Genomic DNA, 57,671 nt, shown 5'->3' with positions numbered 1-57,671 from the left:
AACTGCCGCACCGCCTTACGGAGATGGTGCTGTCCCGCTTCGACGTCGCCGCCGAGGTGCCGTTGCGGGTCCAGCTGTTCGAGATCAGCCCCACTGAGCACGTGCTGGCTCTGGTGGCGCACCACATTTCCGCCGATGGTTTCTCGATGGGACCGCTGACCCGGGACGTGATGGTCGCCTACACCGCGCGCATCGGCGGCGGCGAACCCGGCTGGCAACCGCTGGCGGTGCAGTACGCCGATTACGCGCTGTGGCAGCGTGAGGTGCTGGGTTCGGAGGATGATCCGGAGTCGTTGATCTCCAAGCAGATTCGTCACTGGACCGGCCAATTGGCGGAGTTGCCCGATGAGCTGGCGTTGCCGTCGGATCGCCCGCGGCCGCCGGTGGCCAGTTATCGTGGCGGCAGCTATCCGTTCGTGATCTCCGCCGAGACTCAGCGTCGGCTGGTCGCGATCGGCCGTGAGCACAATGCGTCGCTGTTCATGGTCATGCATAGTGCGTTGGCGGTGTTGTTGGCGCGGTTGTCGGGTACCGATGACATTGCGATCGGTACTCCGGTGGCCGGGCGTGGCGAGGCCGCGTTGGACGATCTGGTCGGCATGTTCGTCAATACTCTGGTGCTGCGCACCCGGGTTCGTGGCGAGCACACTGTCGCCGATCTGCTCGCCGAGGTCCGTGATACCGATCTGCAGGCGTTCGCGCACGCTGACGTGCCGTTCGAGCGTTTGGTGGATGTGCTCAACCCGGCTCGCTCGCAGGCCAGGCATCCTCTGTTCCAGGTGATGCTGTCATTCCAGAACCTCCAGCAGACCAGCCTGGAGCTGCCAGGGCTGGCGGTGCGGGGTGTCGATTACGATCCCGGCCTGGCGAAGTTCGATCTGCAGTTGATGGTGCAGGAGGTGTCGGACGCTGCGGGTGAACCCGCTGGGATGTCGGCGGCGTTCTCGTACTCGGCGGATCTTTTCGACCGGTCCACGATTGCCGATTTCGCCCGGCGGTTGGATCGGGTGTTGGCGGCCGTGGTCGCCGACGCCGAGGTCGCGGTCGGGGATATCGATGTGCTCGGTGACGAGGAACGGTCGCTGGTGCTGCATCGGTGGAACGCCACCGAGTACCCGATCGATCCCGCGACCCTGATGTCGTTGTTCGAGGCGCAGGTGGAGCGGACCCCGGACGCGGTCGCGGTGACCTTCGAGGGGACGAGTCTGTCCTATGGCGAGTTCGCGGGCCGGGTGTCGCGGCTCGCGCGGTGGTTGATCGCATCGGGTGTGGGGCCGGAATCGCTTGTCGCGCTTGGGATGCGGCGTTCTGTCGAGCTGGTTGTCGGTATGTACGCGGTGGTCGCCTCTGGTGGCGCTTATGTGCCGGTCGATCCGGATCATCCGGCCGAGCGCATCGCCCACATTCTCGATACCGCGCGACCGGTGTGTGTGCTGACCACGTCCGTTGATGGACTGGAGTTGCCGGAGACGGTGCGTCGGGTGGAGATCGACACCCTTGATGTGTCTGATTTCTCCGATGTTCCGGTGACGGATGCGGATCGGTTGGCGCCGTTGCGGCCGGACAACACGGCCTATGTCATTTACACGTCGGGTTCGACGGGCCGCCCGAAGGGCGTGGCGGTGTCGCACGCGGCGATCGTGAATCGGCTGGTGTGGATGCACGCCCAGTACGGCCTGAGGGCCGATGATGTGGTGTTGCAGAAGACGCCTGCCACGTTCGACGTCTCGGTGTGGGAGTTCTTCTGGCCTTTGCAGGTCGGTGCGCGGCTGGTGGTGGCCAAACCGGACGGGCATCGTGATCCGGCCTACCTGGCGCAGCTGATCTTGGACGAGGGCGTCACGACGGTGCATTTCGTGCCGTCGATGCTGGCGGTATTCGTGGCCGATCCCCGGGTCGGTGAATGTGTCGGTCTGCGGAATGTCTTCGCGTCCGGTGAGGCGTTGCCGGTGCCGACCGCGCAGCGGCTGCGGGAGTTGACCGGTGCTTCGTTGCACAACTTGTATGGTCCGACCGAGGCTGCCGTCGACGTGACCTTCCATGAGGTTGTCGATACCGACACGGTGTCGGTGCCCATCGGTCTGCCGGTGTTCAACACCCAGGTATACGTGCTGGATGCGCGTCTGCACCCGGTCGCGCCGGGGGTGTCCGGTGAGTTGTATCTGGCTGGTGCGCAGCTGGCGCGCGGCTACGTGCGGCAGGCGGAACTGACCGCGGATCGGTTCGTGGCGAACCCGTTTACCGACGGTGAGCGGATGTATCGCACCGGTGACCTGGTGCGCTGGACTACCTCGGCGAGCGGTGAATCCGATGCCGCCGATGAGCTGGAGTACCTGGGGCGTACCGATTTCCAGGTGAAGGTGCGCGGTCTGCGCATCGAGCTGGGCGATATCGAGTCCGCGCTCACCGCGCAGGAGTCGGTGGCGCAGTCCGTCGTGGTGGTGCGTGATGACGAGCGCACCGGCGCTCAACTGGTCGCCTACCTGGTCGCCGCGGACACGGGGATCGACACCGACGCGCTGCGCGTGACGCTGACAGCGCAGCTGCCGGGTTACATGGTCCCGGCGGCCTTCGTGGTACTGGACGCGTTTCCCGTCAACGCCTCGGGCAAGTTGGACCGGAAGGCGTTGCCACAGCCGGTGTTCGAGGTGCGTGGGTTCCGTGCGCCGGTGACATCGGTGCAGGAGATCGTGGCGGGTGTCTTCGCCGACCTGCTGGGTGTCGACCGGGTGGGTCTCGACGACGATTTCTTCGCTCTCGGTGGCAACTCGCTCATCGCGACGCAGGCGACCGCGCGTCTCGGTGTGGCGCTGGATGCGGATGTGCCGGTGCGGGTGTTGTTCGATGCTTCGACGGTGGCGGCGTTGGCTGTGCGGTTGGAGTCGCATACCGGTCAGGGCGCGCGTTCGCGGTTGGTGGCGCGGTCCCGGTTGGCGGGTGAGTTGGTGCCGTTGTCGTTTGCGCAGCAGCGGATGTGGTTCCTTAATCAGTTCGACAAGTCGTCGTCGGCCTACAATCTGCCACTTGGTATTCGGTTGACCGGTGACCTCGACGTCGCCGCCCTGCAGGCTGCCATCGGTGACGTGATCGAGCGACACGAGTCACTGCGCACCATCTTCCCCGACACCGACACCGGCGCCGGCGGGCCAGTACAGGTTGTGCTGGAGGCTAGCGGGATCGTGCCGGATCTGGCCCTGCTGCCGGTCACCGAAACCAACCTCATCGAGCATCTGATCACGCTGGCATCCACAAACTTCGATGTCAGCACCGACGCGCCGCTGCGCGTACGGCTGTTCCAGCTCAGCACATCGGAGTACGTGCTAGCCCTGGTGGTGCACCACATTGCCGCCGACGGCTGGTCCCTGGCACCGCTGGCCCGCGACATCATGCTTGCCTACACTGCGCGTACCGCCGGCGAAGCCCCCGCCTGGACGCCGCTGCCGGTGCAGTACGCCGACTATGCGGTGTGGCAGCGTGAGGTGCTGGGTTCGGAGGATGATCCGGAGTCGTTGATTTCCCAGCAGATTCGTTATTGGTCTGCTGAGTTGGCGGATTTGCCGGATGAGTTGGTGTTGCCGGTGGATCGGGTGCGGCCGCCGGTGGCTGGTTTTGGTGGTGGTCGGGTCACGGTTGATGTTTCGGCTGATGTTCAGCAGCGGTTGATTGTGTTGGGGCGCAAGCATAATGCGTCGGCTTTCATGGTGTTGCATGGTGCGTTGGCGGTGTTGTTGGCGCGGTTGTCGGGTACTGATGACATTGCGATTGGTACGCCGATTGCTGGTCGTGGTGAGCAGGCGCTCGATGATCTGGTCGGGATGTTCGTCAATACGTTGGTGTTGCGGTCGCGGGTGGATGGTGGTGAGTCGTTCACTGATTTCTTGGGTCGTGTTCGTGAGACGGATTTGGCGGCGTTCGGGCATGCGGATGTGCCGTTCGAGCGTCTTGTGGAGGTGTTGAATCCGGCTCGTTCGCAGGCTCGGCATCCGTTGTTCCAGGTGGTGCTGTCGGTACAGAACCTGGATAAACCTGTGCTGGAGCTGGCTGGTCTGGTGGCGCGCGCCGAGGAGCTCGAGGTCGAGCTGGCGAAGTTCGATCTGCAGTTCACCGTGCTGGAAGCAGACGGGGGTGGTTGGACTCTGGAGTTGACGTACGCGACGGATTTGTTCGATGAGTCGACTGCCGCCGATATCGCGCAGCGGTGGGTGCGCGTCCTCGAGGCTGTCGCCGCCGATGAGTCGGTGGCAGTGGGCGCTGTCGATGTTTTGGGTGTGGATGAACGCGCGGGGTTGATTGCGCGTAGCGGGTTGGCTGCGGAGCCTGCGCGGACGTTGCCGGAGTTGTTGGCCGAGGCTGTTGCTGGTGATCCGGAGGCGCATGCAGTCGTGTTCGAGGGGACAAGTCTGTCCTATGCCGAGTTGGATGCGCGGTCGAATCGTTTGGCGCGGTTGCTGATCGAGTCCGGCGTCGGGGCCGAAGACGTGGTTGCGGTGACGGTGCCGCGCTCGGAGTTGTCGTATCTGGCTACCTGGGCGATTTCGAAGTCGGGTGCGGCGTTCTTGCCGGTTGCTGCGGATCTGCCCAGCGATCGAATCGATTACATGCTCACCGATTCGGGCGCACAGGTAGGTATCACTGTCTCGTCGGTGCGCGGGCAATTGCCGGATTCGGTGAATTGGCTGGTGCTCGACGAGCTCGATCTGCAGGGTTATTCCGATGCGGCGGTGACCGATTCGGTTCGGTTGCGACCGTTGGTGCCGCAGCATCCCGCGTACGTGATCTACACCTCCGGCACGACGGGTCGCCCGAAGGGTGTGGTGGTGACCCATGCCGGTTTGGCGAATTTCCGTGCCGAGCAGAACGAGCGGTATGGGCTCGATAGTTCTACTCGGGCACTGCATTTCGCATCCCCGAGTTTCGATGCCTCGATTCTGGAGTTCTTGCTCGCCGTGGGTGGCGGCGGCGCGTTGGTAGTGGTGCCGCCGGGGATGTATGGCGGTGCGGAGCTTGCCGAGTTGATCCGTGCCGAGCAGGTCACCCATGCGATGTTGACCCCCTCTGTGCTCGCGTCGATGGATCCGGCGGCGTTGGCTGGTGTGCGGGTGGTGATCGCCGGTGGTGAGGCGGTTTCGGCTGATCTGATCACGAAGTTCGCGGCGGGTGGGCGGCAGTTCTTCAACGCCTACGGTCCGACCGAGGCGACCGTCGCTTCCAATATCAGTGCTGCGTTGTCCCCGGGTGATCGGGTGACTGTGGGTTCCGCGATCCGAGGCATGCGGGCATTGGTGCTGGATTCGCGGTTGCAGCCGGTGCCGGTCGGTGTCGCGGGTGAGCTGTATGTGTCGGGTATCCAGCTGGCGCGCGGTTATCTCGACCGATCCGGTTTGACAGCTGATCGGTTCGTGGCCAACCCGTTTGCCGATGGTGAGCGGATGTATCGCACCGGTGACGTGGTGCGTTGGACTGCCGGTGGTGCGGTCGAGTATGTGGGTCGTTCCGACTTCCAGGTGAAGGTGCGTGGTTTCCGTATCGAGCTGGGGGAGATCGATGCGGCGTTGACCGCCGATCCCAGTGTCGATTTCGCTGTCACGGTGGGGCATACCGGTACCGCGGGTGTGACGGTGCTGGTGTCGTATGTGGTTGTTGTGCCGGGGTATTCGGTTGATGTTGCGGAGTTGACCGGGGATCTGAAGCGACGGTTGCCCAGCTACATGGTGCCGTCGTCGATCATCGTGATCGATCAGGTTCCGTTGACTCCCACCGGAAAACTGGATCGTCGGGCTTTGCCGGTGCCGGTGTTCGAGGTGCGGGAGTTCCGGGCGCCGTCGACGCCGATCGAGGAGATCGTGGCGCGGGTGTTCGGTGAGGTGCTCGGTGTGGAGCGGGTCGGTGCCGATGATGATTTCTTCATTCTGGGTGGTAATTCGCTGATTGCTACGCAGGTGGCGTCGCGGTTGGGTACTGCGCTCGATACCCGGGTGCCGGTGCGGATGTTGTTCGAGGCGTCGACGGTGGCGGCGTTGGCAGCGCGGGTCGAGTCGCATGCTGGTGTCGGGGCGTGGCAGGAGTTGGCGGCGCGGGAGCGGCCCGAGCGGGTGCCGTTGTCGTTGGCGCAGCAGCGGATGTGGTTCCTCAACCGGTTCTCTGCGGGTAGTGCTGATGCCACTGAGTCTGCGGTCAACAACATTCCGATCGCGATCCGTCTGTCCGGTGAACTGGATGTGGCTGCACTACAGATCGCTGTTATCGATGTGATCGACCGACACGAATCACTACGAACCCGCTACCCCGAGGTGGACGGGCAGCCCTATCAGGAGGTCGTGCCCTTCGGTCGGGACCTCCTCGATCTGACTCCGACCGTCACCGCCGAAAGCGAACTGCCGCACCGCCTTACGGAGATGGTGCTGTCCCGCTTCGACGTCGCCGCCGAGGTGCCGTTGCGGGTCCAGCTGTTCGAGATCAGCCCCACTGAGCACGTGCTGGCTCTGGTGGCGCACCACATTTCCGCCGATGGTTTCTCGATGGGACCGCTGACCCGGGACGTGATGGTCGCCTACACCGCGCGCATCGGCGGCGGCGAACCCGGCTGGCAACCGCTGGCGGTGCAGTACGCCGATTACGCGCTGTGGCAGCGTGAGGTGCTGGGTTCGGAGGATGATCCGGAGTCGTTGATCTCCAAGCAGATTCGTCACTGGACCGGCCAATTGGCGGAGTTGCCCGATGAGCTGGCGTTGCCGTCGGATCGCCCGCGGCCGCCGGTGGCCAGTTATCGTGGCGGCAGCTATCCGTTCGTGATCTCCGCCGAGACTCAGCGTCGGCTGGTCGCGATCGGCCGTGAGCACAATGCGTCGCTGTTCATGGTCATGCATAGTGCGTTGGCGGTGTTGTTGGCGCGGTTGTCGGGTACCGATGACATTGCGATCGGTACTCCGGTGGCCGGGCGTGGCGAGGCCGCGTTGGACGATCTGGTCGGCATGTTCGTCAATACTCTGGTGCTGCGCACCCGGGTTCGTGGCGAGCACACTGTCGCCGATCTGCTCGCCGAGGTCCGTGATACCGATCTGCAGGCGTTCGCGCACGCTGACGTGCCGTTCGAGCGTTTGGTGGATGTGCTCAACCCGGCTCGCTCGCAGGCCAGGCATCCTCTGTTCCAGGTGATGCTGTCATTCCAGAACCTCCAGCAGACCAGCCTGGAGCTGCCAGGGCTGGCGGTGCGGGGTGTCGATTACGATCCCGGCCTGGCGAAGTTCGATCTGCAGTTGATGGTGCAGGAGGTGTCGGACGCTGCGGGTGAACCCGCTGGGATGTCGGCGGCGTTCTCGTACTCGGCGGATCTTTTCGACCGGTCCACGATTGCCGATTTCGCCCGGCGGTTGGATCGGGTGTTGGCGGCCGTGGTCGCCGACGCCGAGGTCGCGGTCGGGGATATCGATGTGCTCGGTGACGAGGAACGGTCGCTGGTGCTGCATCGGTGGAACGCCACCGAGTACCCGATCGATCCCGCGACCCTGATGTCGTTGTTCGAGGCGCAGGTGGAGCGGACCCCGGACGCGGTCGCGGTGACCTTCGAGGGGACGAGTCTGTCCTATGGCGAGTTCGCGGGCCGGGTGTCGCGGCTCGCGCGGTGGTTGATCGCATCGGGTGTGGGGCCGGAATCGCTTGTCGCGCTTGGGATGCGGCGTTCTGTCGAGCTGGTTGTCGGTATGTACGCGGTGGTCGCCTCTGGTGGCGCTTATGTGCCGGTCGATCCGGATCATCCGGCCGAGCGCATCGCCCACATTCTCGATACCGCGCGACCGGTGTGTGTGCTGACCACGTCCGTTGATGGACTGGAGTTGCCGGAGACGGTGCGTCGGGTGGAGATCGACACCCTTGATGTGTCTGATTTCTCCGATGTTCCGGTGACGGATGCGGATCGGTTGGCGCCGTTGCGGCCGGACAACACGGCCTATGTCATTTACACGTCGGGTTCGACGGGCCGCCCGAAGGGCGTGGCGGTGTCGCACGCGGCGATCGTGAATCGGCTGGTGTGGATGCACGCCCAGTACGGCCTGAGGGCCGATGATGTGGTGTTGCAGAAGACGCCTGCCACGTTCGACGTCTCGGTGTGGGAGTTCTTCTGGCCTTTGCAGGTCGGTGCGCGGCTGGTGGTGGCCAAACCGGACGGGCATCGTGATCCGGCCTACCTGGCGCAGCTGATCTTGGACGAGGGCGTCACGACGGTGCATTTCGTGCCGTCGATGCTGGCGGTATTCGTGGCCGATCCCCGGGTCGGTGAATGTGTCGGTCTGCGGAATGTCTTCGCGTCCGGTGAGGCGTTGCCGGTGCCGACCGCGCAGCGGCTGCGGGAGTTGACCGGTGCTTCGTTGCACAACTTGTATGGTCCGACCGAGGCTGCCGTCGACGTGACCTTCCATGAGGTTGTCGATACCGACACGGTGTCGGTGCCCATCGGTCTGCCGGTGTTCAACACCCAGGTATACGTGCTGGATGCGCGTCTGCACCCGGTCGCGCCGGGGGTGTCCGGTGAGTTGTATCTGGCTGGTGCGCAGCTGGCGCGCGGCTACGTGCGGCAGGCGGAACTGACCGCGGATCGGTTCGTGGCGAACCCGTTTACCGACGGTGAGCGGATGTATCGCACCGGTGACCTGGTGCGCTGGACTACCTCGGCGAGCGGTGAATCCGATGCCGCCGATGAGCTGGAGTACCTGGGGCGTACCGATTTCCAGGTGAAGGTGCGCGGTCTGCGCATCGAGCTGGGCGATATCGAGTCCGCGCTCACCGCGCAGGAGTCGGTGGCGCAGTCCGTCGTGGTGGTGCGTGATGACGAGCGCACCGGCGCTCAACTGGTCGCCTACCTGGTCGCCGCGGACACGGGGATCGACACCGACGCGCTGCGCGTGACGCTGACAGCGCAGCTGCCGGGTTACATGGTCCCGGCGGCCTTCGTGGTACTGGACGCGTTTCCCGTCAACGCCTCGGGCAAGTTGGACCGGAAGGCGTTGCCACAGCCGGTGTTCGAGGTGCGTGGGTTCCGTGCGCCGGTGACATCGGTGCAGGAGATCGTGGCGGGTGTCTTCGCCGACCTGCTGGGTGTCGACCGGGTGGGTCTCGACGACGATTTCTTCGCTCTCGGTGGCAACTCGCTCATCGCGACGCAGGCGACCGCGCGTCTCGGTGTGGCGCTGGATGCGGATGTGCCGGTGCGGGTGTTGTTCGATGCTTCGACGGTGGCGGCGTTGGCTGTGCGGTTGGAGTCGCATACCGGTCAGGGCGCGCGTTCGCGGTTGGTGGCGCGGTCCCGGTTGGCGGGTGAGTTGGTGCCGTTGTCGTTTGCGCAGCAGCGGATGTGGTTCCTTAATCAGTTCGACAAGTCGTCGTCGGCCTACAATCTGCCACTTGGTATTCGGTTGACCGGTGACCTCGACACCGCCGCACTGAAATTGGCGTTGTTCGACGTGGTGTCCCGGCACGAGTCGCTGCGCACCCGCTACCCCGAGCATGGCGGCACCCCGATGCAGGTCGTGGTCCCGGCCGAGCAGCTCGCACTGGAGCTGCGCGCCTATCCGGTATCGGATGACGAGCTGTTGGCCGCTGTTACCGACTTCGTCGTCACCGGTTTCGACGTGGCCGAGCGGGTGCCGCTGCGGGCCCGGTTGTTCCAGGTACAGGCCGACGAGCATGTGCTGGTCGTGGTGGTGCACCACATTGCCGCCGACGGTTTCTCGATGAGCCCGCTGGCGCGGGACGTGATGGCCGCCTACATCGCCCGCACCCAGGGCGCGGCGCCGGGCTGGGCGCCGCTGCCGGTGCAGTATGCGGATTTCGCAGTGTGGCAGCGGGAGGTGCTCGGCGCCGAGGACGATCCGGAGTCGCTGCTGGCCCGGCAGGTCGCCTACTGGCAGCAGACCATGGCGGGCAGCCCCGAGGAACTGACGTTGCCGACCGACCGGCCGCGGCCCGCGATCGCCTCGTATCGCGGTGCGACCGTGGTGGCCACGTTGCCGGCCGAACTGATCGCCGCACTCGAAGATGTCGCACGTGCACAGGGTGTTTCGCTGTTCATGGTGACGCACGCCGCCCTGGTGGTGCTGCTCGGCCGTCTTGCTGGTACCGACGATGTCACCGTCGGCACTCCGATCGCTGGGCGTGGTGAGGCCGCGCTGGACGACCTGGTCGGCATGTTCGTCAACACCCTGGTGCTGCGCACCGGCCTCGACCTCGCCGAGTCGTTCACCACGCTGCTGGCGCGAGCACGGCACCACGATCTCGAGGCGTTCGGCCACGCCGATGTGCCGTTCGAGCGGCTGGTGGAGCTGCTGGCGCCGGAGCGGTCGCAGGCGCGCAACCCGCTGTTCCAGGTGATGCTGGCGTTCCAGAATCTGGACCGCGCCACTCTGGAGCTGCCGGGGCTGGCCGTATCGGAGCTGGAGGTGGACACCTCCACCGCGCGCTTCGACCTGCAGTTCACCTTGTCGGAAATCCCGGCCGCCACCGACTCGGTCGCCGCTTCCCGGTCGGCCGGTATGGCTGTGACCTTGACCTACGCCACCGAACTGTTCGACGAGTCCACTGCCGCGGCGATTGTGCGGCAATGGACTCGGGTGCTGGCGGCCGTCGCCGCCGATGCCGAGGTCGTGGTCGGTGATATTCCACTGCTCGATGCCGCCGAGACGGCGCGGGAGCTGCGGGGATGGAACGAGACCTGGCGTGAGCTGGGTCAGGGCGCCACACTCGTGGAATTGTTCGCCGATCAGGTGGGACGGACCCCGGATGCGGTCGCCGTGGTCGATTCGGAGGCGGGTCAGGTTTTGACCTACGCCGACTTCGCACGCAGGGTGCACCGTTTGGCGCATCGTCTGGTCGAGGCGGGTGTGGGCCCGGAAATCCTTGTCGCAGTGGGTATTCCCCGGTCGCTGGACCTACTGGTAGCGATCTACGCCATCGTCGAGACGGGCGGCGGCTACGTGCCGCTCGACCTGGAGCAGCCCGCCGAACGGATCGCCTACGTTCTGGACGCGGCGGACCCGGTGTGTGTGCTGACCACCTCGGAGGTCGGCGCTGACCTCGCGCCCGGACGGTCCACTCTGGTGGTGGACGCGCTGGACTTGTCGTCGTACCCGGATGCGCCGCTGACCGATGCCGATCGGCGTGCTCCTTTGCGACCGGAACACCCCGCTTACGCGATCTTCACCTCGGGGTCGACGGGCCGCCCGAAGGGTGTGCTGGTGCCGCATTCGGCGGTGGTGAACCAGATTCGTTGGATCACCGGCGAGTACGGCATCGACGTCGAGGATGTGGTGCTGTTCAAGACACCGGTGACCTTCGACGTGTCGGTGTGGGAGCTGTTCGGCCCGTTGACTGTTGGTGGCCGCGTGGTGGTTGCCGCGCCGGACGGCCATCGTGATCCGCAGTATCTGGCCACGGTGATCGCAGAGGAAAGCGTCACGATGACGTCCTTCGTGCCGTCGATGCTGGCGGTGTTCGCCGGTGCGGTCGAGGGTGCGGCGTTGTCGTCGTTGCGTGCGGTGCTGGTGGCTGGTGAGGCGTTCACTTCCGACACCGTGGCCGCGTTCCGCCGCATCAGCTCGGCCGAGTTGTTCAACCTGTACGGGCCGACGGAGTTCACTGTGCATGCCACGCATGCGCCGGCGGGCTCGGTGCCAGGCGCCGTCCCGATCGGCAAGCCGGTGTGGAACGCGCAAGCGTACGTGCTCGACGCACGGTTCAATCCGGTGCCCGCAGGGGTGGCGGGTGAGCTGTATCTGGCGGGTGATCAGCTCGCTCGAGGCTATCTGGGGCGCCCTGATCTGACTGCGGACCGATTCGTGGCCGCGCCGTTCGGTGAGGACGGAGCGCGCATGTATCGCACCGGTGATCTGGTGCGCCGCGGTCCCGACGGCTCGATTACCTACTTGGGTCGTACCGATTTCCAGGTGAAGCTGCGCGGTATGCGGATCGAGCTCGGTGAGATCGAGTCCGCGCTCACCGCACACGAATCGGTGGCACAGGCCGTCGTCGTGGTCAGCTCGCAAGCCAGTACCGACCAACTCGTCGGCTACGTCGTCCCCGCTACCCAGCAGGCGGGCTCGCCCGCGCCCGTGGATGCGGCCGCATTGCGTGCGTATCTGGCGGGTCGTCTGCAGTCGCACATGGTGCCGTCGGTGATCATGGTGCTGGCGGAGTTGCCGTTGAATGCCAACGGCAAGCTGGATCGTCGCGCGTTGCCGGAGCCGGTGTTCACCACGGAGGTGGCCTTCCGTGCGCCGCGCAATCCGATCGAGCACCTCATCGCCGAACTGTTTGCCGAGGTCCTTGGTGTGGAGCGGGTCGGTGTCGACGACTCGTTCTTTGCTCTCGGCGGTGATTCGATCGTGTCGATCCAGCTGGTGTCCCGCGCGAAGGCGCGCGGTGTGGTGTTCTCCGCGCGCGACGTATTCGAACAGCGCACCGTCGCCGGGTTGGCTGTCGTCGCGGAAACCGCAGCGGCACAGTCGGACTCGGCGCCGGTACTGCCGGAGCTGCCCGGCGGTGGGGTGGGTGCGAGGCCGCTGACCCCGGTGGAGCGCTTCATGGTGGCGCGCCCCGGTTCCTTCCGCCGCTTCCATCAGGCGGTGGCGCTGGGACTTCCGGCCGGTATCGACCGGGCGGGGATCGGCGCGACTGTCGCGGCCGTGATCGATCGGCACGACATGCTGCGAGGGCGGTTGGGCAGGCACGCGGATGCGGAGTGGAGCGTCGAGACCGCCGCGCCCGGCATGGTCGATGTGGACGCGCTGATCGACCACACCGAATTCGACGCCGCTGCGTCCGACGCCGAGCTGGTCGAGATCGCTTCGGCGGCATTGGATGCCACCCTGGATCGACTGGATCCGGAAGCGGGCGTGGTGATCCGGTTCGTGTGGCTGGAACCTGTCACTGAAGCCGGTGTCGCGGATCGGGCCGGGTACCTGATCGTGGTCGCGCATCACCTGGTGGTGGACGGCGTGTCCTGGCGGATCCTGGTGCCGGACTTCGTCGCGGCGTGGGGACAGCTGACAGCCGGGCAGAGCCCGCAACTGGAAGCGCCGGGCACGAGCATGCGCACGTGGGCACACGCACTGGAGCGGGCGGCTGCCGGCCGCGCGGCGGAACTGGACTTCTGGCGCGGTGTGGTCGACGGGCCCGACCCGTTGTTGTCCGCGCGTGCGTTCGACCCGGCCGTCGACGTGACCGACGTGGTCGACACCATTCGGGTCGAGGTGTCGGCAGAGGTCACCCAGTCCCTGTTGACCACGGTTCCGGCGCTGTTCCACGGCGGCGTGAACGACGGTTTGCTGACTGCTTTGGCGTTGGCCCTCGCGTCGTGGCGTGCACAGCTCGGTATCCGGGACGATTCCGCGCTGATCCGCCTCGAGGGCCACGGGCGTGAAGAGGCGGTCGTGCCCGGCGCCGATCTGTCGCGCACGGTGGGCTGGTTCACCGCGATCTTCCCGGTGCGGTTCGATCTGGCGGGCATCGACATCGATGCCGCGCTGGCGGGCGGTGCGGAGATGGGCCGTGCCATCAAGACGGTGAAGGAGCAGTTGCTGGCCGTGCCCGACAAGGGCATCGGCTACGGGCTGTTGCGTTACCTGAACGCGGATACCGCCGGGTCGTTGCCGGACCGGATGCCGGGGCAGATCAGTTTCAACTACCTGGGCCGGTTCGCCGACAGTGCGGCGCCGGAGGCGTTGCGTGGTTTCGGTTGGCTCCCCGCACCCGAACTCGCGGGGTTGGCCGGCGCCGCTGATGCGGATCTGCCGGCGATGGCGCCGTTGGACATCAACGCGGCTGTGGCCGATGACCGATTGGGTGCCCGGATCGCTTATCCGGCAACACTGCTCGACGCCGACCGAGTGCGTGAATTCGCCGGGCTGTGGGTGCGTGCGCTGGAATCGGTTGCGCGGCATGCGGATACGGTGGAAGCGGGCGGTTACACGCCGTCCGACTTCCCGCTCGTGCGCAGCACACAGACCGATATCGACGGCTGGGAGCGGCACTTCCCGGCGCTCACCGATGTGTGGCCGTTGTCGCCGCTGCAGGCCGGTCTGCTGTTCCACGCGCAACTGGCGGCGACCTCGGTGGATGTGTACACATCGCAGACGGTGCTGACATTGACCGGGCGGGTGTCCGCGGTCCGGCTGCGGTCGGCGGCACAGGCTCTGGTGGACCGGTACGAGAACCTGCGCACCGCGTTTGTCACCGATGCACACGGCAACCCCGTGCAACTGGTCCTCGACGGTGTCGAGGTGGCGTGGGTCGAGCGGGACCACCGGTCGACCGGTGACGCGAGTGACTTGATCGAGGCCGATCGCATTCAGCGGTTCGATCTGACCGCGCCGCCGTTGATCCGGTTCACGCTGATCCAGGTCGGCGAGCAAGAGTGGTCGCTGGTGGTGACGAACCATCACATCCTGCTCGATGGCTGGTCGATGCCGTTGCTCATGCGGGATCTGCTGGTGCTGTACGCCACCAACGCCGACCCCGCCGGGCTGCCGCCGGTCCGGTCCTACCGGTACTTCCTGGACTGGGTGGCGCAGCAGGACAACTCGGCGTCGCTGGCCGCGTGGACCCGTGCGCTGCAAGGTGTTTCGGAGCCGACCCTGCTGGCCCGTCCGCAAACCGGGCGCGAGATCACCACGTTGTCCGGCGAATACCGATTCGAGCTGGACGAGACCGCGACCGCGGGTATCGTCGCGCTGGCCGCGGAGCTGGGTGTCACCGTGAACACGGTGTTGCAGGCGGCATGGGGTCTGGTGCTCGGGCGTTCGACCGGCCAGGACGACGTCCTGTTCGGCACCACCGTGTCCGGCCGCCCGGCCGAGCTGAACGGTGTGGAGAACATGGTCGGCCTGTTCATCAACACCGTGCCGGTGCGGGTGGCATTCGACCCGGCGGAGTCGCCGCGTGCGCTGCTCACCCGCATCCAGGGTGAGCAGGCCGATCTGCTGGATCACCATCACATCGGATTGGCCGATGTTCAGTCCGCAACCGGTCTCGGTGGCCTGTTCGACACGCTGATGGTGTTCGAGTCGTATCCGGTTGACGCCGAAGGGATCCGGGCGCAGGCCGCCGATATCGACGGGATGGCGGTCGCCGGTCTGGATGTCGCCGACGCCACCCACTATCCGCTGACGCTGATTGCACAGCTGGATTCGCGCTTGCGTATTCGTGCCGGCTACCTGAGTGACCTGTTCGATGCGGACAGCGTCGCTCGTATCGCCGATCGACTGGTCCGAGTGTTGTCCGCACTCGTCGCCGCACCCGCCGCACCCGTCGGTGACATCGATCTACTCGGCGAGACCGAGCGTTCGAATGTGCTGGAACGCTGGGTGTCGTCGGGAAGTGACGGCGGCGTCGGGCTGTTCGCTGATCCGACTACTGACCTGTCGTCGTTGGTTGATGCGATGGTGGTGGCGCATGGCGACCGGGTCGCGGTGCGGTTCGGTGACGACGAACTGACTTATATCGAGTTGGATCGGCGTGCGAATCGGTTGGCGCGCAAGCTGATTGCTGAGGGTGCTGGGCCGGGGCAGTTGGTCGCAGTGATCCTGCCGCGGTCGTTGGATCTGGTGGTGGCACTGCTGGCGGTGATCAAGTCCGGCGCCGGGTACGTGCCGATCGATCCGACCTACCCCGCGGATCGCATTGCCTACGTGCTGTCGGACGCCGCCCCGGCGGGCGTGATCGTCGACGGCAGCGTGGATGCCGAGCTGCTCGACGGCATGGCGGTCGTGTCGATGGACGGCTTCGGTGTGCAGACCGGCGATCTGATGGATGTCGGTGAGGGGCCGATCACCGATAGTGATCGGATCGCGCCGTTGCGTGCGTCCAACACTGCCTACGTGATCTACACCTCCGGTTCGACCGGCCGCCCGAAGGGTGTGGTCGTGGCGCACCGGAATGCGGTGCGGCTGTTCGCGAACACCGATCGTGAGTTCGGTTTCGGCCCGCAGGATGTGTGGACGTTGTTCCACTCGAGTGCGTTCGACTTCTCGGTGTGGGAGCTGTGGGGTGCACTGCTCTACGGCGGCACGGTGGTGGTTGTCGACTACTTCGTGTCGCGTTCGCCCGAGCAGTTCCTCGAGCTGCTGCGCCGCGAGCGGGTGACCGTGCTCAACCAGACCCCGTCGGCGTTCTATCAGCTGGCCGAGGTCGATCGCAACGCTGGTGTTTCGTCGCCTTTGGCGCTGCGGTATGTGGTGTTCGGTGGTGAGGCACTCGACTTGGGTCGCCTCAATGACTGGATGGCGCGCCACGGTGACGGGTCGGCCGGGTCGGCCGGACCGCGGCTGGTGAACATGTATGGCATCACCGAGACGACGGTGCATGTGACGCATCGAGTGCTCGATGTCGAAACAGTTGCTGCGGCGACGGGTTCGGTGATCGGTCGGGCCATCGCAGGCCTGTCGGTCTATGTGCTCGATACGCGTTTGAATCCGGTGCCGGTGGGTGTGCCGGGTGAAATGTATGTGGCCGGACCGCAATTGGCTGATGGTTATCTCGGGCGCCCGGATCTGACGACGGCGCGGTTCGTCGCGAACCCGTATGGCGGACCGGGCAGCAGGCTATATCGTTCCGGCGACCTGGCGCGCTGGAACGAGCAAGGTGAGCTGGAACACCTCGGCCGCGCCGACGATCAGGTGAAGCTCCGCGGTTTCCGCATCGAGCTCGGTGAGATCGAGGCCGCGTTGCTCGCGCTGGAGGAGGTCGCTCAGGCGGCGGTCGTGGTCCGCTCGGACAACCGGTTGAGTGATCAGCTGGTCGGATACGTGGTCCCGGTCGACGGTGAGGTCGATACCGAGCAGCTGCGGGCGCGACTTTCGGGCACGTTGCCGCCCTACATGGTGCCGTCGGTGCTGATGGTGCTTGCGGCGTTGCCGCTGACCGTCAACGGCAAGCTGGATCGTAAAGCGTTGCCTGCGCCGGTGCTCGAGGCTGCGGCCTTCCGGGCGCCGGTGACCGCTGCTGAGGAGATCGTGGCGGGTGTCTTCGCCGAGGTGCTCGGTGTGGATCGGGTGGGCTTGGACGATGATTTCTTCGCCTTGGGCGGCAACTCATTGATCGCCACCCGAGTGGCTGCCCGTCTGTCGGCGGCGTTGGACACGCAGGTCGGGGTCAGGGAGCTGTTCGAGGCCTCCACCGTGACCGCGCTGGCCGCTCGCGCCGGGTCCGGAATCGGTACCGGCGCACGGCAGGCGCTGGTGCCGCAGCAGCGGCCGGAGAGGGTGCCGCTGTCCCTGGCGCAGCAGCGCATGTGGTTCCTCAACCGGTTCGATCCCGAATCGGCGGTGGACAACATCCCGGTGGCCGTGCGGCTGTCGGGCCTGCTGGACCGGCAGGCGCTGCAAATTGCGGTGGCCGACGTGCTGGCCCGCCACGAGTCGCTGCGCACCCGCTACCCCGAGGTGGACGGCACGGCGTATCAGGAGATCGTGCCGACCGGCAAGGTCATCCCCGACCTGTCCCCGGTGGAGGTCACCGAGGCCGAACTGCCGCAGCGGCTTTCGGAGCTGGTGCTGCGCGGCTTCGACGTCACCGCCGAGGTGCCGTTACGGGGTCTGCTGTTCGAGATCAGCCCCACCGAGCACGTGCTGGTCCTGGTGGTGCACCACATCGGCGCCGACGGTTTCTCGATGGGCCCGCTGACCAGGGACGTGATGACGGCCTACGCCGCACGCGTCGACGGCGGCGAGCCCGCCTGGGCGCCGCTGGCGGTGCAGTACGCCGACTTCGCGCTATGGCAGCGTCAGGTGCTCGGCCGTGAGGACGATCCGGAATCGGCGATCGCCGAGCAGATCTTGTTCTGGCGACAGGCGCTGGCCGGGCTGCCCGAGCAGCTGGATCTGCCGTCGGACCGACCCCGTCCCGCGGTCGCGTCCGGACGCGGCGCGCGGTTCCGCTTCGAGATAGACTCCGACACCCACGCAGGGCTGGCCGAGCTGGCGCAGGCTCAGGGCACGACCTTGTTCATGGTTGTCCACGCCGCGCTGGCGGCGCTGCTGGCACGGTTGAGCGGCGAGTCCGACATCGCGATCGGCACGCCGATCGCCGGTCGTGGTGAGCGGGCGCTCGACGATCTGGTCGGCATGTTCGTCAACACCCTGGTGTTGCGGACCGAGGTCGAAGGTGGTGTCACGTTCCGCGAGCTGCTGCGGGCGGTGCGGGCCACCGATATCGCCGCGTTCGGGCACGCCGACCTGCCGTTCGAGCGGCTGGTGGAGATCCTCAACCCCGCCCGCTCGCAGGCGCGCAACCCGCTGTTCCAGGTGATGCTGGCGTGGCAGAACACCGGTCAGACCGTGCTCGAACTGCCGGAACTGACCGTCAGTGCCGTCGATCTGCCGAGCGACACCGCGAAGTTCGATCTACAGTTGGTGCTTGCCGAACAGCCGGGCGGCCCGGCGGGCGGGATCAGCGCCGAATTCATCTACGCCACTGACCTGTTCGACGCCAGGACCGTTGCGGACGTCGCACATCGGTTCACCCGGATGATGAAGGCGATCGCCGCCACGCCGGACCAGCCGGTCGGAGATCTGCCGCTGCTCGATGTCACCGAGCGTGCGGTGCTGTTGCAGGACTGGAACGACACCCACTACCCGATCGCGGTGTCGGCGGGCGATGCTGCGGGGACGCTGATTTCGCTGTTCGAGGCGCAAGTCGCCGCGACCCCGAATGCCACCGCGGTCACGTTCGAGGGGACAAGTCTGTCCTACGCCGAGCTCGCCGACCGCGTCCGGAAGCTGGCCCGGTGGCTGGTCGAGCATGGTGTCGGGGCGGAATCGCTGATCGCGCTCGGTATGCGGCGTTCGATCGACCTGGTGGTCGGCATGTACGCGGCGTTGGCGGCGGGCGGCGGCTACCTGCCGCTCGACCCGGATCACCCGGCCGAGCGCACCGCCTACCTCCTCGCCACGGCCGACCCGGCGTGCGTGCTCACCAGCGGCGACGACCTGCCGATCGACACCGCGCAGGTGCGGATCGATCTGCTCGACTTGTCCGGGTACTCGGCGGCGCCTGTCACCGATGCGGATCGTATTGTGCCGGTGCGGCCTTCGAATACGGCATATGTGATCTTCACATCGGGTTCGACGGGTCGGCCGAAGGGCGTTGCGGTGTCGCATGCGGCAATCGTGAACCGTCTGGTCTGGATGCAGGCCGCCTACGGTCTCACCGCCGCGGATGTGGTGCTGCAGAAGACGCCGGCGACCTTCGACGTGTCGGTTTGGGAGTTCTTCTGGCCCTTGCAGATCGGTGCGCGCCTGGTGGTCGCCAGGCCGGACGGGCACCGCGACCCGGCCTACCTGGCCGAGGTGATCGGCAGCGAGCAGGTCACGACCGTACACTTCGTGCCTGCCATGATGTCGGTGTTCGTGGCCGAACTCGCTGCGGCGCGCTCGGGGATGGCAGCAGGCGGAGCCGACGGGGTGGGTGAGCACTGCACCTCGCTGCGGCAGGTGTTTGCCTCCGGTGAGGCGCTGCCCGCGGCGACCGCACAGCGGCTTCGGGAACTGACCGGGGCCCGGCTGCACAACCTGTACGGCCCGACCGAGGCCGCGGTCGACGTCACCTATCACGAGGTGATCGATGCCGACACCGTCTCGGTGCCGATCGGTGTGCCGGTGTCCAACACCCAGGTGTATGTGCTCGACGCCCGGCTGCATCCGGTGCCGGTCGGGGTGGCCGGTGAGCTCTACCTGGCCGGTGCGCAGTTGGCGCGCGGCTATGTGGAGCGACCGGATCTGAGCGCGGAACGGTTCGTGGCCAATCCCTTCACGCCGGACGAACGGATGTACCGCACCGGCGACCTGGTGCGATGGGTGCCTGCCAGCACGGGTAATGCGGGCGAGCTGGAATACCTGGGCCGCACCGACTTCCAAGTGAAGCTGCGCGGTCTGCGGATCGAGCTCGGCGAGATCGAAGCCGCGCTCACCGCGCTGGAACCGGTCGCACAGTCCGTCGTGATCGTGCGCTCCGACGACCGATTCGGTGATCAGCTGGTCGGCTACCTCATCGCGGCCGCCGGTCGTGGCATCGACATCGACACGGTGCGTGCGGAATTGGCGCGCTCGCTGCCTGCCTACATGGTCCCGTCGGCCTTCGTGATCCTGAATGCGTTCCCGCTCAACGCTTCCGGGAAGCTCGACCGGAAGGCCCTGCCCGCTCCGGTGGTGGAAGCACGGGTGTACCGCAGGCCGGTCACGCCCATCGAGGAGATCGTGGCCGGCACGTTCGCGGATGTTCTCGGAATCCGCGGGGACGGAACGGAAGTCGGTCTGGACGACGACTTCTTCGAACTCGGCGGCAACTCGTTGATCGCCACTCAGGTCGCCGCCCGGCTAGGGGCGGCGCTGGACACCCGGATTCCGGTGCGCACGCTGTTCGAGGTACCGACGGTGGGTGCGCTGGCCGCACGGCTCTCGACGCACGTCGGGGCCGGTGGTCGCCGGGCATTGGTGGCCGGTCCGCGACCGGAGCAGATCCCGTTGTCGCTGGCGCAGCAGCGCATGTGGTTCCTCAACCGGTTCGACATGGCAAGCGCGGTCAACAATCTGCCGCTGGCGATTCGGTTGACCGGCGACCTGGATGTCGTCGCGCTGCAACAGGCCGTGCGTGACGTGATCGCTCGGCACGAGGTGCTGCGCACCTACTACCCCGAGACCGCCGACGGTCAGGGTGTGCAGGTGATCCTGCCGGTCGCCGAGGCGACCCCGGCACTGGAACCGATCGCGGTCACCGAGGCGGACCTGCACGCCCGCATCGCGGACGCGGTGCTGACCGGATTCGATGTCACCAGCGGTGTGCCGGTGCGCGCCGAGCTGTTGCGCGTCACGCCGGACGACCACGTCCTGGTGGTCGTCGTGCATCACATCAGCGGCGACGGGTGGTCCATGCGGCCCCTGGCTCAGGACGTGATGGTCGCCTACGTCGCCCGCTCGCGCGAGGAGGTGCCGGGCTGGGCGCCGCTGCCGGTGCAGTATGCCGATTACTCGCTGTGGCAGCGCGAAACGCTCGGTGCCGAGGACGATCCGGAGTCGCTGATCGCCAAGCAGACCGCATACTGGACGGCGACGCTGGCCGGACTGCCAGGGCGGATCGACCTGCCCACCGACCGTCCCCGTCCGGCCGCGGCCTCCAACCGGGGCGCTGTGTATCCGTTCCCGGTCGACGCCGCGCTGCAACAGCAGCTGACGGAGCTGGCCCGTGCGCACGGCGCCAGCATGTTCATGGTGGTGCACGCGGCGCTGGCCGTGCTGGTCGGCCGATTGTCCGGTAGTCGCGATTTTGCGATCGGCACTCCGGTGGCCGGACGCGGCGAGGCCGAGCTGGACAACCTGATCGGCATGTTCGTCAACACCCTGGTGCTGCGGACGGAGCTGGATCCGAGCGCGCCGTTCACGGCCCTGCTGGCGGAGACCAAGGACACCGATCTGGCCGCGTTCGCCCATGCCGATGTCCCGTTCGAGCGGCTGGTCGAGGTGCTCAGTCCGGAGCGTTCGCAGGCGCATCACCCGTTGTTCCAGGTGGCGCTGTCCTTCGAGGCCACCGATGCCGGCGGTACCACCCGGATGACGCTGCCGGGCTTGGAGATCGCCGCGGTCGATTTCGATCCGGGCACCGCGAAGTTCGATCTGCAGTTGGCCGTCGCCGATCCCACGGACGGTGGCCTGGCGATGTCGTGGAACTACGCCATCGATTTGTTCGACGCGGCGACGGTGGCGACGTTGTCCGAGCGCCTGCTGTGGATCCTGCGGCGGGTGGCGGCCGATCCGCAGGTCCCGGTGGGTGACATCGATCTGCTCGGCGAGGTCGAACGGACCGATGTCACACAGCGCTGGGTGTCGTCGGGAATCGACGGCGGCACAGGGCTTTTCGCGGATCGCGGCGTGACGCTGCCGGATCTGGTCGATGCCATGGTTGCCCGGCGCGGCGACCATACCGCGGTGAAGTTCGGCGACGACGCGCTCACCTACGCCGAGCTCGATCGGCGGGCGAACCGTCTGGCGCGCACGTTGATCGCGCAGGGTGCCGGGCCGGGACAGTTGGTCGCGGTGATCCTGCCGCGATCGTTGGATCTGGTCGTGGCACTGCTGGCGGTGGTGAAGTCGGGTGCGGGATACGTGCCGATCGATCCGTCCTACCCCGCGGATCGGATCGCGTATGTGCTCTCGAATTCGGCGCCTGCCGGTGTGGTCGTCGACAACAGCGTGGAGGTGGAGCTGCCCGATGGGGTGACGGTTGTGTCGATGGCCGACCTCGATGCGGAGACCGACGAGAGTCCCATCACCGACCGCGATCGGATCGCGCCGCTGCATGCGTCGAACACGGCTTACGTGATATACACCTCCGGCTCGACCGGCCGCCCGAAGGGCGTTGTCGTGGCGCACCGGAATGTGGCGCGGCTGTTCGCGAACACCGATGCCGAGTTCGGTTTCGGCCCGCAGGACGTGTGGACGCTGTTCCATTCGAGCGCCTTCGACTTCTCGGTGTGGGAATTGTGGGGTGCGCTGGTGTACGGCGGCACGGTGGTTGTCGTGGACTACTTCGTGTCACGTTCGCCCGAGCTTTTCCTGGAGTTGCTGGCTCGTGAGCGGGTGACGGTGCTCAATCAGACCCCGTCGGCGTTCTATCAGCTGGCCGAGGTCGAGCGGACTGCCGCTGTGGCGCCTTCGGCGTTGCGGTACGTGGTGTTCGGTGGTGAGGCGCTGGATCTGCGTCGTCTGGGTGACTGGATGACGCGCCACGGCGACGGATCGGGTGATTCGGCCGGGCCGCGTCTGGTGAACATGTACGGCATCACCGAGACGACGGTGCATGTGACGCATCGGGTGCTGGATGCGGAAACCGTTGCCGCGGCGACGGGTTCGGTGATCGGCCGGGCTATCGCCGGTTTGTCGGTGTACGTGCTCGATACGCGTTTGAATCCGGTGCCGGTAGGAGTGCCGGGTGAAATGTATGTCGCGGGTCCGCAGTTGACCGATGGTTATCTCGGGCGTGCGGATCTGTCGGCGGTGCGGTTCGTGGCGAATCCGTTCGGTGGGCCGGGTGAGCGGTTGTATCGCTCCGGCGACCTGGCGCGTTGGAATGCCCAGGGTGAGTTGGAGCATCTGGGTCGTGCCGACGATCAGGTGAAGGTGCGTGGTTTCCGCATCGAGCTCGGTGAGATCGAGGCGGCGTTGCTCGCGCTGGACGAGGTCGCTCAGGCGGCCGTCGTGGTCCGCTCGGATGGCCGGGTCAGTGATCAGTTGGTCGGGTACGTGGTGGCCGCCGCCGGTGAGATCGATACCGAGGGCTTGCGGGCGCGGTTGTCGGAGACGTTGCCGGCCCACATGGTGCCGTCGGCGCTGATGGTGCTCGCGGTGTTGCCGCTGACGGTCAATGGCAAGCTGGATCGCCGGGCATTGCCCGCCCCGGTGCTCGAGATCGCGGCTTTCCGGGCGCCGGTGACCCCTGTGGAAGAGATCGTGGCCGGTGTCTTCGCCGAGGTGCTCGGTGTGGATCGGGTCGGCCTGGACGATGACTTCTTCGCCCTGGGTGGCAACTCGCTGATCGCCACCCGAGTGAACGCGCGGCTGGGCGCCGCGCTGGACCGGCAGCTGTCGGTGCGCGATCTGTTCGAGGCCTCCAGTGTGGCCGCGCTGGCGGCGCGGCTGGAGCAGAACGACAACGCCGGTCGGGCCCGGCCCGCGCTGGTCGCCGGCGAACGGCCGGAACGGATCCCGTTGTCCTCGGCGCAGCGACGCTACTGGTTCCTCAACCAGTTCGACCCGGCCACTTCGGCGGTCGATAACATCCCGCTGGCCGTTCGGCTCTCCGGCGCGCTCGATGTGGCCGCGCTGGAGCAGGCGATCGGTGATCTGCTGGCTCGCCACGAAGTGCTGCGGACGATCTATCCGCAGTCGGAGGCCGGCCCGCGACAGGTGATCCTGCCGGTCGATGCGACCGCGACGCGGTTGACGCCGGTGCAGGTCACCGAGGACGAACTGGGCGGCAAGGTCATCGAATTCGCGCTGACCGCCTTCGATGTCACGATCGAGGTGCCGCTGGCGGTGGCACTGTTCCGGATCAGCGCGGGCGGGAGTAGGGCGGGATCCGGCATCGACGAGCATGTGCTCGCGTTCACGGTGCATCACGTCTCAGCCGATGGTTTCTCGCTCGCGCCGCTGGCGCGGGACGTGATGACCGCGTATGTGGCGCGCGTGCAAGGCGATGTGCCGCAGTGGCTTCCGTTGCCGGTGCAGTACGCCGACTACACGCTGTGGCAGCACACGGTGCTCGGTTCGGAAGACGATCCGGAATCGCTCGGCGCGCGACAGCTGGCCTACTGGCAGGCCACGCTGGCCGGCCTGCCCGACCAGCTGGAGCTGCCTGCGGATCGGCAGCGTCCGCCCACACAGTCGTTCCACGGCAAGGCGATTCGCTTCGAGCTCTCGCCGGAGCAGCATGCCCGCCTGCATGAGCTGGCTCGCGCGAACAACGCGTCGCTGTTCATGGTGGTGCATACGGCGCTGGCGGTGCTGCTGTCCCGTTTGTCCGGCAGCGACGACATCGCGGTCGGTACTCCGATCGCGGGTCGTGGCGAACGTGAACTCGACGACATGATCGGTATGTTCGTCAACACCTTGGTTTTCCGTACCATGGTCGCGCCGGGCGATCGGTTCGTCGACTTGCTCGCCGATGTGAAGGAACGCGACCTGGAGGCGTTCGCCCATGCGGACGTGCCGTTCGAGCGCCTGGTCGAGGTGCTCAATCCGGTGCGTTCCACCGCGCACAATCCGCTGTTCCAGGTGGGCTTCTCGTTCCAGAACCTGGCCGAGACCACCTTCGAGTTGCCCGGTCTCTCGGTGAGCGCGGCCAACTTCGACTCACAGCTGGCCAAGACCGACCTGCACTTCACGCTGGTCGATCACTACGCCGAGGACGGCACGGCGGCCACGCTCGGCGCCGAAATCGGTTACGCCGTCGACCTGTTCGACGAGAGCACGGTGCAGGGCTACGCGGACCGCTTCGTGCGCGTGCTCGACGCGGTGATAGCCGACGGGTCGGTCCGGGTCGGTGAGATCGAGCTGCTGGACGTGTCCGAGCGCGACCGGATCCTGCGGGGCTGGAACGACACCGAGCACGAGGTCGACTCGGCGGCGACGTTGGTGTCGCTGCTGGATGCGACTGTGGCCGTGCACCCGGAGCGGGTGGCGCTGGTCACCGACGACGGCGCCACGCTGACCTATGCCGAGCTCGACGTGCGGGTCAATCGTTTGTCGCGTTGGTTGATCGGCCGGGGTATCGGTGCGGAGGATCGGGTGGCGCTGGCTATCCACCGCTCGGTGGATCTGGTGGTCGCGATGTATGCGGTGGCGCGGACCGGTGCGGCGTATGTGCCGTTGGATCCGTCGCAACCGGCCGAGCGTCTGGACTACATCCTCGAAACTGCCGCACCAGCGGTCGTGTTGACCACGACCGCGGTGTTGGAGCAGCGGTCGCAGGGCGCGGCCCTGGATTGGGTGGCTGTCGATGAGCTGGATCTGTCCGGTCAGGCCGGTCATGCCCTCGAATCGGCCGAGTTGGTTCGTGAGTTCGGTGCTGCCAACACCGCGTATGTGATCTTCACGTCGGGTTCGACGGGTCGCCCCAAGGGTGTCGCTGTCAGCCACGCGGCGATCGCGAACCAACTGCAATGGAAGGTCACCGAATTCGGCCTCGACACCGCGGATGTGCTCGTGCTGAAGACGCCTGTGACGTTCGACGTCTCGGTGTGGGAGTTCTGGTCGGCCGCGGTGTGTGGTGGTCGCCTGGTGATCGCCGCTGCGGATGGGCATCAGGATCCGGGATATTTGAACCAGCTGATGCGTGACACACAGGTGTCGACGTTGCATGTGGTTCCGTCCATCCTGGACGGGCTGCTCATCGAATCCGAGGGTGAGCTCAGTCGTTCGCTGCGCCGGGTTCTGGCGATCGGTGAGGCGTTGCCTGCCGCGGTGGCGCAGCGGTTCCGTCGTGGCAATGCAGCGGAGCTGTTCAACGTGTATGGCCCGACCGAGGCCGCGGTGTCCATCACCAATCATCGGGTCACCGATGCCGATCAGGTGTCGGTGTCGATCGGTGCGCCGGAATGGAATTCGCGTGTCTATGTCCTCGATGCTCGGTTGCGGCCGGTGCCCGAGGGTGTTTCGGGTGAGTTGTACCTCGCGGGTGTGCAGTTGGCGCGTGGTTACATCGGGCGTGCGGATCTGACCGCGGATCGGTTTGTGGCCGATCCGTTCGGTTCGGGTGGGCGTATGTATCGCACGGGTGACCTTGTTGCTTGGCGCGACGGTGAGTTGGAGTATCGGGGTCGTACCGATTTCCAGGTGAAGATTCGTGGTTTCCGGATCGAGTTGGGTGAGATCGAGGCTGCGTTGCTTGCGTTGCCGGGGATCGCGCAGACCGCGGTGGTCGCCCAATCCGATCCCAGGACTGGTGATCGTTTGGTGGCTTATGTGGTGCCAGGCGCTGGTGCCGCGCGGCCGGTGGATGTCGGACAGGTGAGCTCGGCCCTTGCCGCAGTGCTCCCGTCCTACATGGTTCCGGCCGCCTTCATGGTGCTGGATGCGTTGCCGCTCAATGCGAACGGCAAGCTGGATCGCAAGGCGCTGCCGGCGCTGGAATCCGAGACCGCTATCTTCCGGGAGCCGGCGACTCCGATGCAGCGCGTTGTTGCCGAGGTGTTCGCGGAAGTGCTGGGTGTGGAGCGGGTCGGTCTGGATGACGATTTCTTCGCTCTGGGTGGCAACTCGTTGGTCGCGACGCGGGTGAGCGCTCGGCTTGGAGCCGTGCTGAATTCGCGTGTTCCGGTGCGGACGTTGTTCGAGGCGCCGACGGTCACCGCGTTGGCCGCCGCGCTCGATTCGCAAGCCCCCGCCGGGCGCGGCATCGAGCTGGGCAGCATCGCTCGTCCGGAACACATTCCGCTCTCGCTCGCGCAACAGCGCATGTGGTTCCTCAACCGCTTCGACACCCAGTCGGCCGCCTACAACGTGCCGATCGCGGTGCGGTTGACCGGTGCGCTCGATGTGGCCGCATTGCGCGATGCCGTTGCGGATCTGGTGAACAGGCACGAAATTCTGCGTACCGTCTACCCGCAGACCGAATCCGGTCCCGTGCAGGTGATCCTGCCGCCCGCGGAGGCCGTGCCGCAGCTGGATGTGCGGACGGTAGCCCAGGACGAGGTCGAATCCGCTGTCATCGCACTGGTTTCCGCCGTCTTCGACGTCACCACCGAGGTGCCGGTCAAGACCGCGTTGTTCCAGATCGACGGGGCAGCACAGGAATACGTGCTCGCAATGGTCGTGCATCACATCTCGGGTGACGGTTCGTCGGTCGGCCCGCTGACTCGCGACCTGATGACCGCCTATGCGGCTCGGACTATGGGAGCGGCACCGGGTTGGGCGCCGCTGCAGGTGCAGTACGCCGACTACTCGATCTGGCAGCGCGAACTGCTCGGCAGCGAGGACGATTCGGAATCGCTGGCCGCCAAGCAGGTTGCCTACTGGCAGCAGGCGTTGGCCGAGCTGCCGGATCAGCTGGATCTGCCCTCGGATCGTCCGCGCCCAGCGGTGCAGTCCTTCGCGGGCGGCAAGGTGGAGTTGCGGGTCGACGCGGCAACCCATCAGGCCTTGATCGAGCTGGCGCGCGCCGAGGGTGCGACGCTGTTCATGGTCGTGCACACCGCGCTCGCGGTGCTGCTCGCTCGCTTGTCGGGCAGCGACGACATCGCGATCGGTACGCCGATGGCCGGTCGTGGTGAGGCCGTGCTGGACGATTTGATCGGTATGTTCGTCAACACGTTGGTGTTCCGCACCAGGGTCGAGTCGGGCGAGCCGTTCATCGAATTGCTCGCGCGCCAGCGTGAGATCGATATCCAGGTGTTCGCCAATGCGGACGTGCCGTTCGAGCGCCTGGTCGAGGTGCTCAATCCGGTGCGTTCGACCGCGCGGCATCCGCTGTTCCAGGTCGGCCTTTCGTTCCAGAACCTGGCGCAGTCGTCGCTGGAGCTGCCCGATCTGACCGTGGCCGGTGTCGATATCGACACCCAGCTCTCGCAATTCGATCTGCACCTGATCGCCACCGACCGCTACGGCGCGACCGGCGACCCGGAAGGCATCACCGGCTACTTCACCTACGCCACCGATATGTTCGATCAGGGCACGGTGCAAGGCTTCGTCGATCGGTTCGCGCGTCTGCTCGGCGAGATCGTGGCGACGCCGCGTACGCCGGTCGGCGACATCGAGCTGCTGGCTCCGGTGGAGCGGGCCGAGTTGGTGGTCGCCCGTAACGACACGGCGCAGGCGGTGGATCGTTCGGCGACGCTGGTGTCGTTGCTGGATTCGACGGTGGCCACGTATCCCAGGGAGGTGGCGCTGGTCACCGACGACGGCGCCACGCTGACCTACGCCGAGCTCGACGCACGGGTGAACCGCCTTGCCCGGCACCTGATTTCGCTGGGTGTGGGACCGGAATCGCGGGTCGCGCTCGCGATCCGGCGTTCGGTCGATCTGATCGTGGCGATGTACGCGGTCGCCAAGGCCGGTGGTGCGTATGTGCCGGTGGATCCGGATCATGCTGCCGAGCGGACGAACTACATCCTCGAGACCGCGGCCCCCGTGTGTGTGCTGACCAATGCCGAGGCGGGATTCGATTCCGATGTCGCGCCTTCGGTGCGTATCGATGACCTCGTCCTCGACGAGGTGGACGGTGCGCCGGTCACGGATGCGGATCGGGTACGGCCGCTGCGGGCGTGGAACACCGCGTATGTGATCTTCACGTCGGGTTCGACGGGCCGCCCCAAGGGCGTCGCCGTCAGCCACGCGGCCATCGCGAACCAGCTGCAATGGAAGGTCACCGACTTCGGCCTCGACGCCGCGGATGCGTTCTTGCTGAAGACCGCCGCGACGTTCGACCTTTCGGTGTGGGAGTTCTGGTCGGCCGCGGTGTGTGGTGGCCGCCTGGTCATCGCCGCGCCGGACGGACATCAGGACCCGGCGTACCTCAACGAGTTGATAGCCGGCGAGTGGGTGACCACCTTGCACGTGGTTCCGTCGATGCTCGACGCGCTCACTGCCGGCGAGTTCCCGAACTCGGTATGGCGGGTGCTCGCCATCGGTGAGGCGCTGCCCGGCGCACTGGCGCAACGGGTCCTGCGTGATTACGCCCGGACCGAACTGTTCAACCTCTACGGTCCGACCGAGGCCGCGGTGTCCATCACCAGCCACCGGGTGACCCAGGCCGACCAGACCTCGGTGTCCATCGGTCTGCCGGAATGGAACAGCCAGGTTTATGTGCTCGATGCTCGGTTGCGGCCGGTGCCCGAGGGTGTTTCGGGTGAGTTGTACCTCGCGGGTGTGCAGTTGGCGCGTGGTTATTTCGGTCGTGCGGATCTGACCGCGGATCGGTTTGTGGCTGATCCGTTCGACGTCGGAACTCGGATGTATCGCACGGGTGACCTTGTTGCTTGGCGCGACGGTGAGTTGGAGTATCGGGGTCGTACCGATTTCCAGGTGAAGATTCGTGGTTTCCGGATCGAGTTGGGTGAGATCGAGGCTGCGTTGCTTGCGTTGCCGGGGATCGTCCAGGTCGCGGTGGTCGCCAAGTCCGATCCCAGGACTGGTGATCGTTTGGTGGCTTATGTGGTGCCGTCGGATGGTGATGTCGATGTGGCGCAGGTGAAGTCGGCGTTGAGTGCCGGTTTGCCTTCGTACATGGTTCCGGATGCCTATGTGGTGCTGGATGCGTTGCCGCTCAATGTGAACGGCAAGTTGGATCGCAAGGCGCTGCCGGAACCGGAGTTCGAGGTCGCTGCCTTCCGCGCACCCGCCACGCCGATCGAGGAGATCGTGGCCTCGGTGTTCGCCAAGGTGCTGGATGTGGACCGGGTGGGTCTGGATGACGATTTCTTCGCTCTGGGTGGCAACTCGCTGGTCGCGACGCAGGTGAGTGCTCGTCTCGGGGCCGTGCTGGGTTCGCGTGTTCCGGTGCGAACCTTGTTCGAGGCGCCGACGGTGGCCGCATTGGCTGCCGCACTGGATTCGCAGGCCCACGCCGGCCGCGGTGTCGAGCTGGGTTCCCTGGCTCGACCGGAGCGGATCCCGTTGTCGTACGCCCAGCAGCGGATGTGGTTCCTGAACCGGTTCGATCCGGCTTCGGTGGCCTACAACGTTCCGGTCGCGGTGCGGCTCACCGGTGTGCTCGATGTCGCCGCCATGGAGCTGGCGGTGGCCGATGTGGTTGCCCGCCACGAGGTTCTGCGGACGGTTTATCCGGCGGACCGTGACGGTGTCGCGCAGCAGGTGATTCTGCCTGTGGGGCGGGCGGTTCCGGAGCTGGAGGTGCGTACCGTCGCCTCGGCCGATGCCATGGCCGCCGTCGTTGAGCTGTTGTCCTCGGTGTTCGATGTGACCAGTGAAGTGCCGCTGCGGGTGGCCCTGTTCCAGATCGACGGTGGGGCGACCGAGGTCGCCGAGCCGGAGTATGTGCTGGCTCTGGTGGTGCACCACATTTCCGGCGACGGCTCGTCGATGGCTCCGTTGACCAGGGATCTGATGACCGCCTATGCGGCTCGGACTATGGGAGCGGCACCGGGTTGGGCGCCGCTGCAGGTGCAGTACGCCGACTACTCGATCTGGCAGCGCGAACTGCTCGGCAGCGAGGACGATTCGGAATCGCTGGCCGCCAAGCAGGTTGCCTACTGGCAGCAGGCGTTGGCCGAGCTGCCGGATCAGCTGGATCTGCCCTCGGATCGCCCCCGTCCAGCGGCGCAGTCGTTCGCCGGCCGCAGAATCGAGCTGTCGTTCGATGCCGAGACCCATCGGGGCCTGGTCGAGTTGGCGCGGGAGCAGGGCGCGACGCTGTTCATGGTGGTGCACAGCGCGTTGGCGGTGCTGCTGGCCCGGTTGTCGGGTACCGATGACATCGCGATCGGAACGCCGATGGCGGGCCGCGGTGAGGCCGTGCTCGACGACGTGATCGGTATGTTCGTCAATACCTTGGTGTTCCGTACCAGGGTCGACGCGGACGCGGCGTTCACCGATCTGCTCGCGCGGCAGCGTGAGATCGATCTGCAGGTGTTCGCCAATGCGGACGTGCCGTTCGAGCGCCTGGTCGAGGTGCTCAATCCGGTGCGTTCGACCGCGCGGCATCCGCTGTTCCAAGTGGGCTTGTCGTTCCAGAACCTGGCCAGGACCGGCTTTGAGTTGCCCGGTCTCGCGGTGTCCGGGGTGGAGTTCGACGCCGAGGTTTCGCAGTTCGATCTGCATTGGATCGTGGCCGACGAGTACGACGAGTCGGGTGCACCGGCCGGCATCGGTGGCACGGTCACCTACGCCGTGAGCATGTTCGATGAGGCCACGGTGCAGGGCTTCGTCGATCGATTCGCGCGTCTGCTCGGAGAGATCGTCGCCTCGCCGCGGACAGCGGTCGGCGATATCGAGCTGCTGGAGGTGGCCGAGCGCGATCGGATCCTGCGGGGCTGGAACGAGACCGGGCACGAGGTCGACTCGGCGGCGACGCTGGTGTCGCTGCTGGATGCGACCGTGGCCGCATACCCGGAGGCGGTCGCGCTCGTGGCGGACGGGGCGGGCGCCGAGGTGCGGCAGGTCGTGACCTATGCCGAGCTCGACGTGCGGGTCAATCGTTTGTCGCGTTGGTTGATCGGCCGGGGTATCGGTGCGGAGGATCGGGTGGCGCTGGCTATCCACCGCTCGGTGGATCTGGTGGTCGCGATGTATGCGGTGGCGCGGACCGGTGCGGCGTATGTGCCGTTGGATCCGTCGCAACCGGCCGAGCGTCTGGACTACATCCTCGAAACTGCCGCACCAGCGGTCGTGTTGACCACGACCGCGGTGTTGGAGCAGCGTTCGCAGGGCGCGGCCCTGGATTGGGTGGCTGTCGATGAGCTGGATCTGTCCGGTCAGGCCGGTCATGCGCTGGCTCCGGCGGAGTTGGTTCGTGAGTTCGGTGCTGCCAACACCGCGTATGTGATCTTCACGTCGGGTTCGACGGGTCGCCCCAAGGGTGTCGCGGTCAGCCACGCGGCGATCGCGAACCAACTGCAATGGAAGACAGCGGAATTTGCACTCGGATCCGACGACGCGGTGTTGTTGAAGACCGCTGCTACCTTCGACCTTTCGGTGTGGGAGTTCTGGTCGGCCGCGGTCAGTGGTGGCCGCCTGGTCATTGCGACCGCGGATGGGCATCAGGATCCGGGATATTTGAACCAGCTGATGCGTGAGACGCAGGTGTCGACGTTGCATGTGGTTCCGTCGATGCTGGACGGGCTGCTCATCGAATCCGAGGGTGAGCTCAGTCGTTCGCTGCGCCGGGTTCTGGCGATCGGTGAGGCGTTGCCTGCCGCGGTGGCGCAGCGGTTCCGTCGTGGCAATGCAGCGGAGCTGTTCAACCTGTACGGCCCGACCGAAGCGGCGGTGTCGATCACCAGTCATCGGGTGACCGATGCCGATCAGGTGTCGGTGTCGATCGGTGCGCCGGAATGGAACAGCCAGGTCTACGTGCTGGATTCGCGCCTGCGGCCGGTCCCCGCCGGCGTCTCGGGTGAGCTCTACCTCGCCGGCGCGCAGTTGGCCCGTGGTTACTTCGGCCGTGCGGATCTGACCGCGGATCGGTTCGTGGCCAATCCGTTCGGTGCGGGTGCGCGCATGTATCGCACCGGCGATCTGGTGGCGTGGCACGGTTCCGGTGAGTTGGAGTATCGGGGTCGTACCGATTTCCAGGTGAAGATTCGTGGTTTCCGGATCGAGTTGGGTGAGATCGAGGCTGCGTTGCTTGCGTTGCCGGGGATCGTCCAGGTCGCGGTGGTCGCCAAGTCCGATCCCAGGACTGGTGATCGTTTGGTGGCTTATGTGGTGCCGTCGGATGGTGATGTCGATGTGGCGCAGGTGAAGTCGGCGTTGAGTGCCGGTTTGCCTTCGTACATGGTTCCGGATGCCTATGTGGTGCTGGATGCGTTGCCGCTCAATGTGAACGGCAAGTTGGATCGCAAGGCGCTGCCGGAACCGGAGTTCGAGGTCGCTGCCTTCCGCGCACCCGCCACGCCGATCGAGGAGATCGTGGCGGAGGTCGTGGCGGAGGTGCTCGGTATCGAGCGAGTCGGTGCCGCCGATGACTTCTTCGGCCTGGGCGGCGACTCGATTCGGACGATCCAGCTGGTGTCCCGAGCCAAGGAGCGCGGCGTGCGGTTCACGCCACGGGATGTGTTCGAGCATCGCAGTGTGGCCGCGCTGGCCGAGGCCGCCACCCTGATCGAGGGCACCGAGCAGCAGCGGCTGCCGGAGCTGCCCGGCGGCGGGGTCGGCGAGATCCCGTTGTCGCCGCCGGTGCTGGCGACGCTGGCCGCCGGCGGGTCGATGCGGCGCATCGCGAGGTCGATAGCGCTGCGGTTGCCCGACGACATCGATCGGGCGACCCTGGTCGCGATGATCGGCGCTGTCGTCGATCACCACGACGCGCTGCGGGCGCGACTGCGCCACGAATCGACCCCGGCCGACGCGGGCTGGGTCTTCGAGACGCTGGAGCACGGTGCGATCGACGTCGATGCCCTCGTGCATCGGGTCGACGTGCCGGGCGGCGTCGGCGCCGCCGGGTTGTCGCAGTTGGCGCGGGCCGAATACGAGGCGGCCCTGGGTCGTCTCGATCCGGCGAACGCGGTGATGACCCAGTTCCTGTGGTTCGCGTTCGGCGGTGCTCAGCCGGACGTGCTGCTCGTGGTGGGCCACCGCTTCGTGGGCGACGACGCGTCCTGGCGCATCGTGGTCGCGGATCTGGCGGTGGCCTGGTCGCAGCTGACGGAGGGGCGAGCGGTCGCGCTGCCCGCCACCGGCACCTCGATGCGGCGCTGGGCGCACGCCTTGGCCGAGGCCGCACACGACCCGGCTCGAAGCGCCGAACTGTCGTTCTGGCAGCAGGTTTCGGCTACCCCCGATCCGCAGCTCGGCGCCAGGGCGTTCGATCCGGCGATCGACACCGTCGCCACCGTGGAGCGGGTGGAACTGAGTGTGCCTGCGGGCGTCACCGAGGCTGTGCTGACCGCGATTCCGGAGCTGTACCGCGGTGGCGCCGCGGACGGCCTGCTGTCGGCGCTCGCACTGGCGATTTCCCGCTGGCGCGGCGAGGCGGCGGGCGGTGCCGCGCTGGTTCGGTTCGTGAACACTGATCGGGCGGCGAACAGTGTTGCCGGCGTTGATCTCTCGCGCACCGTCGGCTGGTTCGCCAGCGAGTTCCCGGTGCGCTTGGACTTGGCCGCCGCCGACCTCTCCGAGGCGTTCGCGGGCGAGACCGTCCTGGGCGGCATCGTGAAATCCGTGAAGGAGCAGCTGCTCGCGGTGCCCGGCAAGGGCCTGGGCTACGGCCTCCTGCGTTACCTGAACGAGGACACCGCCGACCAGCTCGGCGATGCCGCGCACGAGGTCCCCGGTCAGATCAGGTTCTGTTACGCGGGCAACCAGCCGACCGGCGCGTCGCTGACCGACTACTCCGATCAGCCGGTCGAGGTGGGCTTGATGCCGGTGGCCGAGCTCGGCCTGCCGGACACGGATCTGGACCCCGACATGGCGGCCGGCGCGACGGTCGACATCACCGCGTGCGTCTCCGACGGGGCGGATGGTCCGCGCTTGCGCACCTCGTTCGCCTATCCGGCCGGCCTGCTGACCCGCGTGCGGGTGCAGGAGCTTGCCGAGCTGTGGGTGGCCGCGCTCACCGCGCTGGCCGCGCACGCGCGGCGGCCGGAGGCCGGAGGCCGTACACCGTCGGATCTGCCCCTGGTGTCGGCCGTGCAGTCGGACATCGAGGTCTGGGAACGCGACTACCCGGCGCTGGTCGAGGTGTGGCCGCTCTCGCCGCTGCAGTCCGGTCTGCTGATCGAGTCTGCGACGAGCCGTTCGTCCATCGATGGCTACACCATGCAGGCGGTCGTGGATCTCGGCGGCGCGCTCGACGCCGAACGGTTGCGGGCTGCGGCCCAGAGCATCCTTGACCGCTATCCGAACCTGCGGGCGGCGTTCACCACGGATTCGGCCGGTCGGCCGGTCCAGGTGATTCCGTCGCGGGTCGAGGTGCCGTGGCGTGAGGTCGACCTGACGACAGAACCCGAGGGGCAGCGGCTCGCGGAGCTGCAGCGCCTGGTGACCGTCGATCGCGAGACACGCTTCGACATGACGGCGGGATCGTTGCTCCGCTTCACCCTGTACCGCACCGACCAGAGCACTTGGCAGCTGGCTGTCACGACCCACCACATCCTGCTCGACGGCTGGTCGTTGCCGCTGCTGATGCGGGATCTGCTGGTGTTGTACGCGGTGCACGGCGACGCCACCGCGTTGCCCCCGGCGACGTCCTACCGGGATTTCCTGGCCTGGCTGGCCGGGCGGGACGACCAGGCGTCGTTGCAGGTCTGGCAGCAGGCCCTGGCCGGGGTGGCGGAGCCGACCCAGCTGGCGCCGCAGCCGCGGACGACCGACACCGGCGAGGTCGGCAAGCTGATCACCGACTTCGACGCCGAGGCCACCCTGCGGATCGCCAAGCACGCCGCCGACCTCGGGGTCACGGTGAACACGATGGTCCAGGCGGCATGGGGCATTGTGCTCGGGCGACTGACCGGCCGCTCGGACGTCGTGTTCGGTGCTACCGTGTCCGGTCGCCCGGCCGAACTGGCCGGCGTGGAGTCCATGGTGGGCCTGTTCATCAACACACTGCCAGTGCGCGTCCGCGTCGACGATCACGATTCGGTCGGCGAGTACCTGCGTGGTCTGCAGAAAGACCAGGCCGAGTTGCTGGATCACCACTATGCGAACCTGACCGACATTCAGCGGATCGCCGGTGCCGGAGCACAATTCGACACCCTGCTGGTGTTCGAGTCGTACCCGGTGGACAAGGAGGCCATCGCCGCAGCCAACTCGATCGACGGCATGTCGATCACCGGTGTCGGTATCGCCGACACCGTCACCAGCTATCCGCTGACGCTGGTGGTGACCGCCGAGTCGACGATGGAATTGGCTTGGACGTACCGGAGCAGCTGGTTCACCGCCGACGAGGTGCAGGTCCTCACGGCGCGTATGCACCGCGTACTGGAGGCACTGCTGGGCGATCCCGCGACACCCGTCGCCGGCATCGATATCCTCGATGCCGACGAACGGGCTGCCCTGCTCGGTGCATCCGGCTCCGCTGCCACCGATGTCGCGGTCACCCCGGCCGGTCCCACGGACTCCGGCCCGCGGACGGTGGCCGAGGTGCTCGGTGTGGTCGCCGAGGCGGATCCCTTCGCTGTGGCGCTGCTCGTCGGTGATACCGAAGTTGCCTACTCCGAGCTGGATTCGCGGTCGTCGCGGCTGGCTCGCGTGCTGATCGGCCGTGACATCGGTCCCGGCGACACCGTCGCCGTGGCGCTGCCGCATTCGGTCGAGCAGGTGCTGGCGCTGTGGGCGGTCCAGAAGGCCGGTGCGGCGGCCCTGCTCGCCGGTGACCTCTCCGCCGACGAGATTCGCTCCGCCGGTGCTGATTTCGCCATCACGGCGGAACCGGTGGACGGATCGCCGCGCGCGTTGGTGTTCACGGAGTCGGCGACGCAGGCGGCGATGGCCGCCGCGGCGGCCCACCCGGTGTCCGACGCCGACCGGGTCCGCCCGCTGCACGCGGACCATCCGGCCTTCGTGCTGGTCTCGTCGAACCCGAGTGTCCTCACCCAGGCACAGGCGCTGGACCGCGCGCGGCTCCTGTGCGCGGCGAACGAGATCGACTACGAGTCGGTGACATACACCACAGCCGCATCGGGCACCGCGGCACTCAGCGAATTCCTGGCGGCCACCAGCGTCGGCGCGCTGTCGGTGCTGCCCACCGGCGACCCGGCGGCCGACCGCGCTGACGGCGAGGTCACCCATTGGTTTGTCACCAAGGGCGCGGAGAACGAGGAGGAGGCCGTCGATGACGGGTCGCGTATCGTCGCCGAGTAAGCTCGTCAGGCCCAGCGGTGCCGAAATCACCCAACCTGTCCCGAAAGCTGTAGCAAAACGCGCCGCTGTAGCGATGATCGACACGGCAGGCCGGACAGCATGGGCGGGCCTGCCCGCGGCCAATCAAGGGAGTCGACTGTTCGATGAAGCGTTCTGTACTAAGCACGGTGAACCTGCGCCGCACCATGGTGGTGGCGCTCGCCGCCATGGTGTCGGTGACCGCGTTCGGAGGTATCGGCGTCGCGGAGCCGGCGAAGCCCTCTTCTGTCACCGAGGTCGTCAAGGACGGGCGTACGTGGCACCTGAAGGTGTACTCGGCAGCGATGGACAAGGAAGTCACCATCGATGTGCAGCGTCCGATCGACGAGTCCGCACCCGCGCCGAACCTCTACCTGATGAGCGGCCTGGACGCTGGTGAGAGTTCCGCGAGCTGGCGGGCCCAGACCGATGTGCTGCCGTTCCTGGCCGACAAGCAGGTCAATGTCATCGAGCCGATCGGCGGCCGCGGCAGCTACTACACGGACTGGGTAAACCCAGACCCGAAGCTCGGCGTGAACAAATGGCGGACCTTCTTCACCGAGGAACTGCCCCCGCTGCTGGACAAGACGCTGCAGTCCACCGGCCGCAACGCGCTGGCCGGGGTCTCGACCTCGGGCACCTCGGTGCTGCAGCTGGCGGAGGCCAAGCCCGGTCTGTGGAAGTCGGTCGCCGCCTACAGCGGTTGCGCGCAGATCGCCGACCCGCTCGGCCGGACGGCACTCAAGCTGTCCGTCGAGACCTGGGCCGGCGGGAAGATCGACAACATGTACGGCCCGGCCGACAGCCCGTTGTGGGCGGCCAACGACCCGGTCGTCAACGCGGAGAAGCTGCGCGGCACCGACCTCTACCTCTCCACCGGCAGCGGCCTCCCGGTGTTCGAGGATCTGCAGTGGTACCAGAGCGACGCGCCGGGTCCGACCGGCATGGTGAATCTCACCGTGGGCTCGGTCATCGAAGGCGCCGTCGAGCAGTGCACCCTCAATCTGAAGGGCAAGCTCGACTCGCTCGGTATCCCGGCCCAGTACAACTTCAATCCGGTAGGAACGCACCGCTGGTCGTATTGGGACGAGACCTTCCGTGAGTCCTGGCCGATGCTCGCGCGCAGCATGGGACTGACTTCCTAGCGTTTAAAAGAACCCGGCGACAACCCGTGGTGTGAGATCGACCTGCGGGCGGCGCGGAAGACGCGCCGCCCGCTCCGCTATTTGTTCGGATGGGTGCGTCCGGGGAGTGAGGAATTGGCATGGTGAACGCGCGTCGTGACGGGCGCTCCGGTCGTCGTCGTGGGTCGGTGGTTCCGCTGTTCGGTGATCTGCTGACCGCAGCGGCGAAAACGGCCGCGGAGCATGTGGCGGTTAGTTTCGAGGACCGTGAACTCACTTACGGGCAGCTCGATGAGCGTTCGGCGCAGTTGGCGCGTGAGTTGATCGGTCGTGGTATCGGTCCCGGCGATATCGTCGCGATCGCGATCGCGCGCAGTATCGAGTCGGTGCTTGCGGTGTGGGCGGTCGCTCGTACCGGTGCGGCGTTCGTGCCGGTGGATCCGGTTTATCCGAGGGATCGGATCGAGTTCATGCTGGCTGATTCCGAGGCTGTGCTCGGGCTCACCACCTCGCCGCACCGGTCGGGGTTGGGTGAGGGTATCGAGTGGCTGGAATTGGACGATCCGGTGGTGGTGCAACAGGTCGCTACACGGCCGACGCACCCGTTCTGGTACGGCGATCGTATTCGGACAGCGACGGTGCAGCATCCGGTCTACATCATCTACACCTCGGGCTCCACCGGTCGGCCGAAGGCAGTGGTAGTCACCAGCGACGGAATCGCGAGGGTAGCCAGCGCGCAGTACGGCATTTCGGCTACGTCGCGTGTGACCCACTTGAGCTCGCCCAGCTTCGATTTTTCGATTCTGGAGTTCCTGCATACTTTCGTGGCCGGTGCCACGTTGGTGGTTGTGCCGCCGGCGGTGTTCGGTGGTGAGGAATTGGCGGTGTTGCTGAAGCGGGAGCGGATCACTCATCTGACGATCACGCCGGGTGCGTTGGAGTCGGTGCCGCTCGACGAGTTCGGCGATCTACGGACCGTGATCTGCGCCGGTGACACCTTGAATCCGGCGTTGGTGGACCGGTGGACCGCGGCCGGTCGGGTGGTGTTCAACGCGTATGGCCCGACCGAGACGACGGTGATCGTCTCGACCGGGCCGATGACGGCGGGCGCGCCGGTCACTTTGGGCCAGGTTACCGAGGGAGCTCGTCCGCTCATTTTGGATTCGCGGTTGCGGATGGTGCCGCAAGGGGTGGCAGGCGAGCTGTATTTGGCGGGATCGGGTCTGGCACAAGGGTATTTGGGTCGTCCGGGGTTGACCGGCGAGCGTTTCGTGGCTAACCCGCTCGCGGCGGAGCTCGGTCTGTCGGGTGTGCGGATGTACCGCACGGGGGATCTGGTGCGCCGAACCGAGGACGGTGCGCTGGAATACTTGGGTCGTTCGGATTTTCAGGTGAAGATCCGTGGTTTGCGGATCGAGCTGGGCGAGATCGACAGTGCTCTGTCCGCGCATCCGGACGTCAGTTTCGCGGTCACGTTGGGGCAGGCTTTGGCTTCGGGCACGACCGCGCTGGTGTCGTATGTGCTGGCGCGCCCCGACGTCACCCTCTCGCCGTTCGAGCTGGCGGTGTTTCTCTCGAAGTCGTTGCCCGCCTATATGGTTCCGGCATCGATTACGGTGCTCGATGAGATTCCGCTCACCCCGGTCGGTAAACTGGACCGGGCTCGGCTGCCGGAACCCGTCTTCACGGTACGGGAGTTCCGGGCGCCGTCTACTCGGGCCGAGGAGATCGTGGCCGAGGTCTTCGCGGCCGTGCTGCGGCCGGACGAGGACGTGCCCGTCGGCGCTGAGGATGACTTCTTCGAGCTCGGCGGCAATTCGCTGCTGGCCACTCAGGTCGCCGCTCGTCTCGGTGCGGCGCTCGGTACTCGGATACCGCTGCATCTGGTTTTCGAGGCGAGCACTGTGGCGGAGTTGGCCGCACGGGTGGATCGTCATGTCGGGATGGCAGCAGGTGAAGCGGTCCCGCTGTTGCGGCCGATGCCGCGGCCCGAGCGTATCCCGCTGTCCTACGCTCAGCAGCGGATGTGGTTCCTGAACCGGTTCGACCCTGACAGTGTGGTGAACAACATCCCGATGGCGGTGCGCCTGTCGGGTCGTCTGGATTTGGACGCATTGCGTGCCGCGGTGGGTGATTTGGTGGAGCGGCACGAGGTGTTGCGCACTGTCTACCCCGGATTCGATGGTGAGGGTTATCAGGTGGTGCTTACTGCCGATGATCTGGGGGCGGTGCCGGACCTTCCGGTGGTGGTGGCGGCCCCTGAGCAGATTCGCGAGCTGGTCGTCGAGACCTTTGCCGCGGCATTCGACGTGACCGCGAGGCCGCCGTTGCGGTTGCGTGTGCTGCGGATCGGCGATACCGAACACGTGCTGGTGTGCGTGGTGCATCACATCGCCGGTGATGGTTGGTCGATGCGCCCGTTGACCCGTGACCTGATGACCGCCTATGTCGCGCGCGCCGCCGGTGAGGCCCCTGTGTGGGTGCCGTTGCCGGTCCAGTACGCCGATTTCAGTATCTGGCAGCGCAGTGTGCTCGGCTCGGAAGATGATGCGCAGAGCCTGATTTCGGCGCAGGCCCAGTACTGGCGTGCGGCATTGGATGGGGTGCCCGACGAGCTGCCTTTGCCGTTCGACCGGCCGCGCCCTGCTACCCAATCGTTTGCGGGTGGTCACCTGGTGTTCCCGATCGGGGTGGATCTGCACCAGAGGTTGCAGGAGGTTGCGAGGGAACAGCAGGGCTCCCTGTTCATGGTGTTGCATGCCGCGCTCGCATTGTTGCTGGCGGGTGTGTCGGGTACCGATGACATCGCGATCGGCACCCCGGTGGCCGGGCGTGGTGAGGCCGCGCTGGACGATCTGGTCGGCATGTTTGTCAATACTTTGGTGTTGCGCACTCGGATTCGTGGCGAGCTGACCATCGCCGAGTTGCTGGCCGCTACTCGTGACACTGATCTGCAGGCGTTCGCGCACGCCGATGTGCCGTTCGAGCGTCTGGTCGAGTTGCTCGCTCCGGAGCGTTCTATAAGCCGGAATCCGTTGTTCCAGGTGATGCTGTCGTTCCAGAATCTGCCGGAGGGCACGTTCGAATTGCCGGGTCTGCGGGTCTCGGGTGTCGATTTCGAGAATGTCACTGAGAAGTTCGATCTGTCGCTGACCATCAGTGAGGCCACGGGCACTGATGGCGAGCTGGGTGCGGTCGGCCTGATGGCCGAATTCTCTTACGCCACTGATTTGTTCGATGCGGTGACGGTGGCCGGGTTCGCTGACCGGTATCTGCGGGTATTGAAGTTGATTGCGGAGGATCCGCAACGGCGGTTGGGTGATATCGATCTGCTCGATGATGCCGAACGGTCGTTGGTGCTGCATCGGTGGAACGCCACCGAGTACCCGATCGATCCCGCGACCCTGATGTCGTTGTTCGAGGCGCAGGTGGAGCGGACCCCGGACGCGGTCGCGGTGACCTTCGAGGGGACGAGTCTGTCCTATGGCGAGTTCGCGGGCCGGGTGTCGCGGCTCGCGCGGTGGTTGATCGCATCGGGTGTGGGGCCGGAATCGCTTGTCGCGCTTGGGATGCGGCGTTCTGTCGAGCTGGTTGTCGGTATGTACGCGGTGGTCGCCTCTGGTGGCGCTTATGTGCCGGTCGATCCGGATCATCCGGCCGAGCGCATCGCCCACATTCTCGATACCGCGCGACCGGTGTGTGTGCTGACCACGTCCGTTGATGGACTGGAGTTGCCGGAGACGGTGCGTCGGGTGGAGATCGACACCCTTGATGTGTCTGATTTCTCCGATGTTCCGGTGACGGATGCGGATCGGTTGGCGCCGTTGCGGCCGGACAACACGGCCTATGTCATTTACACGTCGGGTTCGACGGGCCGCCCGAAGGGCGTGGCGGTGTCGCACGCGGCGATCGTGAATCGGCTGGTGTGGATGCACGCCCAGTACGGCCTGAGGGCCGATGATGTGGTGTTGCAGAAGACGCCTGCCACGTTCGACGTCTCGGTGTGGGAGTTCTTCTGGCCTTTGCAGGTCGGTGCGCGGCTGGTGGTGGCCAAACCGGACGGGCATCGTGATCCGGCCTACCTGGCGCAGCTGATCTTGGACGAGGGCGTCACGACGGTGCATTTCGTGCCGTCGATGCTGGCGGTATTCGTGGCCGATCCCCGGGTCGGTGAATGTGTCGGTCTGCGGAATGTCTTCGCGTCCGGTGAGGCGTTGCCGGTGCCGACCGCGCAGCGGCTGCGGGAGTTGACCGGTGCTTCGTTGCACAACTTGTATGGTCCGACCGAGGCTGCCGTCGACGTGACCTTCCATGAGGTTGTCGATACCGACACGGTGTCGGTGCCCATCGGTCTGCCGGTGTTCAACACCCAGGTATACGTGCTGGATGCGCGTCTGCACCCGGTCGCGCCGGGGGTGTCCGGTGAGTTGTATCTGGCTGGTGCGCAGCTGGCGCGCGGCTACGTGCGGCAGGCGGAACTGACCGCGGATCGGTTCGTGGCGAACCCGTTTACCGACGGTGAGCGGATGTATCGCACCGGTGACCTGGTGCGCTGGACTACCTCGGCGAGCGGTGAATCCGATGCCGCCGATGAGCTGGAGTACCTGGGGCGTACCGATTTCCAGGTGAAGGTGCGCGGTCTGCGCATCGAGCTGGGCGATATCGAGTCCGCGCTCACCGCGCAGGAGTCGGTGGCGCAGTCCGTCGTGGTGGTGCGTGATGACGAGCGCACCGGCGCTCAACTGGTCGCCTACCTGGTCGCCGCGGACACGGGGATCGACACCGACGCGCTGCGCGTGACGCTGACAGCGCAGCTGCCGGGTTACATGGTCCCCGCGGCGTTCGTGGTGTTGGATGTGTTCCCGCTCAATGCTTCGGGCAAGCTGGATCGGAAGGCGTTGCCGGCGCCGGTGTTCGAGGTGCGCGAGTTCCGTGCGCCGGTGACACCGGTGCAGGAGATCGTGGCCGGTGTCTTCGCTGACCTGCTGGGTGTGGATCGGGTGGGTCTGGATGATGATTTCTTCGCTCTCGGCGGCAACTCGCTGTTGGCCGCCCGCGCGGCGGCGCGCATCGGTGAGGCCATCGAGGGGAGCCTCGCGGTGCGGGTCCTGTTCGAGGCGCCCACCGTCGTCGCGCTGGCGGCGCGGGTCGAGCCCGGCGCCGGTGGGCCGGTGCGGCCGAAGCTGGTCGCGCTCGCGCGGCCCGAGCGGCTGCCGCTGTCGCTGGCTCAGCAGCGGATGTGGACGCTGAACCAGATCGCTCCCGAATCGCCCGCGTACAACATTCCCCTAGCGCTGCGGCTCACCGGCACATTGGATGTGGACGCCCTGCGTACTGCTGTCGGCGACGTGCTGGAACGGCATGAGTCGCTGCGCACCCGATACCCGGCCGACGCTGCCACGGGCCTGCCCTTTCAGGAGATCCTCTCGGTCGGTGAGGCGCTGCCGGGTGGGCTGCGGGTTCGGGCGACCGCTGACCCTTTGGTTGACGTCACGTCCTTCATGTCCGCCGGATTCGATGTGACACAGCAGGTTCCGGTGCGTGCAGTGCTTCTCGCCGCCGGAGCCGCCGAGCTGGGTGAGCAGGAGTATCTGCTGGCGATGGTGATTCATCACATCGCCGGCGACGGCTCCTCGGTCGCACCCCTGGCGCGGGATCTCATGACCGCCTACGTCGCACGCAGCACGGGCGGTACACCCTCCTGGGCGCCACTGGAAATCCAGTATGCCGACTACGCGCTGTGGCATCGCCGGGTGCTCGGTGACGACACCGACGAAAATTCCCTTGCCGCAAGCCAATTGGCATTCTGGCGCGGTCATTTGGCTGGGTTGTCCGGCATGCCGGGGTTGCCGCAGGATCGCCCGCATCCGCCGATGCCGTCCATGCGTGGCGCGGTGACCGCGTTCACGGTGCCCGAGGAGGTGCACCGAGCGCTGGATCGTATTGCGCGCGAACGGAATGCGACACTCTTCATGGTGGTGCACGCGGCGGTCGCCGTGCTGCTGGCCCGGATGTGCGGGCGCACCGACGTCGCGATCGGCACACCGGTCGCCGGCCGGGGCGCACGGGCGCTGGACGATCTGGTGGGAATGTTCGTCAACACACTGACGTTGCGCGCCGAGGTGGATGGCGCGATCGGTTTCGACGCTCTGGTCGATCGGATCCGCGAGACCGACCTGGCCGCCTTGGACAACGCCGACATCCCGTTCGAGCGGGTGGTGGAGGAGGTAGCGCCGCACCGGGGTCGTGAGCAGAACCCGTTGTTCCAGGTGGTGCTGGCGTTCCAGAACACCGAGCAGGCCAGTCTCGAGCTGCCCGGGCTGACTATCGCAGGCGTGGACCACGGTGCGGTAGCGGCGAAGTTCGACCTGAGTATCGACGTCGAGCCCATTGTGCACGCGGACGGAACCCTTGGTGAGCTGTCCATCGGATTCAACTATGCCACCGACGTGTTCGACGCGACGACCGTTGCCGCATTCTCGGAACGGTTCTCACGGGTGCTGGCGGCGGTGGTCGCGGACCCGCGCGCGGTCGTCGGTGATATCGATGTGCTCGGCCCGGGTGAGCGTGATTCGCTGCTGGTGGATTGGCATGCCGTGGGTGTCCCGGCGGCGCCGGTGACGCTGGTGGACCTGATCGCCGAGCAGGCGGCACGGCGCCCGGACGCGGTGGCGGTCCGGGCCGGGGACGAGACGCTGAGTTTCGCGAAGTTGCTTGGCCGGGCCAACCAGGTCGCACGCGCGTTGATCGCGCATGGCGTCGGACCGGAATCGCGGGTGGCCGTGGCTGTTTCGCGAACAGTTGAGCTCCCGGTGGCGCTGTTGGGTGTGCTGGTGTCGGGCGCGGGCTACGTGCCGATCGACACCGCGTACCCGATGCAGCGCCTCGAGTTCATGCTCGCCGATGCCGCGCCGACGGTGGTACTGACCACGGCGGAGGGACGGGAGGCGTTGTCGGGCACTGATATCGAGGTGGTGTTGCTGGAGGACGTCGGTGGTTTCGCCGATGGGCCGGTGTCCGATGCCGAGCGGGTCGCGCCACTGGTGCCGGCGAACCTGGCGTATGTCATCTACACGTCGGGTTCCACGGGTGTGCCCAAGGGTGTGGCGGTCACCCACGCGAACGTTCTCGGGTTGTACACCAATGCCGGATTGCGGTTCGATTTCCGTGAGTCGGATGTGTGGACGATGTTCCATTCGTTCGCGTTCGACTTCTCGGTGTGGGAGCTGTGGTGCGCCCTTGCGAGCGGCGCTGCGGTGGTCGTGGTCGACCAGATCACGTCCCGGTCGCCGGAACAGTTGCGCGAGTTGCTGGTTCGCGAACGGGTGACGGTGCTGAACCAGACCCCCTCGGCGTTCTACCAGCTGGCTGAGGCCGATCGCGTCGCGCACGATGCCGATGAATTGGCTTTGCGGTACGTCGTTTTCGGTGGCGAGGCCCTGGATCTACGGCAACTGCAACGCTGGTATGACCGGCACGCGGTGGACGCGCCACTGCTGGTGAACATGTACGGCATCACAGAGACCACCGTCCACGTGTCCTACCAGGCCCTGGACGAGCGGTTGGCGCTCAGTCCCGCCAGTGTGATCGGGCGCGGCCTGCCGGGTCTGCACACCTATGTGCTCGATCATCGGTTGACACCGTCGCCGGCCACCGTGGCCGGTGAACTGTATATCGCCGGTGCGCAACTGAGCCGTGGCTACCTCGGACAGCCCGGGCTGACCGCCACACGGTTCGTCGCGAACCCGTTCGGACCGGCAGGGTCGCTGATGTACCGCTCCGGCGATGTGGGCCGGTGGGCCGGCCGCGAGGACACGGCGGCCCTGGAGTACTCGGGTCGTAGTGATCAGCAGGTGCAGTTGCGTGGTTTCCGGATCGAGCTCGGGGAGATCGAGGCGGCGCTGTCCCGGTTGCCGGGTGTCGCGCAGGCCGTTGCCCTGGTGCGCACCAAGGACGGCATCGGTGATCGCCTGATCGGGTACATCGTCGCCGAGGACTCGCTCGCCGAGGCACTCGAACCGGCTGCACTGCGCTCGGCGGTGGGGGAGTTCCTGACCGGGTACATGGTGCCGGACGTGATCGTGGTGATCGAGGCGTTGCCGTTGACCCCGAACGGCAAGCTGGATCGCAAGGCGTTGCCCGCGCCGGAGTTCGTGGGTTCGGCGGTGTTCCGTGCGCCCTCGACCCCAGCTGAACAGGCCATCTCGAGGGTGTTCGCCGAGCTGCTCGGTGTCGAGCGCGTAGGTCTAGACGACTCCTTCTTCGAACTCGGCGGCAATTCCCTGCTCGCCACCCAGGTCGCGGCCCGCCTCGGCGCCGAACTCGGCGAGAAGGTTCCGGTGGTCTGGTTCTTCACCGCAGCGACCCCCGCCGGGCTCGCGGCCCAGCTGGAGAACCGCCGATCGGGTCATATCGACCCGGAGGCCGCCTTCGACGTCCTACTGCCTTTGCGTTCGTCCGGTTCGGCCGAGCCACTGTTCTGCGTGCACCCTTTGGGCGGTCTTGCGTGGTCGTTCGCCGGCCTGGCCGCACACCTGGACGCCGATCGCCCCATTTACGGCCTGCAGTCCCCGGCCCTGACCTCCAACTTCTCGTCCCTACCGGACTCGATCCAGGACTGTGCGCAGCGCTACGTCAAGGAGATCCGCACGGTGCAGCCGCAGGGCCCCTACCATCTGCTGGGCTGGTCGATAGGCGGTGTCCTAGCGCATGCCATGGCCGTCCAATTGCAGTCCGAGGGTGAACAGGTGGCCCTCCTGGCGATGATGGACAGCTACCTCGAGGCTGGCAGGGCGCCGGTGGACGAGGCCGCCGAGCCCGGCCCGGTTCCGTTCCAGGAGCTGTTCGGTGGCCTATTCGGCGGCGTTGCGGTTGACCTGCGACTAGACGAGGCCTCCGACGTAGGAGAAATCGTCGAACAACTATCGGCCCTCCCGGAGCCGTTCGCTTCCCTCGGCGCCGGCCGGATCGACCGCATCGTCCGGTCGAACCTCGAAATGGCCGGCCTGACAAACCATTACGAGGCCTCCCAATTCCACGGCGACCTGGTGTACTTCACCGCCGCCGAAACCGTCCCGGCCTCCACCCCGGGAGTCGAGACATGGCGGAGTGTGGTGAACGGCACAATCCGCGACCACCCCCTGCCCACCACCCATTGGCGAATGACCGAGCAGGCCTCCCTTGCGAGAATCGGATCCGTGTTGAACGCCTCCCGGCGCACAATGCTGGTCGCGCGCAGCACCGGTGGTACACCCTCCTGGGCGCCACTGGAAATCCAGTATGCCGACTACGCGCTGTGGCATCGCCGGGTGCTCGGTGACGACACCGACGAAAATTCCCTTGCCGCAAGCCAATTGGCATTCTGGCGCGGTCATTTGGCTGGGTTGTCCGGCATGCCGGGGTTGCCGCAGGATCGCCCGCATCCGCCGATGCCGTCCATGCGTGGCGCGGTGACCGCGTTCACGGTGCCCGAGGAGGTGCACCGAGCGCTGGATCGTATTGCGCGCGAACGGAATGCGACACTCTTCATGGTGGTGCACGCGGCGGTCGCCGTGCTGCTGGCCCGGATGTGCGGGCGCACCGACGTCGCGATCGGCACACCGGTCGCCGGCCGGGGCGCACGGGCGCTGGACGATCTGGTGGGAATGTTCGTCAACACACTGACGTTGCGCGCCGAGGTGGATGGCGCGATCGGTTTCGACGCTCTGGTCGATCGGATCCGCGAGACCGACCTGGCCGCCTTGGACAACGCCGACATCCCGTTCGAGCGGGTGGTGGAGGAGGTAGCGCCGCACCGGGGTCGTGAGCAGAACCCGTTGTTCCAGGTGGTGCTGGCGTTCCAGAACACCGAGCAGGCCAGTCTCGAGCTGCCCGGGCTGACTATCGCAGGCGTGGACCACGGTGCGGTAGCGGCGAAGTTCGACCTGAGTATCGACGTCGAGCCCATTGTGCACGCGGACGGAACCCTTGGTGAGCTGTCCATCGGATTCAACTATGCCACCGACGTGTTCGACGCGACGACCGTCGATGCACTCGCCGATCGGTTCGGCCGGGTGTTAGCGACGGTAGCCGCCGATCCGGCGGCCGTCGTCGGCGACATCGATCTGCTGGACACCGTCGAGCGGGCCGGTTTGCTGCGGTCGGGCACCGGTGCCGAATCTCCGACGGATTCGGCAGCGACCCTGGCGTCGCTGTTCCAGGCACGGGTGGAGCGGACGCCGGATGCCGTCGCGGTGACGTTCGAGGGCGAGTCCCTGTCCTACGCCGAATTCGCGGCTCGCGCCAATCGTCTGGCGCGGCATCTGATTTCGCTGGGTGTGGGGCCGGACAGGCTGGTTGCGCTGGGAATGCGGCGATCACTGGACCTGGTGATCGGTATGTATGCGGTCACCGTCGCAGGTGGTGGTTATGTGCCGCTGGATCCGGACCATCCGGCCGAACGCACGGCGTATGTACTGGCGACGGCGAACCCGGTCTGTGTACTGACTACCGCTGCCGATGTCGCTGATGTGTCCGCATCGGTAGACGGCGGATATCAGCTTGTCGAGCTGGATGCGCTCGATTTGTCCGGATATTCGGTGGCTCCGGTGACGGATGCGGATCGGTTGGCGCCGTTGCGGCCGGACAACACGGCCTATGTCATCTACACGTCGGGTTCGACGGGCCGCCCGAAGGGCGTGGCGGTGTCGCACGCGGCGATCGTGAATCGGCTGGTGTGGATGCACGCCCAGTACGGCCTGAGGGCCGATGATGTGGTGTTGCAGAAGACGCCTGCCACGTTCGACGTCTCGGTGTGGGAGTTCTTCTGGCCTTTGCAGGTCGGTGCGCGTCTGGTGGTGGCCAAACCGGACGGGCATCGTGATCCGGCCTACCTGGCGCAGCTGATCTTGGACGAGGGCGTCACGACGGTGCATTTCGTGCCGTCGATGCTGGCGGTATTCGTGGCCGATCCCCGGGTCGGTGAATGTGTCGGTCTGCGGAATGTCTTCGCGTCCGGTGAGGCGTTGCCGGTGCCGACCGCGCAGCGGCTGCGGGAGTTGACCGGTGCTTCGTTGCACAACTTGTATGGTCCGACCGAGGCTGCCGTCGACGTGACCTTCCATGAGGTTGTCGATACCGACACGGTGTCGGTGCCCATCGGTCTGCCGGTGTTCAACACCCAGGTATACGTGCTGGATGCGCGTCTGCACCCGGTCGCGCCGGGGGTGTCCGGTGAGTTGTATCTGGCTGGTGCGCAGCTGGCGCGCGGCTACGTGCGGCAGGCGGAACTGACCGCGGATCGGTTCGTGGCGAACCCGTTTACCGACGGTGAGCGGATGTATCGCACCGGTGACCTGGTGCGTTGGACAGCCGCCGGTCAGCTGGAATACCTGGGCCGTACCGATTTCCAGGTGAAGCTGCGTGGTCTGCGTATCGAGTTGGGGGAGATCGAGTCCGCGCTCGCTGCCGCCGAATCGGTGGCGCAGGCAGTAGTGGTGGTGCGTGCTGACGAGCGTCTGGGTGATCAGCTGGTCGCCTACCTGGTGGCCGTGCCCGATGCCGAGATCGTGATCGATGACGTGAGATCGGTGTCAGCGCAGCAGTTGCCGACCTATATGGTGCCGTCGGCGTTCGTGGTGCTGGACGCGATCCCGGTCAATGCCAATGGCAAACTCGACCGGGCGGCGCTGCCGGCTCCGCGTATCGTCGCGCGGGAATACCGTGCCCCCGGCACCGCGCAGGAGCAGGCCATCGCCAAGGTCTTCGCCGCCGTGCTCGGTGTCGAGCAGGTCGGCCTCGACGACGACTTCTTTGCCTTGGGTGGTAATTCGCTGTCGGGTATCCGGGCCTGCGCGGCTCTCACCGCTGAACTCGGCCGGCCAGTGTCGGTGCGACTGCTGTTCGGACACTCCAACGTTGACGCGCTGGCCACAGCGTTGCGCGACGGCACCGAGGTTTCCGACGGTTCCGACCCCGCCGCCGACGCCGTGCTCGATGCCTCCATCAGCATTGCCGGGTGCGCCGCGCCGCGCCGAGAAGAACCAGAATCGATCCTGCTCACCGGCGCCACGGGCTTCCTCGGCATCTTCCTGCTGCGCGAGTTGCTCGAACGGACGACGGCCACCGTTTACTGCCTGGTCCGCGCGGCCGACGACGTTGCCGCGGCGGCCCGTATCGATGCCGTCGAGCGAAAGTATCGGGTCGATCTGGATGCTTATCGCAGCCGGATCGTCGCTGTCACCGGCGACCTGGCCCGCCCGCTGCTCGGCCTCGAACCGGCACGGTTCGCCGACCTGGCGGAGCGGATCGATGTGATCTACCACAATGGCGCCCAGGTCAACCATCTCGAGCCATACGCCCGGATGCGGGCGGCGAATGTCGGCGGCACGACCGAGGTGCTGAGGTTGGCGAGCACCACCAGGGTCAAACCTGTCCACTATTCGTCCACGGTGTCCGTGCTGAAGGGCACTCCGCAGGACGACGGTGTACCGGACGGGATGGAGGGTTACGGACTCAGCAAATGGGTCGCCGAACAGCTGGTGTGGGCCGGCATCGGCCGCGGCATCCCGACCACGATCTATCGGGTCGGCCTGATCACCGGCGATTCCCGCACCGGCGCGGCCCCGGTCGACGACGCTGCGACGACGATGCTCCGAGCCATGCTGGTCCTTGGGGTGTGGCCGGCCTTCGGTGACATCGATCAGCCGATGGCACCGGTCGACTACGTCGCCGCCGAGCTCGTCCGGTTCTCGCGCGATCCGAACCCGCCGAGCAATCTTCACTACCTGGCCGGATCGAGTGAAGGGGTGTGGTCGGCCTTCGCGGAGGAGGCGCACCGGCGCGGCTATCGCATGGCTGTTACCGAGCCGAAGCACTTCGTCCAAGCGGTTACCGATGCCGCCGAAGATGCGATCGCCACCGGAGACGACGCTCTGGCCCGGGCAGCAGCCCTCATTATCAATTTGGCTGGGGACGGTGGCGAATCCGATCATGCCGACGAGCAGGTCGCCCAGACCGGCAGCGAGGTCGCCCTGAATGGTAGTGAGGTAGACCTGACCGGCAGCGAGGTCGTCGAATTGACCGGCAGCGAGGTCGAATTGACCCTGCCAGCGGTCGATGCGACGATCCTGGCACGCTACTTCGACTACTTCATCGAGATCGGATTCTTCCCAGCTCCGATGGGGGAGCAGCTCAGCGAGGTCGAGGCGACCTCATGATCCGGGCTCCGCGCCGCTCGCTTGCGGAGCTGCTCGAGCGTTGAAGTCAGGGGACCCTGGTTCGATTAACTCCGCGTAAGGTCCACCAAAACCCCAGCTCAGGCTGGGTTTTTGGTTTCCGGAGTGCTTTCGCATCGACCGATCTTCCAACTAACTCCGAACAGTGGCTCTAACAGCGAGCGCTACAGAGCGAGGACGCGTTGCCGCGTCCCCGCCCCCTCAGAACGCATCTGAGAACTGGGTCAGGTGCGGGCGAGGCGGCGTGACATGACCGCGATCATGGCGATGTAGACCATGGCTTCGTGGTGGTCGGGTTTGGTTTCGTAGTCACGGACGCAGCGGCGGTGTTTGGTGATCCAGCCGAATGTGCGCTCAACCCCCCAGCGCCGGGGCAATACCTTGGATCCGGCGGCGTCATCGGTACGTTTGACGATCTGAACAGTCCAGTACCAGACCGGTTTTCGGCCATTCCACCAGCCGTGCAGGCCGATCGACTGCGTGCGCCCGCGCAGGCGATCCTCGACAGGTACCCGAACCTGCGCACCGCGTTCGTCAGCGGCTCCGACGGCCAAGCCTTGCAGGTTGTCGTCGATCGGCTCGAGGTGCCGTGGCGCGAGGTCGATCTGACCGGGTTGCCGGAGGCCGAGCGGGCCGAGGAATTGCGACGGCAGTTGGCCGCGGACCGGGCGACCAAGTTCGACATGTCCGTCGCGCCGCTGGTGCGCTTTACGCTCTTCCGTACCCATGCCGAGCAGTGGCATATGGCGATTGCCACTCACCACGTCCTGATCGACGGCTGGTCGATGCCGCTGCTGTTGCGCGATCTGCTGGTGCTCTATGCGACCCGGGGTGATCTTGCGGAACTGCCGCAGGTGACCTCCTATCGCAGCTTCCTCGACTGGCTCGCCGAGCGCGACGCGGCCTCATCGTTGCGGACCTGGGCACAGGCGCTCGACGGTGTCGGTGAGCGGTGGTGACCTCGCCGACGACCTCGCCGACGGGGAGGTCACGCACTGGTTCGTCGTTCCCGGCGAATCGACGGATGCGGCCGATGCGGAGATCCGAATCGTGGTCACCGAGTAGGACACCATCGATGCGCGAAAGCCGTTGCCCATTCGTGGCAACGGCTTTCGCGGTGTCAGGGACGGTGCTACGCCGAGATGGCGTGCTCTTCGGCGAAAACCTTGCGGCACACCGCCGCCCGGAATGCGTAATCGAAGCCCCTGGTCATCACGGGCATGATTCCGTTGGTGGTGGCCGGGTGCGGGTGGGGGCTCGCCTGTTCGGTCGAATTCAAGGATGCGGCTCTCGAATGGGTGCGAGCCTGAGCAGTTCGTCGACAGACCATTGGTCGTCGGCATGGCTGCCGAGTTTGCTTGCCAGTACGCGGCCGTCCGGTGCGATGAGGAAGTCGCCGGGCAGGCCGAGGCGGCCGCCGTCGGGCTTATTCGGGGGAGCGGGCTTGTCCTTGCGGAGGATGGTCGGCAGTGTGCTTGCGACGGCACGCGCGATGCCCGGCCAGGCGCGGGGGTCCAGTAGCGCACGTGGGGCGGATTCGATGCCGAACTCGCGGTAGAGGATTCGGGTCGGGTCAGCGATCAGGTCGAACGGCAGGTCACCCTCGTACTTGCGCAATTCGGCTGCGCTGGAATGGAACACGACAACCTCGCGAATGCCCGCGGCCAGGATCTCGTGGTGCCGAGTGGCGATCGAACGCAGGTGCAGATTGCACACCGGGCAACCGGCGAAGCGGCGGAACTGTAGGTGGATCAGGTGATCGGGGTCCGGGACCGGCACGGTGACACCGGTGACAGCGTCCAGCGTTCTGGTGGTCACGGTGGATGGCAGCGGCATGATGCTCCTCTTGTAGGTGTACAAAGTACTCCTACGTCCAGTATGGGCGTACCCGGTACGCTGTCAACCCATGCCTCGTCCGCGCTCCTTGACGCCGACCGCCATTGCGGCCGCCGCGCTCGCGGTGATCGACCGCGACGGCCTGCCCGCGCTCACCATGCGGGCCGTCGCCAAGGAGTTGCACATGGCGACCATGGCGCTGTACCGCTACGTCCTCGACCGCGACGGGCTCGAAGCGCTGGTGGTCGACGAGATCTTCCAGGCGATCGATGCGTCACCGCCGCCGGAGCCGGACTGGCGCGATCGCACGGCGGCGCTCTTGGCGCGGGTGCGCGACGCCGCGGCGGCGCACCCCGATGCGGTGCCGCTGCTGTTGCGGCACCGGCAATCCTCGGTTGGCTCCCTGGCCTGGATCGAGGCGATGCTCGCTGTCCTCACCGATGCCGGTTTCACCGGTCGTGATCGAGTGATCGCCCAGCGCACCCTGATCGGCTTTCTGCTCGGGTTTCTGCAGAATGCCCACTACGCGTCACTCGCGGGAACCGGCACTGCCGCCATGGCGGATCTCTCCCCGGACGATTACCCGTATCTCGCCCGAACGGCCATCGATGCGCAAACACTCTCCGCGGCAGACGAATTCCGTGGCGGCCTCGAGATCGTGCTGCGCGGCCTCGTTCCTTAGCCTGCGGTCGGCGTGAAGTGCCGAGAGCGTTGTGTCAGTGCGGTGATATCGAAGGTTTCGGCCATCGCGCTGGCTCCGGCGTCATTGAGGTGCAGGCCGTCGCCGCTGTCGAAATCCGGGCGGATGTAGTCGGGGTTGTCCGGGTCCTCCACGGCTCGTGCGACATCGAAGACACCGTCGAAAACGTCGGTGGTACGCAGCCATTCGTTGATTTCATTGCGGACGGGTACGCCGGTCTCCGTGCTGAGGCCGGGGTAGATCACCCCGGCGAAGGGACCGACGGTGTTGGCGTAGATGGGCAGGCCGGCGGCGTGCGCGCGCTGCGCGAGAATGGTGAAACCGGCGATCAGGTCGGTGACGGCAGCAGTGCCCGCCACAATCAGGTCGTTGATGCCGATGTTCACCAGAATATGCGTCACGCCTGGGACATCGAGCACATCGCGGTCGAATCGCGCAAGTGCATGATCGCCGACTTCGTCTGTCAGCAGCCGATTTCCGCCGGTGCCCTGATTGACCGCCCAGCCTGCGGTCAGGCGCTCGTTGAGCACGTCGACGGAGCGGCGATTGGCGCCATGGCTGGAACCGACGCCCTCGAACCAGGAGTCGCCGAAGGCGACGATGACCGGAGCGTCGGTCGCGGTCAGCACATCGATGCCGGTGACGTAGAAGCGGGAGGTGAGCTCCTCGGCATCCGGCAAACCGACTGCCGCCGTGTGGTTTCCGGTGGCGACGTACGCGGACTCCACGGGAATCTGGGCGAACGGTGCGAGCTCGGTTTCCCCGGGAAGGTACAGGCTCAGCACCAGGTCGGTACCTGCGATCACGGCCAGGTCGACGGTGTCGCTGATGATGTCGCTCCCGGCCGGGATGGTCACCCGGGTAGCGCCGCCGAACCGCACCTCGGTGTCGGTCTCGGTCACGATCTCCCCGCCTGCCTTGCGCACCGCGATGCGGGCCGCGCCGATGGTGAGTGGCGTCCGGCCGTAGCGGTTGGTCAAGCGCACTCGCAGCTGCTCGCCGCCGCCGGCGAGGTGCAGCACCTGGCGCAGCGTCTGGTCGGTGAAGTTCCTCGGCTCGGCCAGCCGAATCTGCTCGGCGGGGTCGACCAGTGCGGAACGGAATCCCGCGATCCAACGCGATGTGGCAGCCATCTGAATCTCCATTTAGTTGACATGAGGAATATTGCGCTGACAACAATCTAGCGCACATTTTCCTCATGTCAACTATCCGCGATGCAACTATCTCGGATAGGCTCGGTGTCATGGACGCGACAGACCTCTTCGACGACCCGAGGCTCACCACCATCGGCCTGCTCTACGAGGCGCACGACGGGCTGATCGCGAAGCTGGAGCCGACCTGGAAGGAGAACGGGCTTTCGGGCCTGGATGCCAACGCGTTGATGCGGTTGAGTCGCTCGCCCGGTCGACGGCTGCGTATGACCGATCTCGCTGCACAGACCCGCCTGTCCACCAGTGGCATCACGCGATTGGTGGATCGGCTGCAACGGAACGGGTTTGTTCGGCGGGAAGCCGATGCGGGTGATCGGCGCACCTCCTACGCGGTGCTGACCGCGGCGGGGGCGACGCGGATCGCGCGCGTACTGCCCGCGTACCTGGAGGGCATCGAGCAATGGTTCACCGGGCTGCTGACCGGGGCGCAGTTGGACGAGTTGGTCGCGGGGCTGCGCATCATTCGCGACGCGGCGAATCCCGAGGCGACGGCACTCGGCGATTAACTACTCGGGCCGAGTCTGCTGCAGCCGTTCCAGCCCGTCGAGTATGAGGTCGAGCCCGAAATCGAAGTCGGCGACGCCGTTGTGCGTGCCGGAGCTGACCAGCCGGGCCAGCGCATTCATGTGGGGGTGGCTTTCGGCGGGGATCAGCGGCAGGAATTGCTCTGCGGCCGAGGCATATTCATCGGGTACGAGCGGAAAATTGAGTTCCTGCAGGGTGAATCCATAGATGTGGCTGTCCATGGCATTCCAGGCGCGGTCGGCCTGCTGGAGGCTGAAGCCCGCAGTGTGCAGGCAGCCGATGGTCGCATCGACGTAACGCAGCATGGCGGGGCCGACGTTGATTCTCGATCCGATGAGTCCGGTGGCCCACGGATGGCGGCGCAGTGTTTCGTGCGCGGAGGTGGCCCGCCTGCGCATGGCCGCTTTCCAGTCGCCGCCGATCTCCGGTACCTCGATCTCGGCGACCACGAGGTCGACGATGCCGTCGAGGAGATCGTCTTTGTTGGCGACATGGTTGTAGAGCGACATCGCCTCTACGCCCAGCGCCTGTGCCAGTTTGCGCATCGACAGTGACCCCAGCCCGTTCTCGTCGGCGAACCGGACTGCGGTGCGCAGCACCCGGTCTCGGCTGAGCGGGGTGCGGGCCGGGCTTGCGGGGGTCTTGGGCATGGGCCCTTCCTTCTTGACGTACTTACGCCGTAAGCGTACCGTTTCGAGCGAACGACTTACGGTGTAAGTGTGTCGAATCGCAGGTGAGGACGAGTTCCATGGTTGAACCGAAGGGTCAGCAGGTCAGGACGAAAGCTGTGCCGACGGACCGGGGACGGGATATCCGCCGGTGCTGACGGCGCCACGATGCATGCGATTGTCGGCCCGGTGCTCTGGATCGGAAAAGTCTTCCTGACCAACCTGTTCGCAAGCCAGACCTTCGCGCCGCTACTCATGCGCCCGACCCGCGCCGACCTCGAATTCCTGACCGACCTCGCCGAGAACGGCACCCTACGTCCGCTGATCGAACGGCGGTATCCCCTCGCCGAGACGGCCGACGCCTTCGCGCACCTGGTCGACGGTCATGCGCAGGGCAAGACGGTGATCCTCGGGTGATCGTAAGGTAGCCGAAGCATCAAAGCTGTTGGCTCAGAGGTGAATTCGGCTCTCAGTGAACTCGTGCGCGGAAATGAGTGCGACGCCGCACAATGGGCGGCGCGACGCGGGACGCGTCGCACCGTAGCGATGGGAAGGTGCAGCCGGTGAGCGCACGAGTGGATGTATTGAACCCGCAGCGACCCAAGCGGGTGCTGATGGTGGCGTCGAATCCGGCGGTCTCGCGGCAGACCGGGTGGCCGATCGGATTCTGGTGGGCGGAGTTGACCCATCCGTACTGGGAATTCGTCGAGCGGGGTTATCAGGTCGACATCGCCAGCCTCGACGGCGGCGCGCTGTTCGCCGATCAATGGAGCGATCCGCGGGATGATTCCGCCTATAGCGACGAGGACCTGATCAGCCTAGGGTTCCTCTCCTCGCCGAAACATGCTGCATTGGTGGAAAATTCGCTGGCCCTGGACGCGGTGAACCCAGATGACTACGACGCGGTGTTTCTCGTCGGCGGGCAGGCCCCGATGTACACCTTCATCGACGAGCCTCGCATTCATGACTTGGTGTCCTCCCGCGTCGCGGCAGACCGCGTCGTCGCCGTCGTCTGTCACGCCACCTGTGTCCTGCTGAAGGCCACGCTGCCCGATGGACGGCTCGTGGTGGACGGGCGAACCTGGACCGGATTCGCCAATGCCGAGGAAGACTTCGCCGACGAGTTCGTCGGCCAGACCATCCAGCCGTTCCGAATCGAGGACGAGGCACGCAAACTCGACGGTACGAACTTCATCGTCGACGGTCGCTTCGTACCGCATGCGGTACGCGACGGCAACCTGATCACCGGCCAACAGCAGTACTCCGGCGCCGCGGCGGCCCGGCTGGTGATCGAGGCGCTCGGCGTATAGGCCGCCCCGTACGCAGTTCCTGTGGTCGAGTGGCACAGAGGTGCGGCGAAGGTCGAGA

Annotated in this window: 13 protein-coding genes (1 of these 13 running past the window's edge); 8 read left to right on the top strand and 5 right to left on the bottom strand. The window is 66.3% G+C overall.

Annotation, left to right across the window (positions count from 1 at the left end; genetic code table 11):
- The 3 genes from OHA42_RS38810 to OHA42_RS38800 all read left to right on the top strand — a co-directional run.
- Window positions 1-37,007 carry the 3' portion of a non-ribosomal peptide synthase/polyketide synthase gene (locus OHA42_RS38810; protein WP_406233442.1) on the top strand. It extends 4,654 nt beyond the left edge of the window, so only the last 37,007 of its 41,661 coding nucleotides appear in the window; the start codon falls outside the window, past its left edge; its stop codon occupies window positions 37,005-37,007.
- Between the two features lie 143 nt (window positions 37,008-37,150).
- On the top strand, window positions 37,151-38,170 hold the full coding sequence (locus OHA42_RS38805; RefSeq protein WP_406233440.1) for an alpha/beta hydrolase: 1,020 nt from the start codon (window positions 37,151-37,153) through the stop codon (window positions 38,168-38,170).
- Between the two features lie 119 nt (window positions 38,171-38,289).
- Entirely contained in the window at window positions 38,290-51,345 is a 13,056-nt protein-coding gene (locus OHA42_RS38800) for an amino acid adenylation domain-containing protein (RefSeq protein ID WP_406233438.1), read from the top strand.
- Between the two features lie 242 nt (window positions 51,346-51,587).
- Here OHA42_RS38800 and OHA42_RS38795 read toward each other — a convergent pair whose 3' ends face one another.
- Window positions 51,588-51,740: a transposase gene (locus OHA42_RS38795; protein ID WP_406233436.1), complete on the bottom strand. Its 153-nt coding sequence runs from the start codon at window positions 51,738-51,740 to the stop codon at window positions 51,588-51,590.
- Window positions 51,741-51,824: 84 nt separating this feature from the next.
- Here OHA42_RS38795 and OHA42_RS38790 point away from each other — a divergent pair, with 84 nt between their 5' ends.
- The gene (locus OHA42_RS38790) at window positions 51,825-52,322 is read left to right on the top strand and encodes a condensation domain-containing protein (protein ID WP_406233434.1); all 498 of its coding nucleotides are present in this window, start codon (window positions 51,825-51,827) and stop codon (window positions 52,320-52,322) included.
- Between the two features lie 173 nt (window positions 52,323-52,495).
- Here OHA42_RS38790 and OHA42_RS38785 read toward each other — a convergent pair whose 3' ends face one another.
- Together OHA42_RS38785 and OHA42_RS38780 are read right to left on the bottom strand one after the other, a co-directional pair.
- Window positions 52,496-52,642: a hypothetical protein gene (locus OHA42_RS38785; RefSeq protein WP_406233432.1), complete on the bottom strand. Its 147-nt coding sequence runs from the start codon at window positions 52,640-52,642 to the stop codon at window positions 52,496-52,498.
- Window positions 52,639-53,199 carry a peroxiredoxin-like family protein gene (locus OHA42_RS38780; protein ID WP_406233431.1) on the bottom strand — a complete coding sequence of 187 codons (561 nt, stop codon included), beginning with the start codon at window positions 53,197-53,199 and terminating at the stop codon, window positions 52,639-52,641. The genes OHA42_RS38785 and OHA42_RS38780 overlap by 4 nt, the downstream gene beginning before the upstream one ends.
- A gap of 70 nt (window positions 53,200-53,269) precedes the next feature.
- Here OHA42_RS38780 and OHA42_RS38775 point away from each other — a divergent pair, with 70 nt between their 5' ends.
- Window positions 53,270-53,881, top strand: a complete 612-nt coding sequence (locus tag OHA42_RS38775; protein ID WP_406233429.1) for a TetR/AcrR family transcriptional regulator C-terminal domain-containing protein — start codon at window positions 53,270-53,272, stop codon at window positions 53,879-53,881.
- Here the strand turns inward: OHA42_RS38775 and OHA42_RS38770 are convergent.
- Entirely contained in the window at window positions 53,878-55,032 is a 1,155-nt protein-coding gene (locus OHA42_RS38770) for a GDSL-type esterase/lipase family protein (protein ID WP_406233427.1), read from the bottom strand. The two genes, OHA42_RS38775 and OHA42_RS38770, sit on opposite strands and share 4 nt — an antisense overlap.
- Before the next feature lie 110 nt (window positions 55,033-55,142).
- Here OHA42_RS38770 and OHA42_RS38765 point away from each other — a divergent pair, with 110 nt between their 5' ends.
- Window positions 55,143-55,616 (top strand): MarR family winged helix-turn-helix transcriptional regulator, encoded by a 474-nt coding sequence (locus OHA42_RS38765; protein ID WP_406233425.1) that lies wholly within the window; start codon window positions 55,143-55,145, stop codon window positions 55,614-55,616.
- On the opposite strand, the gene OHA42_RS38760 is transcribed toward OHA42_RS38765, so the two are convergent.
- The gene (locus tag OHA42_RS38760; protein ID WP_406233423.1) at window positions 55,617-56,285 is read right to left on the bottom strand and encodes a TetR/AcrR family transcriptional regulator; all 669 of its coding nucleotides are present in this window, start codon (window positions 56,283-56,285) and stop codon (window positions 55,617-55,619) included.
- Window positions 56,286-56,471: 186 nt separating this feature from the next.
- On the opposite strand from OHA42_RS38760, the gene OHA42_RS38755 reads away from it, so the two are divergent.
- On the top strand, window positions 56,472-56,720 hold the full coding sequence (locus tag OHA42_RS38755; RefSeq protein WP_406233422.1) for a zinc-binding dehydrogenase: 249 nt from the start codon (window positions 56,472-56,474) through the stop codon (window positions 56,718-56,720).
- A 146-nt stretch (window positions 56,721-56,866) separates the two neighbouring features.
- Complete coding sequence (locus tag OHA42_RS38750; RefSeq protein WP_406233420.1) at window positions 56,867-57,613, top strand: type 1 glutamine amidotransferase domain-containing protein; 747 nt, start codon at window positions 56,867-56,869, stop codon at window positions 57,611-57,613.
- Window positions 57,614-57,671 lie beyond the last annotated feature (58 nt).

This window comes from Nocardia sp. NBC_01009, from assembly GCF_045208035.1.
Classification (GTDB): domain Bacteria; phylum Actinomycetota; class Actinomycetes; order Mycobacteriales; family Mycobacteriaceae; genus Nocardia.
The sequence above is the reverse complement of the archived record's forward strand: the minus strand, read 5'-3'. Positions and strand labels throughout refer to the sequence as shown.

What these genes read in the sequence shown, in the direction of transcription:
- OHA42_RS38775 (WP_406233429.1), top strand. Translation starts at nt 53,270, where the DNA reads ATGCCTCGTCCGCGCTCCTTGACGCCGACCGCCATTGCGGCCGCCGCG.
- OHA42_RS38800 (WP_406233438.1), top strand. Translation starts at nt 38,290, where the DNA reads ATGGTGAACGCGCGTCGTGACGGGCGCTCCGGTCGTCGTCGTGGGTCG.
- OHA42_RS38755 (WP_406233422.1), top strand. Translation starts at nt 56,472, where the DNA reads ATGCATGCGATTGTCGGCCCGGTGCTCTGGATCGGAAAAGTCTTCCTG.
- OHA42_RS38805 (WP_406233440.1), top strand. Translation starts at nt 37,151, where the DNA reads ATGAAGCGTTCTGTACTAAGCACGGTGAACCTGCGCCGCACCATGGTG.
- OHA42_RS38770 (WP_406233427.1), bottom strand. Translation starts at nt 55,032, where the DNA reads ATGGCTGCCACATCGCGTTGGATCGCGGGATTCCGTTCCGCACTGGTC.
- OHA42_RS38765 (WP_406233425.1), top strand. Translation starts at nt 55,143, where the DNA reads ATGGACGCGACAGACCTCTTCGACGACCCGAGGCTCACCACCATCGGC.
- OHA42_RS38780 (WP_406233431.1), bottom strand. Translation starts at nt 53,199, where the DNA reads ATGCCGCTGCCATCCACCGTGACCACCAGAACGCTGGACGCTGTCACC.
- OHA42_RS38760 (WP_406233423.1), bottom strand. Translation starts at nt 56,285, where the DNA reads ATGCCCAAGACCCCCGCAAGCCCGGCCCGCACCCCGCTCAGCCGAGAC.